The 56,077-nt window shown below is 70.5% G+C and carries 61 protein-coding genes (1 of these 61 cut by a window edge); 36 read left to right on the plus strand and 25 right to left on the minus strand.

What is annotated here, in order from left to right:
* The 4 genes from FB453_RS34645 to FB453_RS24695 all read right to left on the minus strand — a co-directional run.
* A partial coding sequence (locus tag FB453_RS34645) for a glutamine synthetase (protein WP_222431411.1) occupies positions 1-108 on the minus strand: 108 nt, incomplete at its 3' end.
* Positions 109-298: 190 nt separating this feature from the next.
* A complete protein-coding gene (locus tag FB453_RS24685; protein ID WP_145793927.1) occupies positions 299-1,963 on the minus strand; it encodes a right-handed parallel beta-helix repeat-containing protein in 1,665 nt (554 codons plus the stop codon).
* A gap of 96 nt (positions 1,964-2,059) precedes the next feature.
* Positions 2,060-2,977, minus strand: coding sequence for a manganese catalase (locus FB453_RS24690; protein WP_145793929.1), 918 nt, complete (start codon positions 2,975-2,977; stop codon positions 2,060-2,062).
* A 161-nt stretch (positions 2,978-3,138) separates the two neighbouring features.
* Positions 3,139-4,401 carry a cytochrome P450 gene (locus tag FB453_RS24695; protein ID WP_145793931.1) on the minus strand — a complete coding sequence of 421 codons (1,263 nt, stop codon included), beginning with the start codon at positions 4,399-4,401 and terminating at the stop codon, positions 3,139-3,141.
* 176 nt (positions 4,402-4,577) lie between these two features.
* On the opposite strand from FB453_RS24695, the gene FB453_RS24700 reads away from it, so the two are divergent.
* The 8 genes from FB453_RS24700 (at position 4,578) to FB453_RS24740 (ending at position 11,173) form a co-directional block, all read left to right on the plus strand.
* A complete protein-coding gene (locus tag FB453_RS24700; RefSeq protein ID WP_145793934.1) occupies positions 4,578-5,339 on the plus strand; it encodes a cyclase family protein in 762 nt (253 codons plus the stop codon).
* 12 nt (positions 5,340-5,351) lie between these two features.
* Positions 5,352-6,998: a thiamine pyrophosphate-binding protein gene (locus FB453_RS24705; RefSeq protein WP_145793937.1), complete on the plus strand. Its 1,647-nt coding sequence runs from the start codon at positions 5,352-5,354 to the stop codon at positions 6,996-6,998.
* A gap of 108 nt (positions 6,999-7,106) precedes the next feature.
* Positions 7,107-7,490, plus strand: a complete 384-nt coding sequence (locus FB453_RS24710; RefSeq protein WP_145793939.1) for a VOC family protein — start codon at positions 7,107-7,109, stop codon at positions 7,488-7,490.
* 220 nt (positions 7,491-7,710) lie between these two features.
* Positions 7,711-8,571 (plus strand): ANTAR domain-containing protein, encoded by an 861-nt coding sequence (locus tag FB453_RS24715; protein ID WP_486480424.1) that lies wholly within the window; start codon positions 7,711-7,713, stop codon positions 8,569-8,571.
* 363 nt (positions 8,572-8,934) lie between these two features.
* The gene (locus tag FB453_RS24725; RefSeq protein ID WP_145793944.1) at positions 8,935-9,513 is read left to right on the plus strand and encodes an IS607 family transposase; all 579 of its coding nucleotides are present in this window, start codon (positions 8,935-8,937) and stop codon (positions 9,511-9,513) included.
* Positions 9,510-9,986 (plus strand): helix-turn-helix domain-containing protein, encoded by a 477-nt coding sequence (locus tag FB453_RS34650; protein ID WP_222431402.1) that lies wholly within the window; start codon positions 9,510-9,512, stop codon positions 9,984-9,986. Before FB453_RS24725 ends, FB453_RS34650 begins: the two co-directional genes overlap by 4 nt.
* A 35-nt stretch (positions 9,987-10,021) precedes the next feature.
* The gene (locus tag FB453_RS34655; RefSeq protein ID WP_486480445.1) at positions 10,022-10,888 is read left to right on the plus strand and encodes an RNA-guided endonuclease TnpB family protein; all 867 of its coding nucleotides are present in this window, start codon (positions 10,022-10,024) and stop codon (positions 10,886-10,888) included.
* A 48-nt stretch (positions 10,889-10,936) separates the two neighbouring features.
* Complete coding sequence (locus FB453_RS24740; protein ID WP_091400008.1) at positions 10,937-11,173, plus strand: hypothetical protein; 237 nt, start codon at positions 10,937-10,939, stop codon at positions 11,171-11,173.
* 128 nt (positions 11,174-11,301) lie between these two features.
* Here FB453_RS24740 and FB453_RS24745 read toward each other — a convergent pair whose 3' ends face one another.
* The 6 genes from FB453_RS24745 to FB453_RS24770 all read right to left on the minus strand — a co-directional run bounded on the left by FB453_RS24745 (position 11,302) and on the right by FB453_RS24770 (position 18,598).
* A complete protein-coding gene (locus tag FB453_RS24745; RefSeq protein ID WP_145793948.1) occupies positions 11,302-12,600 on the minus strand; it encodes an NAD(P)/FAD-dependent oxidoreductase in 1,299 nt (432 codons plus the stop codon).
* Positions 12,601-12,756: 156 nt separating this feature from the next.
* Complete coding sequence (locus tag FB453_RS24750; protein ID WP_145793951.1) at positions 12,757-13,164, minus strand: four-helix bundle copper-binding protein; 408 nt, start codon at positions 13,162-13,164, stop codon at positions 12,757-12,759.
* Between the two features lie 134 nt (positions 13,165-13,298).
* A complete protein-coding gene (locus FB453_RS24755) occupies positions 13,299-13,757 on the minus strand; it encodes a hypothetical protein (protein ID WP_112588631.1) in 459 nt (152 codons plus the stop codon).
* 3 nt (positions 13,758-13,760) lie between these two features.
* Positions 13,761-16,196 carry a molybdopterin oxidoreductase family protein gene (locus FB453_RS24760; protein ID WP_145793954.1) on the minus strand — a complete coding sequence of 812 codons (2,436 nt, stop codon included), beginning with the start codon at positions 16,194-16,196 and terminating at the stop codon, positions 13,761-13,763.
* Complete coding sequence (locus FB453_RS24765) at positions 16,165-16,722, minus strand: HPP family protein (protein ID WP_145793956.1); 558 nt, start codon at positions 16,720-16,722, stop codon at positions 16,165-16,167. The genes FB453_RS24760 and FB453_RS24765 overlap by 32 nt, the downstream gene beginning before the upstream one ends.
* Positions 16,723-16,804: 82 nt before the next feature.
* Positions 16,805-18,598, minus strand: coding sequence for a thiamine pyrophosphate-requiring protein (locus FB453_RS24770; protein WP_186718508.1), 1,794 nt, complete (start codon positions 18,596-18,598; stop codon positions 16,805-16,807).
* A 372-nt stretch (positions 18,599-18,970) separates the two neighbouring features.
* On the opposite strand from FB453_RS24770, the gene FB453_RS34365 reads away from it, so the two are divergent.
* The 14 genes from FB453_RS34365 (at position 18,971) to FB453_RS24840 (ending at position 33,087) form a co-directional block, all read left to right on the plus strand.
* Entirely contained in the window at positions 18,971-19,291 is a 321-nt protein-coding gene (locus FB453_RS34365; protein WP_186718510.1) for an STAS domain-containing protein, read from the plus strand.
* Between the two features lie 43 nt (positions 19,292-19,334).
* A complete protein-coding gene (locus tag FB453_RS24780) occupies positions 19,335-19,739 on the plus strand; it encodes a hypothetical protein (protein WP_145793963.1) in 405 nt (134 codons plus the stop codon).
* Positions 19,740-19,823: 84 nt separating this feature from the next.
* Positions 19,824-20,498, plus strand: a complete 675-nt coding sequence (locus FB453_RS24785; RefSeq protein WP_145793965.1) for a DUF6766 family protein — start codon at positions 19,824-19,826, stop codon at positions 20,496-20,498.
* A 123-nt stretch (positions 20,499-20,621) separates the two neighbouring features.
* Entirely contained in the window at positions 20,622-22,283 is a 1,662-nt protein-coding gene (locus FB453_RS24790; RefSeq protein WP_145793968.1) for a carbamoyltransferase C-terminal domain-containing protein, read from the plus strand.
* On the plus strand, positions 22,280-23,305 hold the full coding sequence (locus FB453_RS24795) for a glycosyltransferase (RefSeq protein ID WP_145793970.1): 1,026 nt from the start codon (positions 22,280-22,282) through the stop codon (positions 23,303-23,305). Before FB453_RS24790 ends, FB453_RS24795 begins: the two co-directional genes overlap by 4 nt.
* On the plus strand, positions 23,302-24,924 hold the full coding sequence (locus FB453_RS24800; protein ID WP_145793972.1) for an HAD-IIIA family hydrolase: 1,623 nt from the start codon (positions 23,302-23,304) through the stop codon (positions 24,922-24,924). Before FB453_RS24795 ends, FB453_RS24800 begins: the two co-directional genes overlap by 4 nt.
* On the plus strand, positions 24,921-25,892 hold the full coding sequence (locus FB453_RS24805; protein ID WP_145793974.1) for a glycosyltransferase: 972 nt from the start codon (positions 24,921-24,923) through the stop codon (positions 25,890-25,892). The genes FB453_RS24800 and FB453_RS24805 overlap by 4 nt, the downstream gene beginning before the upstream one ends.
* Positions 25,877-27,094, plus strand: a complete 1,218-nt coding sequence (locus FB453_RS24810) for a glycosyltransferase (protein ID WP_145793977.1) — start codon at positions 25,877-25,879, stop codon at positions 27,092-27,094. Before FB453_RS24805 ends, FB453_RS24810 begins: the two co-directional genes overlap by 16 nt.
* Complete coding sequence (locus tag FB453_RS24815) at positions 27,094-27,801, plus strand: D-sedoheptulose-7-phosphate isomerase (RefSeq protein WP_486480425.1); 708 nt, start codon at positions 27,094-27,096, stop codon at positions 27,799-27,801. Before FB453_RS24810 ends, FB453_RS24815 begins: the two co-directional genes overlap by 1 nt.
* Positions 27,798-29,249 carry a PfkB family carbohydrate kinase gene (locus tag FB453_RS24820; protein ID WP_145793979.1) on the plus strand — a complete coding sequence of 484 codons (1,452 nt, stop codon included), beginning with the start codon at positions 27,798-27,800 and terminating at the stop codon, positions 29,247-29,249. The genes FB453_RS24815 and FB453_RS24820 overlap by 4 nt, the downstream gene beginning before the upstream one ends.
* Positions 29,246-29,941, plus strand: a complete 696-nt coding sequence (locus tag FB453_RS24825; RefSeq protein ID WP_145793981.1) for an SDR family oxidoreductase — start codon at positions 29,246-29,248, stop codon at positions 29,939-29,941. The genes FB453_RS24820 and FB453_RS24825 overlap by 4 nt, the downstream gene beginning before the upstream one ends.
* Complete coding sequence (locus tag FB453_RS24830; RefSeq protein WP_145793984.1) at positions 29,938-30,927, plus strand: glycosyltransferase family 9 protein; 990 nt, start codon at positions 29,938-29,940, stop codon at positions 30,925-30,927. The genes FB453_RS24825 and FB453_RS24830 overlap by 4 nt, the downstream gene beginning before the upstream one ends.
* Positions 30,928-31,024: 97 nt before the next feature.
* Positions 31,025-31,831, plus strand: a complete 807-nt coding sequence (locus tag FB453_RS24835) for an alpha/beta fold hydrolase (RefSeq protein ID WP_145793987.1) — start codon at positions 31,025-31,027, stop codon at positions 31,829-31,831.
* Positions 31,828-33,087: a SpoIIE family protein phosphatase gene (locus FB453_RS24840; RefSeq protein ID WP_145793989.1), complete on the plus strand. Its 1,260-nt coding sequence runs from the start codon at positions 31,828-31,830 to the stop codon at positions 33,085-33,087. Before FB453_RS24835 ends, FB453_RS24840 begins: the two co-directional genes overlap by 4 nt.
* Positions 33,088-33,165: 78 nt before the next feature.
* Here FB453_RS24840 and FB453_RS24845 read toward each other — a convergent pair whose 3' ends face one another.
* The 8 genes from FB453_RS24845 to FB453_RS24880 form a co-directional block, all read right to left on the minus strand.
* Positions 33,166-34,503: a ricin-type beta-trefoil lectin domain protein gene (locus tag FB453_RS24845; RefSeq protein WP_486480426.1), complete on the minus strand. Its 1,338-nt coding sequence runs from the start codon at positions 34,501-34,503 to the stop codon at positions 33,166-33,168.
* A gap of 68 nt (positions 34,504-34,571) precedes the next feature.
* Complete coding sequence (locus tag FB453_RS24850) at positions 34,572-35,927, minus strand: RICIN domain-containing protein (protein ID WP_145793993.1); 1,356 nt, start codon at positions 35,925-35,927, stop codon at positions 34,572-34,574.
* A gap of 372 nt (positions 35,928-36,299) precedes the next feature.
* Complete coding sequence (locus tag FB453_RS24855) at positions 36,300-36,884, minus strand: DM13 domain-containing protein (RefSeq protein ID WP_486480427.1); 585 nt, start codon at positions 36,882-36,884, stop codon at positions 36,300-36,302.
* Between the two features lie 66 nt (positions 36,885-36,950).
* Positions 36,951-37,751, minus strand: coding sequence for an S-methyl-5'-thioadenosine phosphorylase (locus tag FB453_RS24860; protein WP_486480446.1), 801 nt, complete (start codon positions 37,749-37,751; stop codon positions 36,951-36,953).
* Positions 37,752-38,257: 506 nt separating this feature from the next.
* Positions 38,258-39,424 (minus strand): molybdopterin-dependent oxidoreductase, encoded by a 1,167-nt coding sequence (locus tag FB453_RS24865; RefSeq protein ID WP_145793996.1) that lies wholly within the window; start codon positions 39,422-39,424, stop codon positions 38,258-38,260.
* Entirely contained in the window at positions 39,421-40,134 is a 714-nt protein-coding gene (locus FB453_RS24870) for a class I SAM-dependent methyltransferase (RefSeq protein WP_486480428.1), read from the minus strand. Before FB453_RS24870 ends, FB453_RS24865 begins: the two co-directional genes overlap by 4 nt.
* Positions 40,131-40,811 carry a DUF2064 domain-containing protein gene (locus FB453_RS24875; protein WP_145793999.1) on the minus strand — a complete coding sequence of 227 codons (681 nt, stop codon included), beginning with the start codon at positions 40,809-40,811 and terminating at the stop codon, positions 40,131-40,133. Before FB453_RS24875 ends, FB453_RS24870 begins: the two co-directional genes overlap by 4 nt.
* Complete coding sequence (locus FB453_RS24880) at positions 40,808-41,485, minus strand: glycosyltransferase family 2 protein (protein WP_145794013.1); 678 nt, start codon at positions 41,483-41,485, stop codon at positions 40,808-40,810. The genes FB453_RS24875 and FB453_RS24880 overlap by 4 nt, the downstream gene beginning before the upstream one ends.
* Before the next feature lie 147 nt (positions 41,486-41,632).
* On the opposite strand from FB453_RS24880, the gene FB453_RS24885 reads away from it, so the two are divergent.
* Entirely contained in the window at positions 41,633-42,997 is a 1,365-nt protein-coding gene (locus tag FB453_RS24885; protein WP_145794016.1) for a hypothetical protein, read from the plus strand.
* Here FB453_RS24885 and FB453_RS24890 read toward each other — a convergent pair.
* On the minus strand, positions 42,969-44,048 hold the full coding sequence (locus FB453_RS24890; RefSeq protein WP_145794018.1) for an NAD-dependent epimerase/dehydratase family protein: 1,080 nt from the start codon (positions 44,046-44,048) through the stop codon (positions 42,969-42,971). The two genes, FB453_RS24885 and FB453_RS24890, sit on opposite strands and share 29 nt — an antisense overlap.
* A 160-nt stretch (positions 44,049-44,208) precedes the next feature.
* Here FB453_RS24890 and FB453_RS24895 point away from each other — a divergent pair, with 160 nt between their 5' ends.
* Positions 44,209-44,904 carry a response regulator transcription factor gene (locus FB453_RS24895; RefSeq protein ID WP_145794020.1) on the plus strand — a complete coding sequence of 232 codons (696 nt, stop codon included), beginning with the start codon at positions 44,209-44,211 and terminating at the stop codon, positions 44,902-44,904.
* Positions 44,897-45,913, plus strand: a complete 1,017-nt coding sequence (locus FB453_RS24900) for a sensor histidine kinase (protein ID WP_145794022.1) — start codon at positions 44,897-44,899, stop codon at positions 45,911-45,913. The genes FB453_RS24895 and FB453_RS24900 overlap by 8 nt, the downstream gene beginning before the upstream one ends.
* Before the next feature lie 75 nt (positions 45,914-45,988).
* On the opposite strand, the gene FB453_RS24905 is transcribed toward FB453_RS24900, so the two are convergent.
* Positions 45,989-46,456, minus strand: a complete 468-nt coding sequence (locus FB453_RS24905; RefSeq protein WP_145794025.1) for a VOC family protein — start codon at positions 46,454-46,456, stop codon at positions 45,989-45,991.
* A gap of 111 nt (positions 46,457-46,567) precedes the next feature.
* Here FB453_RS24905 and FB453_RS24910 point away from each other — a divergent pair, with 111 nt between their 5' ends.
* From FB453_RS24910 to FB453_RS24950, 9 genes are all read left to right on the plus strand, one after another.
* Positions 46,568-47,551 (plus strand): WYL domain-containing transcriptional regulator, encoded by a 984-nt coding sequence (locus FB453_RS24910; RefSeq protein WP_145794027.1) that lies wholly within the window; start codon positions 46,568-46,570, stop codon positions 47,549-47,551.
* 58 nt (positions 47,552-47,609) lie between these two features.
* Entirely contained in the window at positions 47,610-48,077 is a 468-nt protein-coding gene (locus FB453_RS24915) for an SAM-dependent methyltransferase (RefSeq protein WP_145794029.1), read from the plus strand.
* A gap of 189 nt (positions 48,078-48,266) precedes the next feature.
* Positions 48,267-48,689, plus strand: a complete 423-nt coding sequence (locus tag FB453_RS24920; protein ID WP_112622708.1) for a YbaB/EbfC family nucleoid-associated protein — start codon at positions 48,267-48,269, stop codon at positions 48,687-48,689.
* On the plus strand, positions 48,686-49,009 hold the full coding sequence (locus FB453_RS24925) for a hypothetical protein (RefSeq protein WP_091399963.1): 324 nt from the start codon (positions 48,686-48,688) through the stop codon (positions 49,007-49,009). Before FB453_RS24920 ends, FB453_RS24925 begins: the two co-directional genes overlap by 4 nt.
* 4 nt (positions 49,010-49,013) lie before the next feature.
* The gene (locus FB453_RS24930; protein WP_145794031.1) at positions 49,014-49,508 is read left to right on the plus strand and encodes a WXG100-like domain-containing protein; all 495 of its coding nucleotides are present in this window, start codon (positions 49,014-49,016) and stop codon (positions 49,506-49,508) included.
* Entirely contained in the window at positions 49,501-50,031 is a 531-nt protein-coding gene (locus tag FB453_RS24935) for an endonuclease (protein WP_145794034.1), read from the plus strand. Before FB453_RS24930 ends, FB453_RS24935 begins: the two co-directional genes overlap by 8 nt.
* Positions 50,032-50,039: 8 nt before the next feature.
* A complete protein-coding gene (locus FB453_RS24940) occupies positions 50,040-50,570 on the plus strand; it encodes an SUKH-4 family immunity protein (RefSeq protein WP_486480429.1) in 531 nt (176 codons plus the stop codon).
* On the plus strand, positions 50,567-51,106 hold the full coding sequence (locus FB453_RS24945; protein ID WP_145794039.1) for an SUKH-4 family immunity protein: 540 nt from the start codon (positions 50,567-50,569) through the stop codon (positions 51,104-51,106). The genes FB453_RS24940 and FB453_RS24945 overlap by 4 nt, the downstream gene beginning before the upstream one ends.
* 108 nt (positions 51,107-51,214) lie before the next feature.
* Entirely contained in the window at positions 51,215-52,222 is a 1,008-nt protein-coding gene (locus tag FB453_RS24950) for a hypothetical protein (RefSeq protein ID WP_145794042.1), read from the plus strand.
* Here FB453_RS24950 and FB453_RS34370 read toward each other — a convergent pair.
* Positions 52,212-52,379, minus strand: coding sequence for a hypothetical protein (locus FB453_RS34370; protein ID WP_186718540.1), 168 nt, complete (start codon positions 52,377-52,379; stop codon positions 52,212-52,214). The two genes, FB453_RS24950 and FB453_RS34370, sit on opposite strands and share 11 nt — an antisense overlap.
* Before the next feature lie 100 nt (positions 52,380-52,479).
* On the opposite strand from FB453_RS34370, the gene FB453_RS24955 reads away from it, so the two are divergent.
* Positions 52,480-52,926: a hypothetical protein gene (locus FB453_RS24955; RefSeq protein ID WP_145794044.1), complete on the plus strand. Its 447-nt coding sequence runs from the start codon at positions 52,480-52,482 to the stop codon at positions 52,924-52,926.
* Between the two features lie 87 nt (positions 52,927-53,013).
* Here FB453_RS24955 and FB453_RS24960 read toward each other — a convergent pair whose 3' ends face one another.
* The gene (locus FB453_RS24960; protein WP_145794331.1) at positions 53,014-53,802 is read right to left on the minus strand and encodes a GNAT family N-acetyltransferase; all 789 of its coding nucleotides are present in this window, start codon (positions 53,800-53,802) and stop codon (positions 53,014-53,016) included.
* Between the two features lie 154 nt (positions 53,803-53,956).
* On the opposite strand from FB453_RS24960, the gene FB453_RS24965 reads away from it, so the two are divergent.
* Positions 53,957-54,400 carry a hypothetical protein gene (locus tag FB453_RS24965; RefSeq protein WP_145794047.1) on the plus strand — a complete coding sequence of 148 codons (444 nt, stop codon included), beginning with the start codon at positions 53,957-53,959 and terminating at the stop codon, positions 54,398-54,400.
* A gap of 47 nt (positions 54,401-54,447) precedes the next feature.
* Here the strand turns inward: FB453_RS24965 and FB453_RS24970 are convergent, their stop codons facing one another.
* The 3 genes in view from FB453_RS24970 to FB453_RS24980 are tightly spaced (at most 44 nt apart) and all read right to left on the minus strand, a layout consistent with a single transcriptional unit that may run on beyond the window.
* On the minus strand, positions 54,448-54,972 hold the full coding sequence (locus FB453_RS24970) for a polyketide cyclase (protein ID WP_486480430.1): 525 nt from the start codon (positions 54,970-54,972) through the stop codon (positions 54,448-54,450).
* A 9-nt stretch (positions 54,973-54,981) separates the two neighbouring features.
* On the minus strand, positions 54,982-55,521 hold the full coding sequence (locus FB453_RS24975; protein ID WP_145794051.1) for a GNAT family N-acetyltransferase: 540 nt from the start codon (positions 55,519-55,521) through the stop codon (positions 54,982-54,984).
* Positions 55,522-55,565: 44 nt separating this feature from the next.
* On the minus strand, positions 55,566-56,077 hold the 3' portion of the coding sequence (locus tag FB453_RS24980) for a MarR family transcriptional regulator (protein ID WP_145794054.1). The gene runs 16 nt beyond the window's last position; only the last 512 of its 528 coding nucleotides appear in the window; its start codon lies off the right edge, out of view — the gene reads right to left on this strand; its stop codon occupies positions 55,566-55,568.

Consider the following 56,077-nt stretch of genomic DNA (forward strand, 5'->3'; position numbering starts at 1 on the left):
CAGATTGAAGTGCTGCATCACGCCGGGCAGGTCACAGAAACGAACGTCGACGAACTTCACGTCCTCGTTCTTGAGGTATCGCAGCAGTTCCTCGGAATTGGCGAACATCAGTCTCCCGGAAGGCGTGATCCGATCATGGCCCGGTGCGGTGGGCGTGCCCGACCCGATCGGCACACCCCGCCTCGACCGTAAACGGCGGCGGCGGCGCGCGCCGCCGTTTGTCCGGCTTGCCTGTTGGCGTCCCGTGAGCGGGATTCGGCGGCCCGTATTCAGGGTGCCGCCCGGCCGGATCTTCAGATCACTGGTCTCCGTGGTTGCCCTCCCAGTGGCCACCCCCTGGGGGAGTGTCGGTCTGGATGGCGAACCGGTTGCCGTCGAGGTCGTTCTCCACGACGCGGCAGTTGACGCAGTCACCCCGATCGGTGATCAGGATTCCGTGGGTCTGGGTGTGGGACTTGGTGTCGCGGATCAGGTTGCCCCGGATGGTGACCGAGTCGGCGGCGGCATTGATCATGATGCCGGCCCGGCTGGTGGGAGCGGCCGGCAGTTCGTACGGTGTTCCGGGCGGCGGCGTGTCGGCGCTCCAACTGTTGGCGCTGCCGGGGCGGATCGGGGTGAGGGTGAGGATGGTGGCGTCGTTGGCGGCCACGACGGCGTACCGGTGGCCGACGCGGAGCACCTTGCCGCGGTGGCCGTCGGCAGGCCAGCTCACACGCTGGTCGACCAGGGTGTTCTGGCTGTAGCGGACCGATTCGCCACCCCCTTCGGCGGCCTCGGCGCACTGGCGGCCGTTGTTACGGATCCGATTGTTGATGATGACGGCGTCGGTCAGTGGGCGGTCGAAGCGGATCCCGTCGAGACTGTTGCCCCAGATGTCGTTGCTCTCGATGACGATCTCCTCGGCGGCGGCCTGATCGCCCTCACCGAGGTCCTGGTGGTGGTAGCCGTAGCGGCCGTTACCGGTGATCCGGTTGCCCCGCACCGTGTAGGGGCCGGCGGTGTTACCGATGCTGACTCCGTCACGCAGATTGCCGTCGAGGACGCAGTCGGTGAGCAGGCCGCCCTTGCCCGGGATGCCGGTGGTGCCCTTCGCCGATACCTGGAAGCCAGCCTCGAGGTTTCCGGTCATCGTGCACCCGGTGACGATGAGACCGTCGGCACCCCAGTCCGAGATGCCGAACCGGTTCGCCTCGGCGTGGCAGCCGACGATCCTGATCCCGCGCGGCTGGGGTCGATCGGGGTGCTGCATCTCCAGGAAGATCCCGTTGGTCGCGTTGCCGACCGTGACGCAGTTGGCGATGGTCAGCCTCTCCATCGCCCCCCATCCGCCGATGCCGACACCGATGCCCGCGCCGCCCATCTCGATGCCGTTGTCCATCCGGCCGCACTCGAGCACCCGGACCGCCTGGATCAGGGTGTCCTGGAGGAAGTCGCAGCCGAAGCCGGTGGCGGCGGTGTGGTGGATGAACAGGTTTCGAAACAGGCCACCGGTCACGTACTGCAACCCGAGCCCTTTGGCCAGCGGGTCGTACGCCGCCTGCGCCACTCCCGACCCGTCGATCTCGAAGTCCGCGAAGGTGCAGTAGGCAAGATGACGGTCCGGACTCGCCCCGTGCAGCTGCGCGGTGTAGAACGCCAGCGGTACCGCCTGGGACCGGTTGCCCTCGTTGCTCAGGACGAACCGGGTGGCGCCGGGCCCCGCGCCCATCAGCGACACCCCGCTGCGCCACACCGTGGCGGCGTCGCGGATGGCGTACACCCCGGGTGGGCAGTAGATCACCCGCGCCCGCCCGTCCGCGGCGAACGCGTCACCCAGTTGATCAACGAGCGCGGCGAGCGCGGGCTGGTCGTTGGTCGTACCGTTGCCGGTCAGGCCGTGATCCTGAGCATTGCAGAGCAGCGGGGCCCCGGCCACGGGATACGGACGTACCCCCGGGCTGGCCGGGGTCACCTGGCTCGGCACTGAAATCTCTCCCCTCGTGACCGCCTGTGGGCGACCGTTCCCTCAGCCTCGATGCGGCACCCGATCCTGTCCTCCCGGACGAAGACCGAGCTGGCGTTACTCGAGAGCGTCCTTGACCTTCTTCACGACGTTGGTGAGGCCCTGCTGGTGGGCGCCAGCGGCGTTGCCCGGCTTGCCCGGCCCCTGCGAGCCGTCGTAGGTGACGAACAGCTTCGGGTCCGGTGGTGGCGGCAACGGAGTGTCGTCGGTCAGTGCGACCGGTTCGGCCAGGCAGTCCAGGTCCGGTCCGCCGATGAGGCTGGGGCCCTGCGCCCACCGGCCTTCGCAGGCGCGGCTGTCGGTGCCGAAGCTCCAGAAGGTGTGGTTGTGATCGGCGTTCTCCTGGTCGCCGTTGGAATTCTCGATGCCGTGCTCGACGTAGCCGTCGGCGATGAGCTGCTCGATGCCGAGCAGCCACTGCTGCTGGTGGTAGGTGTCGCGGGCAAGGTTGAAGCGCAGCATCTCCTTCACACCCGGGTCGTCCGTCATACCCATCACCCGGCTGGTCTGTAGCCGGCTCTGCGCCTCGGCGGCGACGTTGGAGCGGAAGTCGGCGAGCAGGTTGCCGCTGGCGACGATGTAGCCGGCGTTCCACGGCACGCCCTGGCTGTCGCGCGGCAGCGGACCGCCGCCGCCGACAATCGCGTGCTGCGGATTCATGCCGCCGATGACGGCCGCAAGCACCGGATTGGCGGCCACGGCCTTCTCGGTCGTTTCGGCGGGGGCGCCTTCGAGCAGCCGGGCCAGCATCGTGGTGAGCATCTCGACGTGACCGATCTCCTCGGTCCCGATGTCCATGATCATGTCTTTGTACTTGCCGGGCACCCGGCAGGTCCAGCCCTGCCACAGGTACTGCATCATCACGGTCATCTCGCCGAACTGTCCGCCGAGAATCTCCTGAAGTTTCATGGCGAACAGGGCGTCGGGCTTCTCGGGCTTGGCTTGGAACTGCAGATGCTGGTCGTGGCGGAACACAGCGTTCTCCGATCGTGGCCAGCGCCGCCCTGCGCGGCGCTGGCCTTCCTGTTCCCAGCCCGGCGGCCCCCTGGTGCCGCGTCGTGGCCCCACCGGGTCATCGACCGCCACCGCCCTGCGCGCCCGGGATCAACCCCCGCCGGGCTACCAAGATCCGACCGTCAGCCCCACCGCTCGCTCTCGGTCCCGCACAGGTCGGTCACGACGAACCGGCTGCGGGGCAGCGTGGGGATTCGACGCAGCGAGATCGTCAGGTCCTGCTCGGGCACCCTGTAGTCCAGCCGTGCCAACCAGCCGGCGAAGGCCGCAAGCAGGGCCACTGTGACGTCCTCACCCGGGCAGCGGTGCCCGGTGCTGGGATCGGCCCCGCCCTGAGGGATGAGTTCGTACGGATCGGGAGTGCGCCCGACGAATCGCTGTGGGTCGAAGCGGTACGGGTCGGGCCACAGTCCCGGATCGTGGTTCTGACCGTAGATGTCGAGCAGGACGAGCGCCCCGGCGGGAACGCGATGGCCCTGCCAGGTCAGGTCGGTCACCGCCCGGCCACCGACGAACGGGGCGAACGGATAGAAACGGCGTACCTCGTGGGCGAAAGCGACAGCGTAGCCGGTGTCGCCAGCGCGCAAATGGTCGCGGTGTTCGGGCCAGCGGTGCAGCGCGTGTGCCGTGAACGCCACGAACCAGGACACCGCGACGGTGGGACGGATGATGTTGAGCAGCTCGACCGCGGCGAGCTTGGCGTCCACCAGCTGACCGTCCCGGTGGCGGTGCCCGGCGACCGCTTCCAGTGCGGATCCGGCAGGTGCGGTGACCACGCCCGCGCGGACCTGCTGGACGAGTTCGGCCAGCCACTCCTCCCGCCGCCCACGGGCGCGCCGTGCCCGCCAGTGTCGCGGGCCGAGCGTGGCGAAGCCGTCGACCAGGGCGGTCAGGTCGCGGGCCACGGGCCCGACAGCGGCATGGTCGAGTGGGATTCCAGCCCAGTCGCAGACGCCCTTGGTGATCGCGTGGCTCGCCTCGTCGAAGAGCACGACCTGCCGCCCGTCACCGCTCGTCGCGATCGCCTCGTTCCAGGCCGCGCCCACCTGGCCGACCAGTGCGGCAACCCGCCTCGGGTCGGTGAGCAGGAACAGGAACATCGCCTTGCGGTGACGATGGTCCGAACCGTCGAGGGTGTGCACAGCCCGGTGACCGAACAACGTTCCCTGTACCGGTTCCGGGATGGCCGCGTGCCGGCACACGTGTCGTTCGTCGTAGAAGAACCGCACCGCTTCGGGCCCACGGAGCGCCAGTGCGCGCTGACCCAGCACCCGGATCTGCACACTGGATGCGCCTCCACGTCTCAACAGCCCGGGCAGCCAGGCGTAGCCGTTGAGCAGCGCCCCGAGGGCGTCGTCCAGGTGTGGTCCGCGCTGGTCGGTCATGAGCGGGCAGTGCCCACAACGCCCGGCGCGAAACCCGCTCGACCGAGCCGAAGCGACAGTGTGAGCAGCAACCTGCGAGGTCGGCGGCGGCGAGTTCCGGGGCAGCGGTGTCCATCGCCCCAGGTGGCGTCGTTCGGCGGTCCATCGTGGAGGTGAGGCGGGTGTACCGTCGCCGCATGACGGTGCTGCAGGAGTTTGTCGCCGCTCTTTCCAGCGGCCGGATCCAGGTTGTCGACCTCACCGCTCCGCTCTCGGACCAGACCCCGATCCTGGGTCTGCCCGAGCAGTTCGGCCAGACCTGGCCGTTCCGGCTCAGCGAGATCAGCCGGTACGACGACCGTGGTCCGGCCTGGTACTGGAACAACTTCTCCACCGGCGAGCACACCGGCACCCACTTCGACGCCCCGGTGCACTGGGTCACCGGTCAACAGGGCGCCGACGTGTCGCAGGTCCCGGTGAGCCAGTTGATCGCCCCGGCAGTGGTGATCGACCACGCCGCCGACGCCGCCGACAACCCGGACTTCCTGCTGGAGGTCGAGCACGTCAAAGCATGGGAGGCGGAACATGGCGCCCTGCCCACCGGTGGCTGGCTGCTCTACCGCACGGGTTGGGACGCGTACGGCGACGACCCGGAGCGGTACGCCAACGCCGGGCGTACCCCGGGCATCTCCGTGGAGTGCGCCCGTTGGCTGGCCGAGGAGTCGCCGATCCAGGGCGTCGGGGTGGAGACGGTCGGGACCGACGCGGGGGCCGCGCACTCGTTCGACCCGCCGTTTCCGTGCCACTCGTTCCTGCTCGGCCAGGACAAGTACGGCCTGACCCAGCTCCGTAACCTGGCGCAGTTGCCGGCGACCGGCGCGGTGGTGATCGCCGGGCCGCTGCCTATCGTCTCCGGGTCCGGCAGCCCGTGCCGGGTCCTCGCGCTTGTCGAACGGTAGGCCGGACCACCGATGCGGGTAGCCGAGGTGGTCGGGCGGGTCCTGTACGGACACGGCGCACGGCACGTCTTCGGGGTGGTCGGCAGTGGCAACTTCCATGTCACGAACGCGCTCGTCGCGGCCGGCGCCCGGTTCGTGGCGGCGGCCCACGAGGGCGGCGCGGCGAGCATGGCCGACGGGTACGCCCGCACCGCCGGGACGGTGGGACTGCTCTCGGTGCACCAGGGTCCGGGCATCACCAACGCGCTGACCGGCCTCACCGAAGCCGCTAAGAGCCGTACCCCGATGGTGGTCCTGGCCCCGGAGGCGACCGCGCCGCGGTCGAACTTCTTCATCGACCTGCCGGCACTCGCCGCCGCGGTCGGGGCCGACTTCCACCGGGTACGCGCGACGCACGCGGCCGAGGACACGGGCGCGGCGTACCGGGCCGCCGCCCGGGGCGCGACGGTGGTGCTGGGCCTCCCGTTGGAGGTGCAGCAAGCGGTGACCGAAGCGTGGTCCGGCCCGGTCCCTGCGGTCGTGCCGACCCCGGTCAACGCCCCGCAGGTCGAGCCGTTGCTGGCCGCGCTCCAGGCCGCCCGTCGACCGGTTTTCATCGCCGGTCGGGGCGCCCGGGCGGCCCGGGAACCGCTGACCCGGCTCGCCGACGCGTGCGGCGCGCTGCTCGCGGTCTCGGCCGCGGCGAAGGGACTGTTCGCGGGGAACCCGTGGAACCTCGACGTGGCCGGTGGCTTCGCCACCCCGCTCACCGCTGAGCTGATCGGCACGGCTGATCTGGTCGTCGCGTGGGGCAGCACGTTGAACATGTGGACCACCCGGCACGGCGAACTGATCCCGCCCTCCGCCGTGGTCGTGCAGGTCGACCACGACCCGGCGGCGTTCGGAGTGAACCGCCCGGTCGACCTGACGGTGGCCGGCGAGGTGACGGCGGTCGCCGAGGCGCTGCTCGCCCGGCTCAGCGTCGGCTCCACCGGGCCTGGGGACGCCACCACCGGCGGGTGGCGTACGCCGGGGCTGGCACAACGGATCCGCGACCACGGCCGGTGGCGGACTGTTCCGTACCAGGATGAGGGCGGCGGTGCCCCGGCGACGATCGACCCGAGGACGCTCTCGACCGCCCTTGACGACCTGCTGCCGGCCGACCGGACGGTGGTGGTCGACTCGGGCAACTTCATGGGCTACCCGTCGATGTGGCTAGACGTGCCGGACGTGACTGGATTCTGTTTCACCCAGGCGTTCCAGTCGGTCGGGCTCGGTCTGGCCAGTGCTCTCGGCGCGGCGGTCGCCCGCCCGGACCGGCTCACCGTCGCCGCGTTGGGCGACGGTGGCTTCGTCATGTCCGCGACCGAACTGGTCACCGCCGTCCGGCTGGCGCTACCCCTGCTCGTGGTGATCTACGACGACGCGGCGTACGGCGCCGAGGTGCACCACTTCGGCCCGGATGGGCACCCGTTGGAGACGGTCACCTTCCCCGAGACCGACCTGGCTGCGATCGCCCGTGGTTACGGTTGCGCCGGATTGACCGTCCGGACCGTCGACGACCTCGGGCCGGTACGCCACTGGCTCGCTGGTGCCCGTACCCGGCCGCTGGTGATCGACGCCAAGGTCAGCGCTGCGCGCGGCTCCTGGTGGTTGGAGGAGGCGTTCCGTGGCCACTAGGCCACCGCCGTAGGTATGGGCGGCCAGCCCCCAGCGCTCCCGGGCGTCAGCCGGGCAACGCCCGGTCAGGTCGATGACAGGGTGTCACAGCTGACGTACGTTGGCGCGGTGGCAACTCATTGGACCCTGGGATGCGATGCCGACGATCCCCAGCAGATCGCTGCTTTCTGGGCGTTGGCCCTCGGCTACGTCAAGGAGCCCGGTTTCGACGAGCCCGACAACGCGTCCATCGTCGATCCGGACGGCCGGGGCCCTGCCATCAGCTTCCTCAAGGTCCCCGAGGGAAAGTCCGCCAAGAGCCGAATGCACATCGACATCCGGGTGGCAGGTCCCGGCTCCGGGGACATGACCGAGCGCGCCCGGTTGATCCGGCAGAAGGTGCCCGAACTGGTTGCCGCCGGCGCGACTGTGGTCCGCGAGGAGTGGTACGGCGATGTCCTCGGGCACGTCGTCATGCATGACCCCGAGGGCAACGAGTTCTGCGTCGCGTGATGCCACGATCAGGGTCGATGTCGAGGCTGCGAGGGAGGGGAGGTTGAGCGACTACTGTCCGGTGGTCTCGGCGGTGCGCTGCACCATGGCTTGAGCGACCTCGCGGACGGTGCGGTTGGTTGTTCGATGACAGGCCGCTTCTTGGCGATGCGAGGGCGGCACGCCGCCACCGCGGACGTGGATGGCAGCCGACGTTCCGGTACGGGTAGGCTGAAATTCTGTGGCACGGCGCCTTCGATGGGCGTCGTCGAGACCAGCGTCAAGAAGCGGCGCGGATCCCGGACTCCGCCTGAAGAGTCCTGCAGCGATCCGCGCACCCCACCCCAGGCACCTGGTGGTGATACGCGCCCTCGTTAAGGACGCTTTGATGACGCACGTCGAACCCATGGACCCGCATGAGGCGTTCGCCGAGCTCGGCCGTATTCGACTCGCCGACGTTGACATCGACGCCCTGCTGGAAAAGATCGCGCTACTGGCCAAGCGCACGATCCCCGGGGCCAGTGAGGTCAGTGTCACCCTGCTGCACGGCAACAAGCCGCAGACCGCCGCATTCACCGGCGAGCTCGCCCGCGCCCTGGACGAGAAGCAGTACGAACGTGGCTACGGTCCGTGCCTGCAGGCCGCTGAAAGCACCTCCAGTCTGATCGTGCCGGACACCGGCACCGAGCAGCGGTGGCCCGGCTGGGCCCAGACCGCCGCCCAGGCCGGTGCGCACAGCTCCCTGTCGGTCGGGTTGCCTGTGCACGAGCACGTCACCGGTGCGCTGAACATCTACGCCACCACACCGAACGCCTTCGACGACGACGCGATCGCGATCGCTCAGACGTTCGCCGGGTTCGCCGCCGTCGGCCTGGCCAACGCCCACCTGTACGAAACTCAGGCCACCCTGGCCGGGCACATGCAGAAGGCGATGGAGAACCGCGCCGTCATCGAACAGGCCAAAGGCATCATCATGGGTGAGCGTCGTTGCACCCCCGAGCAGGCCTTCGCCATCCTGAGCAAAATGTCGCAGGACAGCAACCGCAAAGTACGCGACGTCGCCTCGGCGATGGTCGAGCACGCACGCCGCCCACAGCCATAGCAGACCGGCCCACCGTCCGGGAAGCCAGCGCCGCTTCAGCAGCACCGGCGGGACCGTTTGCTGTTGGAGCCGGAGGGTTGGTGGGAATTCATGACTACGCCTGAGCAGAGTCAGCAGGAGAGAGCCCTCGAGACCGGCGCTGTGTATCAGGACGCCGAGGGGCGCCGAACGACCGATCCCGGCTCCGGGGCCGCGAACGCCGACAGCGAGGCCGACCGCAACGCGGAGCACCTGAGGCGGGGCGAGGTCGGGCCGCGCGTCCCGGAGGAGTAGCGGGCCGGGGTGTGTGGAAACCACCTGGGGGTTGACTGCTGCTAACACATGGGTCGTCAGCAGTGCTCACTAGTTGTCTTAGTGGGCAGCGTGAACTTGAAGGAGTGGGCGGCGGCTACCGGCGTCTCGTACGCGACCGCTCGGCGGCGTTACGAGTCCGGGACGCTGCCTGTTCCCGCGTATCGACTCGGTCGGCTGATCATGGTCGGTGAGCCGTTGACCGGTGCGAGCACCGGGGCCGGGCAGACCGTCGTGTACGCGCGTGTGTCGTCGGTCGACCGGGAGCCGGACCTGGACCGGCAGGTCGCCCGGGTCACGGTGTGGGCGACCGGGCAGTGCCTGGCGGTGGATCGGGTGGTGACCGAGGTCGGTTCGGCGCTCGACGGGCACCGCGAGGAGTTCCTCGCGTTGCTGCGCGACCCGGGCGTGTCGACGATCGTGGTCGAGCACAGGGGCCGCTTCGCCCGCTTCGGCGGCGAGTACGTCGAGGCCGCTCTTGCCGCGCAGGGCCGCCGTCTCCTGGTGGTCGACTCGGGCGAGGTGGACGACGATCTCGTGGGTGACGTTTCCGAGATCCTGACGTCGCTGTGCGTCCGCCTGTACGGCCGCCGCGCCGGCGCGGACCGTGCCCGTCGCGCGGTCGAGGCCGCCACCGGGGACCGGGCGTGAAGACGATTCAGGCGTACCGGTTCGCTCTGGACCTCACCGGCGGGCAGGAACGTGACGTGTTGGCGCATGCCGGGGCGGCCCGGGTGGCCCACAACTGGGCGCTGGCCAGGGTCAAGGCGGTCATGGATCAGCGGGCCGCCGAACGCACCTACGGCGTGTCGGAGGAGATGCTGACCCCGACCTTGTCGTGGACGCTGCCCGCGCTGCGTAAGGCGTGGAACGTCGCCAAGCCCGACGTCGCGCCGTGGTGGCGGGAGTGCTCGAAGGAGGCGTTCAACACCGGCCTCGACGCCCTCGCTCGCGCGTTGAAGAACTGGGCCGACTCACGCTCAGGTAAGCGCGCCGGCCGGCCGGTCGGGTTCCCGAGGTTCAAGTCCCGCCGCCGCACCATCGCGTCCGTGCGGTTCACCACCGGGACGATCCGGGTCGAGTCCGACCGCAAGCATGTGGTGCTGCCCGGCTGGGCCGGCTGAAGCTGCATGAGTCCGCCCGCAAGCTCGCCCGCCGCATCGACAACGGCACCGCCCGAATCATGTCCGCCTGCGTGCGACGTGACGGCGGCCGGTGGCACGTCGCTTTCTGCGTCGAGGTCGAGCGCCCCGAGCGGCTACCCGCCCGGCCGGGCGCGGTGCTCGGCGTCGACGTCGGCATAAGGCACCTAGCGGTGCTGTCAACCGGCAAGCTGATCGACAACCCACGATACCTGACGACCGCGCACCAGCGGATGCGGGCGCTCGGTCGGGCGCTGGCGCGCAAAACCGGCCCGGACCGGCGCACCGGCCGACGCGCCTCGAAGCGGTGGGAGCGAGCCGCAGCCCGGCTCGGCCGGGCGCATGCCCGGGTGGCGAACCTGCGCCGCGACGGACTGCACAAGCTCACCACCCGACTGACCCGCGAATACGGCACGGTCGTAATCGAAGACCTCAACGTCACCGGGATGCTGCGCAACTGCAAGCTGGCCCGGCACATCGCCGACGCCGGGTTCGCCGAGATCCGCCGGCAACTAGCCTACAAGACCGGGTGGAACGGCGGCCGGCTGATCCTGGCCGACCGCTGGTATCCCTCCTCCAAGACGTGCTCGGGCTGCGGCGCGGTGAAAACCAAACTCGCCCTGTCCGAGCGTGAATACCAGTGCGAATCGTGTGGCCTGGTCCTCGACCGGGACCTCAACGCCGCCCGCAACCTGGCCGCGCTCGCGGCTAACGCAACAACCGCCGGGAGTGGCCCGGCGCCTGGACGTGGAGCCGACCGCAAGACCCCGCTCGCGGGGCTGGTGGCATTGAAGCGTCAACCCGGCACCGCACCAGCGGGTCAGACCGGGACCGTCTCACCGCAAGGCGAGACTGCCAATCGCGTGCTCGCCAGAGCGCACTGAGAGGCAACGGTAGCGGTAGAGGGCGAGCAAACCCCCGAGGAGGACGAGATGACCGATCCCAGGTACGTACCGGTCGGACTGGCCGCCGCCGGACGGCTGATCGACGACGACGGCGCGGACGCCGGCCCCGCCGGGGAGATCGTCGGCGCTGACGACGCGAAGGCGGACGCCGCCCGGACCGGTGCAGACGTGGACCTGTCCCACGCGGCACGCGACGGCGACGGCACCCCGACCGGCGCGGCGGATGCCGAAGCCGACCGTGACAGAGCCGCCGGCGGCGAGTGACCCGACGAGGCGCCGGTTGGCCCGCCCCGCCGCCTCTCGGCGGCGGGGCGGCTCGCGTTCCAGACCGATCAACCGGCAGCCCTCGCCGTGGGTACCGGCTCACTGCCCGCACCGGCCCCCGGGGCAGGTCAGCGGCGGGCGAGTTCCGGGGCGGCGGTGTCCAGGGGCACGGCGGCATCGGGCACCAGGCCGAGTTGCACGCTCGGCCGGGATCCGACGGCGGCGAAAAGCCAGTCGGCGGCGGTGCGGGCGCGATTGGCGGGCAGGGACAGCAGGTGGTAGCCGCGCGCCATGGCGCGGGCCGGTAGCCCGGACAGGGGTACGTGCAGAGGGTTCGCGGTGGCCTGCCACCCGCCGAGGTCCACCACGAAACCCAGGTCACGGTGCCGGTACGGGCGGCGTCGGCCGACCCCGTACGAGGCGGCGATGTTGTCGGCGGCCAGACGGCCCTGCCGCACGGCATGCTGGGCGGTCATCGGGGTGATCTCACCGGGTCGGGCGGGGTCGGGTACGGCGGCGGCGTCGCCGCAGGCCAAGATCTCCGGGTGGCCGGGCACGGTCAGGTACTCGTCGACGGTGACCCGCCCGCGGGTCGTCGGCAGTCCGGTGGCCTCGACGAGCGGGTCGGGCCGTACCCCGACGCACCACACCAGGGTCCGGGACGGCAGGAACCGGCCGTCGGAGAGCTGAACTCCGTCGGCGGTGGCCTCGGTGACCGATGTGCCCAGGCACACCTCGATCCCGCGCTCGCGCAGCACCCGCTCGGCTGCCCGCGACATCCGGTCGGCGAGGCCGGGCAGGACCCGGTCGGCGGTGTCCAGCAGCAACCAGCGTGGACGGATCCCGTCCAGCCGTGGGTGGTGGCGGACGATCTCGTCGGTGAACAGCTGCCCCTGGGCGGCGACCTCGGTGCCGGTGTAGCCGGCGCCGACCACGACGAAGGTGCAGCGTGCCTCCCGTTCGGTCGGGTCGTCGGTGGCGTCGGCCAGTTCGATCTGCTGGATCAGCCGCTCCCGCAGGTACACCGCCTCCGGGATGCCACGGAAGCCGTGCGCGTGGTCGGCGACTCCGGGGATCGGCAGCAGCTTGTTGACGCTGCCGGCGGCCAGGACAAGGCGGTGGTACGACAACCGGCTGGTGCGCCCTTCCGGGTCCACGTAGGACAGGGTCCGCCCGTCGGTGTCGATGCCGTCGACCTCACCGAGGACCACTTGCACCCCGGGCAGGGTGTCGGCCAGTGACACGGTGACCCGGCGCGGGTCGAGCACGCCACCGGAGACCTCGGGCAGCAGCGGCAGATACAGGAAGTAGTCGGTCGGGTTGACCAGCACCACGTCGGCGGCGCCGCGCGAGACGCGGGCCAGCCGGCGCGCGGCGTGGAAGCCGGCGAATCCCGCGCCGACGATGACGATCCTGGGTCGGGCCATGACGGTTCCCCTCAACGGTCGACTGTCGTTCCTCGTCTCGTTCAGGTGGTAACCCCATGCTGAAGGCGGAAACGTCCGAATCCTGGAACCGGGTGCCGGCTGGCGCCGTTTGCGCCTCCCATCGTCGGGAGAGCGGCCGGCACCCCTGCCTGTTGCTCAGCTCATGGTCGCCAACAGGTCCCGGCAGGCCCGCTCGCACGCCCGACACGCCTCGGCGCAGACCCGGCAGTGTTCGTGCTTGTCGGCGTGAGCGGCGCACTCGTCCCCACACGACTTGCAGGCGGTCGCGCACGCCTCCAGCAGACTGCGGCTGATGTTCGCGTCGTAGCCGGTGTGTCGGGACAGCACCCGAGCGGTAGTGGTGCAGATGTCGGCGCAGTCCAGGTCCGTGCGGATGCACTTGGTCAACTCGGTGACCATGTCCTCGCTCAGGCAGGCGTCCGCGCACGCGGTGCAGGCCTGGGCACAGTCGTTGAGCGCGTCGATCGCCGCGGCCAGCTTCGCGCGGTCCAGGTTGATCGATTTGGGGTACGTCTCCAGCATCGCCATGGTGGTGCTCGGCATCAGGAATCCCTCTCTCTCTCTCTCTCTCGGTTCCTGATGCCCTACCCGAAGAGCCTCGGGACACACCGGGTGGCCGCCGGCGGCCACCCGGCGGACCAGCGGACCGTAGCGGCCGCCTGCCCCGGTCGGCGCCGTCAGTCGGCGACGACGAGCGCCTGGGGCGCGGCGGCCTTCATCCGGGTACGCAGCCACTTGAGCTGGATCGCGGTCTCTCCCTCGCAGCGCAGGACGACCGCGAGCAGTTCTTTGTCGCGGGCACCGTAGGCGGCCTGGCCGACGACGGTCCAGGTGATGTCGCACTCGGCGGCCATCAGGTAGAGGTCCTGGAGGTCCCGCAGGAGGCCGATGCCGCCGGTGCGGGTGCCGGTGAACAGTTGCGAGTGCAGCCGGTCGGGTTCGTCGGGAGCGTCCTCGGAGTAGCGGACCACGAACGGGTGCAGCTGTTCAGCGTGTGCGTCGCAGCGCTTCGCCTGCTGCTGGCAGAGGTGCTCGATGTCCGGTTCCTCGGCGTGCGCGTCGGCGACCTGCCGGAACGCGTCGGCCAGGTTGACCTGCGCGCGGTGCAGGAGACCGAGGTAGTGGGCGAGGTGCACGGCTCACTCCTTCCCGCTGGTGGCCTCGGCTGCCGGCCCACCGACGGTGGGCGGCACGTCAGCGTCCGCTGGTGGTGCGCTGCCGCCGACGGTCGGTGCCGGCGAGGGTACGCCCCGCCCGTCGGCGAGTTTCGCCACCGCCACGGCGGCGACCTTGAAGAGGGGCTGCTTGGACACCGGGTCCCAGGCGGTGATGGTCAGCTCGTTCGCCGCCCGCGGGGTGCGGTCGGTGGGGTCCTGGTCGAAGTAGCCGTAGTGGAACGGCAGGAAGACGACCCCGGGGCGGATGCCGCAGAGCCGGGCGCGGGCCTGGATGGCGCCGCGGGCCGAGGAGATGCCCACCAGATCGCCTTCGACGATGCCGAACCGGGCCGCGTCGGCGGGGTTCAACTCGACCCACACGTCCGGTGCCGCCTGGTTGAGTTGTGGGGCGCGGCCGGTCTTGGTGCGGGTGTGGAACTGGTAGACGGTGCGGCCGGTGGTGAGGAGCAGCGGACGCTCGTCGTCGGGCACCTCAGGTGAGGGCTGGTAGTCGACGGTGTGCAGGAACGCCCGCCCGTCCGGTTCCTTGGCCCGGTATTCCGCCTCGGTGAACTCCGCACCGGTGGCCAGGTCATGACCGTACGTCTCGCAGTAGTCGGGTTCGGTGTGGAAATGTCCGTCGGTGTAGAGGCGCTCCGTGCCGTCGGGATGCTCGTCGGTGCAGGGCCACTGAATGCCGGAGCCGCCGCGCAGCTTCTCGTAGGTGATCCCGGTGTAGTCGCACGGTCGGCCCCGCGAACACTCCTTCCACGCCTCGAACACCTCCTCCGGCCCGCTCCAGTCGATCAGCGGCTGGCCGTCGCGGTCGCGGAAGTCCATCCGGCGGGCGTAGTCGAGGAAGATGTCCAGGTCCGGGCGGGCCTCCCCGGGCGGGTCGACGGCCTTGTCGGAGATGTGCACGGTCCGGTCGACGCTGGTGAACGTGCCGGTCTTCTCGCCCCAGGTGGCGGCGGGCAGCACGACGTCGGCCAGCTCGGCGGTCTCGGTGAGGAAGAGATCCTGGACCACCACGAACAGCTCCGGCCGGGTCAGGATCTGCCGGATCCGGTGCAGCTCCGGCAGTGAGACGGCCGGGTTGGTGGCGGAGATCCAGAGCAGTTTGATCGAGCACTGCTCGGCGTACCGGAAGATCTGCATGGCGTGCGTCGGCGGCGCCCAGTGCGGAATGGTGTCCACATCCACGTTCCACAGCCGGGCCAACTCCTCGACGTGCCGCTCGTTGTCCCAGTTGCGCAGGCCGGGCAGGTCGCCGTCGGCGCCGGTCTCCCGGGTGTTCTGGGCGGTGGGCTGGCCGTTCATCTGGTAGATCCCGGCGCCGGGCCGTCCGATCATGCCGCGAACCAGGTGCAGGTTGTTGACGCCGCAGGCGGCGGCGGTGGCCTGATTCGACTGGTAGAAGCCCTGCAACACTGTCGACAGCAACCGCTGCGAGGCGCCGAGCAGTTCGGCGGCGCGCTCCACATCGGCGGCCGGTACGTCGCAGATGTCGGCGACCCGCGACGGTGGGTAGCCGTCGACGATCCGGCACAGCTCGTCGAAACCCAGCGTGTGCGCCTCGACGTAGTCGTGGTCGTACCAGCCGCGCCGGATGATCTCCCGGAGCAGGCCGTTCATCAGGGCCACGTTCGTGCCGTTACGCACCGCCAGGTGCACATCGGCCTCCCGGGCGACCGGGGTGGCGCGTGGGTCCACCGCCAGCATCGCCGGCGGGTTGGGGCCACGGCGTCGGTCCAGCATCCGCATCCACAGCACCGTCTGCGTCTCGGCGACGTTGTGACCCCACAGCGCGATCGCGTCGCAGTGGTCCACGTCGGTGTACGAGCCGGGCTGCCCGTCGGTGCCGAAGCTCGCCTTCATCGCCGCCGCCGCGGTGGCCGTGCACAACCGGGTGTTGCCGTCCATGTGCGGCGTACCCAGACCGGCCTTACCGATCACACCCAGCGTGTAGTACTCCTCCAGGAACAGTTGGCCGGTGGTGTAGAACCCGAAGTGCCCCCACCCACCCGGCCCGTCGAGGAGTTCCTTCGACCGGGCCACGATCCGGCCCATCGCCGTGTCCCAGTCCGACTCGACCAGGCGATCGCCGTCGCGGACCAGCGGCCGGGTCAACCGGTCCGGGCTGTGGTTGGCCTGCCAGCCGTACAGGTCCTTCGGGTCGACCCGCCCCCGGTTGATCCGGTCCACGGCCCGCCCGCGCACACCGACGATCCGCCCGTCGGCGACGCCGATGTCCAGCGCGTCGCCGTTGGAGTGCAGCACCGACGCCGACTGCACCCACCGGTCCACGTCGGCATCGGTCCGTCCGTCGGCCAGGTACCGGTCCACCCGCACCGGCCACTGCTGTCCCGGCCCGTACGGGGTCCGCTCACCCCACGGGTCGGCGATCCGGTCCACCACGATGTCCTCCTCCCGGTGACGGCGCGGGCGCCGCCCACAGCGGCATCGGTCGGCCCGACACCCGTCCGTACAGCCAGTCGACGACCGTGACCAGCACCACCGCGCCGGCCACGACGAGCAACTGGGTCGGGGTACGGAGCAGGCCCAGGCTCACGATCAGTGTCGTCGCCCCTGCCGGGGCGTGCGACGCCTTCAGCAACACCAGGACCGATGCGGTCACCGCCAGCGACCCGGCCACCGCCACGATCCTCAACCCGGTCACCCCCTCCTGGAGCGCCGAGGGTTCGTCGGCAAGCCCGCAGGCCACCAGGAACAGGTACCCGGCCAGCAGGGCCACCCCGTGCCCGATGAACGTGTTGCGCGGAGAGGACTCGGGCGATCCCGGCTTCTCCAGTTGCAACATCACCGCCGGCCCCAGACTGGGGAACAGCCACGGCTGATGAGTGACGAGGGCGACCAGCCCAGCGAGCACCACCGCCAGCGCGCCGCCCGCGAAGGCGTGCGCGGAGCGCCTCGCTCGGCCCATCACGTTCCCCCTGTCGCTCGTGCCGCTCCGCGTCTGCTCAGGGATACTTCTCCCGAATCTTGTTCGTCATGCCTGCCCGGTCTCACTGCGGATCGTCGAAGCCTTCGGTGGCCCGTTCGCGGCGCAAATGCGCCAGCGCCCGCCGGCCCAGGTCGGTGTTCTCCCGACCGAGCGCCTCGTACATGGTGGCGACCTTCTGGTAGGGCTGCGCGGGCGGAAGCAGCGGGATCGCCGGGTCCACGATCGCTTCGATCAGCGTCGGCCGGTCCGCCGACAGGGCCTCGTCCCAGGCGGTGTCGACCTCGGTCGGGGTGGTGACCCGAACGCCGCGCAGACCCAGCAACTCGGCCCACCGGGCGTACGGCGCGTCGGGCAGGCGCTGGGAGTCGACGAAGCGGGGATCGCCCTCCATCTCCCGCTGCTCCCAGCTCACCTCGGCCAGGTCGCGGTTGTGCAGCACCAGCACCACGAACCGGGGGTCCGCCCAGTCCCGCCAGCGGTGCGCCACCGTGAGCAACTCGGCCAGCCCGTTCATCTGCATCGCCCCGTCCCCGGCCAGCGCCACCACCGGTCGGTGCGGGGTGGCGAGCTTCGCGGCCAGCCCGTACGGCAGCGCCGAACCCATCGAGGCCAGGGTGCTGGACAGGTGCGCGTCCACTCCGACGGGCAGCCGCAGGTGTCGGGCGTACCAGTAGGTCACCGACCCGACATCCACCGCCACCTGCGCGTCTGCGGGTAGCCGGTCGGTGAGGGCGTGCAGGACGTACTGCGGGTTCACCGGCTCGGCGGTGGCCGTCGCCCGCTGTCGGGCGATGTCTCGCCAGCGGGTCACCTCGCCCTCGACGCGCTGACGCCAGCTCCGGTCGGACCGCCTGGTGAGCAGCGGCAGCAGCGCCCGGATGGTCTCGGCGGCGTCGCCGAGCAGCGGCACCTCCACGGGGTAGCGCATGCCCAGGCGTCGACCGTCGATGTCGATCTGCACCGCCCGGGCCTGCCCCGGTGCCGGGTAGAACTCCGACCAGGGATCGTTGCTGCCGACGATCAGCAGGGTGTCGCACTCGTTCATCAGCATGCTGCTGGCGGTGCTGCCCAGGTGACCCATCACGCCGGTGTGAAAGGGCAGCGACTCGTCCAGCACCGGCTTGCCCAGCAGCGACGCCGTCACGCCGGCGCCGAGCGCCTCGGCCAGCTCGACCACCTCGCCGGCGGCGGCTCGGGCACCCTGCCCCACCAGGATCGCCACCCGCTCCCCGGCGTCGAGCAGGTCCGCGGCTGCCCGCAGATCATCGGCGCGGGGCCGCAGCTCGGGCACCGGCAACCCGGGGTTGGTCACCATGATCCCGTGCTCCTGTGCGCCGAGGTCCGGGGCCGGGGCGGTCTGCACGTCGTGCGGCAGGATCACACAGGTCGGGCTGCGGGTCGCCAGGGCGGTGCGGATCGCCCGGTCGAGCAGCATCGGCAGCTGCTCCGGGGTGTACGCGGTCTGCACGAACTGTGCGCACACATCGCCGTAGAGACGTACCAGGTCGATCTCCTGCTGGTAGCCGCTGCCCAGCACGGACGTCACCTGCTGGCCGACCAGGGCGAGCACCGGCTGGGAGTCCAGCCGGGCGTCGTAGAGGCCGTTGAGCAGATGCACCGCGCCCGGTCCCTGGGTCGACAGGCACACCCCCAGCCCGCCGGTGTACTTGGCGTGCCCGCAGGCCATGAACGCCGCCGTCTCCTCGTGCCGGGCCTGCACGAACTCCGGCCGACCGGCCCGACGCAGGGCCCCCATCACCCCATCGATACCGTCCCCCGAGTAGCCGAAGACCCGGTCCACGCCCCAGTCGGCCAACCGAGCCACCACCAGGTCCGCCACCGTCGCGTCCGCCACCGTCGCCTCCTCGCCTCGACCGCCCTCCAGCATGTGCCCTACCCCGGGCCGGCGGACCAAACCGGACGAGCGGCACCTCTTCGGGGATTCTCGCCAGCACTGCCGGATCGAGGCTCGGCCACCGCGCGAATGGTGTCAGCGGCGAAAATCGTGGGTAGGGTGGTTCGCGGGTCAAGACATGCGCCCAGGTCCGCCGCCCGCGTCTCGTCGCCGCGGGAGGGTCCGACTCACCGATGCACCAGATCGGGAGGCGCCATGTCCATCCTCGAACAACCCACTCGGCAGCACGCTCAGCCCACTCGGCACGACGCTCAGCCCACTCGGCACGACGCTCAGCCCACTCGGCAGCACACCCAGCCCGCCAAACCGATCATGACGCTCGACCTGCGCAACGATCGGAATGCGCCACTGATCGCCGTTTCCGGCGAGGTCGACATGAGCACCGCTCATCTCATCAGTGAGCTGGCCGAACACGTGATCACCCGGCGACCCGCACGTCTGGTGCTCGATCTCTCCGGGGTGACCTTCTTCAGCGCCCACGGCATCAGCGCCCTGTTGCGAACACAGCGCGCGGCCGAGTCTGCCGAGGTCGTGTTGGCCCTGCGCGCCGCCGCTCCCTGCGTCACCTACCTGCTGGCGGTGACAAGCACCGGGATAAACCTGGATATCCCGGTGGCCAACGCCAGTCGATGATCCCATTCGGCTGGGAGGCGGCGATCGGGGGGAGTGGCCCTACATGAGGGGTGGAGGCGCCGCGGTCGGCGCGGCTCTGGTTCTGGTGACCATGGCAGGTTGCAGCTCGGTGACCGACCGCGGCGACGCGGCGGCCGCCGTCGCCGTGCGGATGCTGACCGCCGTCGCCGAGAGGGACGCGGCTGCGGCCTGCGCGCTGCTGGCACCCGACACCCTCGGTGAACTCGAGCAGTCCGCGGACAAACCGTGCGCGGAGGCGATCCTGGCCGAAAACCTCACGCAACCGGGCAGGGTGTCGGCCAGTGAGGTGTACGGCCAGCGGGCGCAGGTGCGGCTCAGCGGCGACACGGTCTTCCTCGCCGTCTTCCCCGGCGGCTGGCGCGTGGTCGCCGCCGGTTGCACCGCCCGGGGTGAGAAGCCCTACGACTGTGTGCTCCAGGGAGGCTGAGCCAATGCGGATCCAGTTCGTGTTGCTGCTGCTCGTGGTCGCCGCTGGCCTGGTCTACTTCGGTGCGCTGGGGGTGTTGCACCGGTGAGGAGATTTCTTCGCGAAAACTCCCTCGGCCTGGTCTTCGGCCTGCTGTTCCTCCTCTCGCTGGTCGGTCAGGCCTTCGCCGGGCACGCCGACTTCAACCAGCGACAGTTCAGCGAGGGTCTGGCACCGGTGTCGCTCGGCCGGTACGTCACGTCGGCGAGTTTCGCAGTGGACGTCACGGAGAACTGGCAGTCGGAGTATCTGCAGTTCTTCCTGTACATCTTCCTGACCGTCTGGCTGCTGCAGAAGGGCTCGCCGGAGTCCAAGAAACTCGACAAGCCCGGCCGTGAATCGGATGAGGACCAGATGGTCGGCGCCCACGCCACCGACACCTCGCCGGCGTGGGCCCGCATCGGTGGGGCGCGGCAGGCGCTCTTCTCCCACTCGCTGGGCCTGGTCATGGGTGCGATCTTCGCGCTGTCGTGGCTGGCGCAGTCGATCGCCGGGGTCGCCGCGTACAACGAGGAGCAGCTCGGCAACCTTCAGGATCCGGTGTCGTGGGGGCAGTACCTGCTCCAACCGGACTTCTGGAATCGCACCCTGCAGAACTGGCAGTCGGAACTGCTGGCCGTCACGTCGATGGTGGTTCTGTCGATCTACCTGCGGCAGCGCGGATCGTCGCAGTCGAAACCGGTCGGCGCGGCCCACTCCGCGACCGGGGTTGAGGGCTGAACAGGGAAGCCGCGTGGACGATCGGCGCCGGTCCGGCCAGCCCGAGCTAAGTGGACAATCAGTACTTTTGGGAAGTTGCTGATCTCTGGGTTTACCGCGTCGGGGCTGGGTAGAGGCCCGTCTATGCGCGTCCTCGGGATAAACGCTGTCTTCCATGACCCAGCGGCCGCCCTGGTCATCGACGGTCAGGTGGTGGCTGCCGCGGAGGAGGAGCGGTTCAGCCGACGTAAGCACGGCAAGCGTCCGGTGCCCTTCTCCGCGTGGGAACTCCCCGAACTCTCCGCCGCCTGGTGTCTGCGTCAGGCCGGAATCGACGCCGACGGCCTGGACGGTGTCGCCTACTCCTTCGATCCGGGCCTGTGTCGGGACGCGGCCGAGTTGGGTCTGGCCGACCCCTGGGACTGGCTACGAATCGAGTACGCGAAACGCGCGCCGCAGTTCCTCGCCGCGGCGCTGCCGGGCCTCGACCCGGACATCGTGCGGTTCGTGCCGCACCACGTCGCGCACGCCGCCTCCGCGGGGCTCGCCGTGCCGCCGGACGCGACCGGTGCGGCGACCTCCGCCGTTCTGGTTCTCGACGGGCGGGGCGAGACCGCGAGCCACCTCGGTGGCGTCTACTCCCAGGGACGACTGCGGCAGCTCGCCGCGCAGCAGTTGCCGCACTCGCTGGGCCTGCTCTACGAGGACCTCACCCGGCACCTGGGCTTCCTGCACTCCAGTGACGAGTACAAGGTGATGGCGCTGGCCTCCTACGGCGAACCGCGCCACCTCGGGCTGCTGCGAGACCTGGTCCGCACCACCGGCGACGGCGGGTTCACGGTGGGTCAGATCGACTGGTCCTCACTGGCCAAACCGCGCGCCGTGGACGGGAAGATGACCGCCGAGCACGCGGACCTCGCCGCCAGCGTGCAGGCGCGGGTGGAGGAGACGATCCTCGACCTGGCCCGCTGGCTGTACGAGGCGGGCGACGGCCCGGCAACCCTCACCATGGCCGGCGGGGTCGCGCTGAACTGCGTCGCCAACGCCCGGATCGCCGCCGAGGGCCCGTACCAGCGGGTCTGGGTACAACCGGCCGCAGGCGACGCCGGCACCGCGCTCGGCGCGGCCCTGCACCTGGCGAGCGTGCTCGGTGACTCGACCGCACCGATGCCCGGCGTCGACCTGGGCCGCGGGTGGAGCGACGACGAACTGGAGGCGGAGCTGCGTCGAGCGGCACTGCCGTACCGGCGGCCGGATTCGATCGCCGTCGAGGCCGCCCGGGTGCTGGCCGGCAATGGTGTCGTCGCCTGGTTCCAGGGGCGGAGTGAGTACGGACCCCGGGCACTCGGCCACCGGTCGTTGCTGGCGCACCCCGGCGACGCCGACACCACCCGCCGGATGAACGACGTCAAGGGCCGGGAGCAGTTCCGGCCGATCGCCCCGATGGTGCGGGCCGAACGCGCCGCCGAGATCTTCGAAGGGGTGCTGCCCAGCCCGCACATGCTCTTCGTGCATCGGGTCGCGCCCGAGTGGCGGGAGCGGATCCCGGCGGTGGTGCACGTCGACGGCACCGCTCGGGTGCAGACCGTCGACCCGGCCGCCGAGCCGCTGGTGGCCGAGATGCTGGCCGAGTTCGACCGGCTCACCGGGCTGCCGGTCGTGGTCAACACCTCGCTCAACACCGCCGGTCGGCCGATGGTCGACACACCACGGGAGGCGATGGAGCTGTTCGGCTCGGCGCCGGTGGATCTGCTCGCCCTCGGCCCGTACGCGGTGCACCGTGCCGACCTGGGGACACCGCGATGATCAGCATCGTGGTGCCGACAGTGGGCCGGGACAGTCTCGGTGATCTGCTGACCACGCTCGCCGCGCAGGTCGGTGAGCGAGCGGGGCTGGAGATCCTGCTGGTCGACGACCGGTCCTCCGGCGGCGGTGAGCTGCCAGTGCCCGGGGCTCTCACGGCGTACACGAAGGTTTTGCGCGGTAAGGGCGCTGGCCCGGCCGCCGCCCGCAACCTGGGCTGGCGGGCGGCCCGGTTCCCCTGGGTGGCGTTCCTCGACGACGACGTGGTCCCGGCGCCGGACTGGCTGGACCGGCTCCTCGCCGACCTCGCGGTGCCTGACCGGATCGGTGGCGTGCAGGGCGTCGTGCGGGTGCCGCTGCCTACCGGCCGGCGACCGACCGACTGGGAACGGGCGACCGCAGGTCTGGCCGACGGTGAGTGGATCACCGCCGACATGGCCTACCGTCGGGCCGCCCTCGCCGCCGTGGGCGGCTTCGACGAACGGTTTCCCCGGGCCTACCGGGAGGACGCCGAGCTGGCCCACCGGGTGCGGTTCGCCGGCTGGCAGTTGACCAGAGGCACCCGGACCGTCACGCATCCGGTGCGCTCCGAGAGCCGTTGGGTCAGCCTGCGTACCCAGCGGGGCAACGTCGACGACGCCCTGTTGCGCCGCCTGTACGGTGCCGGCTGGCGCGACGAGCTGGGCGTGCCGGCGGGACGTCGCCACCGGCACGCCGCGATCACCACGGCCGGGATCCTGGCGGTCGCTGCGCTGGCCGGTGGGCTGGCTGCCGGGCGGTCCGGTGCCGGCCGACCGCTTGTCGGCACGGCGACGCTGGCCGGTGCCCTCTGGTTGGCCGGTACGGCCCGGTTCACGCACGAGCGGATCGCGCCGGGGCCGGGTACCCGCGCGGAGGTTGCCACGATGCTGGTGACCAGTGCGGCGATTCCGCCGCTTGCCGTGACGTACTGGTTGCGCGGCTGGTGGCGCGGTCGGCACGCGACGCCGTACCCGGTCGTGCGTCGTCGCGACGGTGTGCGATGACCCTCTTCGACGCTGTGCTCCTGGACCGGGACGGCACCCTGATCGAAGACGTGCCCTACAACGGGGATCCGGAGAAGGTTCGCCCGATGCCCGGCGCGCGGGCGGCGCTCGACCGGCTCCGCGCCGCCGGGCTGCGGCTCGGCGTGGTGACTAACCAGTCCGGGCTGGCCCGTGGCCTGTTCACCGCTGCCGACCTGGGCGCTGTGCATGCTCGCGTCGACGCGCTGCTCGGCCCCTTCGACACCTGGCAGGTCTGCCCACACCAGGAGGGCGACGGCTGTCGGTGCCGCAAGCCGGCACCCGGGCTGGTCGACGCGGCCGCCCGGGCGCTCGACACGGACCCGACCCGCTGTGCGGTGATCGGCGACATCGGCCGGGACATGGCCGCCGCGGCGGCGGCCGGAGCCGCCGGCATCCTGGTGCCGACACCGGTCACCCGCGCGGAGGAGGTCGACGCCGCCCCGGCGGTCGCCGTCGACCTGGCGGACGCGGTCGACCAGGTTCTCCGCCGTCAGGCGCTCGCGGGTGCCCAGCTGGCCGCCGACGGGTCCGCACCAGCGCAGCGGGCCGACGGGCGTCCGGGCACAGTGCTGGTGGTACGCAGCGACTCGGCCGGTGACGTCCTGATCACCGGGCCGGCGATCCGCGCGGTAGCGGCCGGCGCGGACCGGGTCGTCCTGTTGGGTGGTCCACGCGGCCGGGCCGCCGCCCGGCTGCTGCCCGGCGTGCACGAGGTGATCGAGTGGCCGCTGCCGTGGATCGACCCGTCGCCGGCACCGGTGCAGGCGGAAACGATGCGGGCGTTGATCGCGCGGCTGGCCGCCGTCGACGCCGACCAGGCACTGATCTTCACGTCGTTCCACCAGTCCCCGCTGCCGCTGGCGCTGCTGCTGCGGATGGCCGGCGTGCCGTGGGTCGGTGCGATCAGCGACGACTACCCCGGCAGCCTGCTCGACCTGAGGCACCGGGTGCCGGTGGGGATACCGGAGGTGGAGCGGGCCTTGTCGCTGGCAACGGCGGCCGGCTTCGGGCTGCCGGCCGGCGACGAGCCGACGCTGCGGCTCGCTGCCGACATGCTGCCGTCCCGGCCACCGGTCGACCTGGCGGCCGGCTACGTGGTCGTCCACCCCGGCGCGTCGGTGCCCGCCCGGGCCTGCCCGCCCCGACGCTGCGCCGACATCGTCGCCGCCCTCGCCCGCGCCGGTCACCCAGTGGTGGTCACCGGCGGCCCGGACGAGCGCGAGCTGACCGCTCAGGTGGCGGCGGCGGGCGGCGTCGACCTCGGCGGTCGTACCTCGCTGGCCGAACTGGCTGTGGTACTGGCCCACGCCGGCTGTGTGGTGGTCGGCAACACCGGCCCGGCCCACCTGGCCGCCGCAGTCGGCACGCCGGTGGTCAGCCTCTTCGCTCCCACCGTCCCGTTCGGGCAGTGGGCGCCCTACCGGACACCGCTGGTCCGGGTCGGTGACGCCGGTGCCGCGTGCCGACACAGCAGGGCCACCGTCTGCCCCGTGCCCGGCCACCCCTGCCTCACCGGGGTCGACCCGGCCGAGGTGGTGGCCGCCGTCCAGCTGCTCACGACCGGGGCCGACGCCGCCGCAGTGGAAGGAGTGCGATGAACATCCTGGTGTGGCACGTACACGGCGCGTGGACCACCGCGTTCGTCCACGGCAAGCACCGCTACCTGGTCCCGGTAACCCCGGATCGCGGCCCGTACGGCCTCGGCCGGGCACGGACCTACGACTGGCCGACCTCGGCCGAGGAGATCACGCCGGACCGCCTCGCCACCGAACCCGTCGACCTGGTGATCCTGCAACGACCCGAGGAACTGGACCTGGCCGAGACCTGGCTGGGCCGACGCCCGGGCCGGGACCTGCCGGCCATCTACGTTGAGCACAACACCCCGAAGGGCGACGTACCGAACACCCGCCATCCGATGGCCGACCGGGACGACCTGCTCATCGCCCACGTCACCCACTTCAACCACCTGTTCTGGGACAGCGGCGCGACCCGCACCACAGTCGTCGAGCACGGCATCGTCCCACCCCGGGTCAGCTACGACGGCAGCCTGGCGCGGCTGGCGGTGGTCACCAACGAACCGGTCCGCCGCTGGCGGGTCACCGGCACCGACCTGATGCCCCAGTTCGCCTCGATCGCTCCGCTGGACGTGTTCGGGATGGGCGTGCAGGCGCTCGCCGAGGCGGTCGAACTGCCCGCAGCGCGCCTTGCGACGTACGACCTGCCTCAGGCGCGGCTGCACGAGCAGATCGCCCGGCGGCGCGCCTACCTGCACCTGTGCCGCTGGACCTCGCTCGGGCTCAGCCTCCTGGAAGCCATGACCATCGGCATGCCGGTCGTCGCGCTGGCCACCACGGAGGCGGTCGCGGCCGTACCGCCGGAGGCGGGCGTGCTGTCGACCAACCTCGGCACACTGCGGGACGCCGCCGCGTGGCTGATCGACGACCCGGTCGCCGCGCGGGCCATGGGCGAGCACGCCCGCCGCGCCGCCACCGATCGGTACGGACTCGACCGGTTCCTCGCGGACTGGGACCGACTACTCCAGGAGGAACAGTGCGCGTTGCGATGATCTCCGAACACGCGAGCCCGCTGGCCGCGCTCGGCGGGCCGGACGCCGGTGGACAGAACACCCACGTGGCTGAACTCGCCGCTGCCCTGGCCGACCAGGGGCACGACGTACGCGTCTACACCCGACGCGACGAGCCGCACCAGGACCCGGTGGTCCCGCTGGGCGACGGGGTGAGTGTGCTCCACGTACCGGCCGGACCGGCCGAGCCGACACCGAAGGACGAACTGCCGCCGTACATGCCGGAATTCGGCCGGTGGCTCGTCCGGCACTGGGAGGACGACGTGTGGCGACCGGACGTGGTCCACGCGCACTTCTGGATGAGCGGGCTCGCCGCCCTCACCGCCGGTCGGCAGACCGGCGTGCCGGTGGTGCAGACCTACCACGCGCTGGGCACCGTCAAGCGCCGCCACCAGGGCGCCGCAGACACCAGCCCGCCGCGCCGGATCAGGTACGAACGGATGCTCGGCCGCAGCGTCGACCGGGTCATCGCGCAGTGCGCCGACGAGGTGGACGAGCTGACCCGGATGGGCATCCGCCGATCGGCGATCACCGTCGTACCCTCCGGGGTCAATCAGCGGATCTTCACGCCGGACGGCCCCGCCGCCCGCCGTGACCCGAGCCGGCCGCGCCTGCTGGGCGTGGGTCGGCTGGTCGATCGCAAGGGCTTCCAGGACGCGGTCCGCGCGCTGCGGGCGGTGCCCGAAGCCGAGTACGTCCTGGTCGGCGGCCCGCCGGCGGCGCGGCTGACCGACGACGGGTACGCCCGGCGGTTGCGTGCCCTGGCCGAGTCCGAGGGTGTCGCGGACCGGGTACACCTCGTCGGGGCCATACCTCGCGAGGAGATGGCCCGGTGGTACCGCTCCGCGGACCTGCTGGTGGCGACACCCTGGTACGAACCGTTCGGGCTGACCCCGCTGGAGGCGATGGCCTGCGCGACGCCGGTGGTCGGCACGGCCGTCGGCGGCCTGACCGACACCGTCGTGCCCGGTGTCACCGGCGACCTCGTACCGCCCCGTGACCCGGAGGCGCTGGGCGCCGCGCTGCGCCGGCTCCTCGCCGACGCGGACCGGCGTCGCCGCTACGGGGTCGCCGCCGTCGAACGGATCCGCACCGGCTACTCCTGGACCCGAACAGCGACCCGCCTCAGCGCCGTCTACACGGCCGTGTGCGGTGCGCCCCAGACCAGCGGGGCGGTGGCCTGATGACCGAACAGTTGCTCCTCGACGCACACCTGACCCAGCTGTCCCGGGCCCTGCCCGGCTACCGCGACGCCGCCCGCCGACTCAGCCGCTGGGGCAGTCACCTGGCCCGGACCCTCGCCGCCGGTGGCCGGCTGCTGGCCGCCGGCAACGGCGGCAGCGCCGCCGAAGCCCAGCACCTCACCGCCGAACTGGTCGGCAAGCTCCGCGACGACCGCACCCCGCTGTCGGCTATCGCGCTGACCGCCGAGACATCGTCGTTGACCGCGATCGGCAACGACTACGGCTTCGACGAGATGTTCGCCCGTCAGGTACGGGCGCACGGCCGGCCCGGCGACATCCTGCTGCTGATGTCGACGAGTGGCCGCAGCGAGAACCTGCTCGCGGCAGCGGAGGCCGGACGGTACGCGGCGCTGACCTGCTGGGCGTTCACCGGGCCGGCACCCAACCCGCTCGCCGACGCCTGCGCCGAGGCGCTGACAGTGCCGTCGCCCGAACCGCAGGTCGTGCAGGAACTGCACCTGGTCTCCACCCACCTGCTCTGCTCCTACGTCGACGAGGCCCTGCTGCGGCTGCGGCGGGCCGGGCCGGACGAGCTGCTCGCCGCCCACGACGGCGCGACGTCACTGCTCCCGGCGCGCAACGGTCGAGGACCGTCCACGGCGCGGCGACTGCTGGCCGTGGCACCCGGTGAGGAGGCGCCATCATGAGCGGCCCGCTGGTAGTGGTCGGGGACACAGTGCTGGACCGGGACGTCGACGGCACTGTCGACCGGCTCTGTCCGGACGCCCCGGCGCCGGTCCTGGACGAGAGGTCGGCTACCGACCGGCCGGGTGGGGCCGGGCTGGCCGCCCTGCTCGCCGCCGCCGACGGGCACGACGTCGTGCTGGTCACCGCGCTGGCCGACGACCCGGCCGCAGCCCGGCTGGCCGAGTTGCTCACGGCCGCCGGGGTGCGCCTCCATCCGATGTCGCTGCCCGGCGCCACCCCGGAGAAGATCCGGTTACGGGCCGAAGGGCAGGTCCTGCTCCGGCTCGACCGTGGCGGCGACACCCAGCCCTGCGGCGAGCCGTCGGCCGCAACGCTGCGCACCCTGGCCGAGGCGGGAGCCATCCTGGTCAGCGACTACGGGCGCGGCGTGGCCCGGCAACCGGCGCTGCGGCGCGCGCTCGCCGCGACCTCCGCACCGGTGATCTGGGATCCGCACCCCCGGGGGCCGGCGGCCGTGCCGGGTACACGGCTGCTGACCCCCAACGAGGGGGAGTTGTTCCAGCTCACCGGCGACGCGGCGACCGGGTCGCGGCTGTCCGGGGTGGCCCGTTCGGCGCGCACACTGCGGGACCGCTGGCGGGCCGCCGCGGTCGCGGTGACCCTGGGTGGTGACGGCAGCCTGCTGTGCCACAACGGTGGGGCACCGCTGGTCGTACCGTCACCGGTGGCGTCCGCGGGTGACACCTGCGGCGCTGGTGACAGGTTCGCCTCGGCCGCCGCGCTGGCGCTGGCGAACGGGGCGCTGGTGTCGGAAGCGGTCGAGGACGCGGTCCGGGTCGCGTCGGCCTACGTGGCCGCCGGCGGTCCGAGGCGCCTGCCGACCCGCACCGACGCGCACGACGTCGCCCCCACGCGCATCGTGGTCGGCCCGGCCGGCGACGGCAATGGCCGGGAAGGGGCAGCGTCCGTACTGGCCCGGGTACGCGCCGACGGCGGGACCGTCGTCGCCACCGGCGGCTGTTTCGACCTTCTGCACACCGGACACCTGGCCACCCTCCAGGCCGCCCGGCGGCTCGGCGACTGCCTCGTCGTCTGCCTCAACTCCGACCGCAGCGTCGCCGAGCTGAAGGGTCCCGGTCGCCCACTCACCGCTCAGGTCGACCGGGCCCGCCTGCTCGCCGCGCTGGACTGCGTCGACGCCGTCGTCATCTTCGACGAGCCGACCCCGGACGCGGTGCTCTCCTGGCTGCGCCCCGACATCTGGGTCAAGGGCGGCGACTACGCCCGCGGCGCCGACCCGGAGCACCCCGACCTGCCCGAGACCGAACAGGTACGGCGTTGGGGTGGACAGGTCGTGTTCGTGCCCTACCTCGACGGACGCTCTACCTCCAGCACCATCGCGGCCGCCCGTGCCGGCGGCCGACAGTTGACGGAAGGACGACGATGAACAACTCGTTGACCAGCAAGGCGGTCCTGGTCACCGGCGGTGCCAGCGGCCTCGGTGCCGCCGTCGTGACGGCGCTGCAGAAGGCCGGCGCGCGGCCGTACGTGCTGGACCGGCAGGCGCCCGCCGACGGCGTGCCGTGGATCGAATGCGACCTCGCCGACACCCGGGCCGCCGAACAGGCCACCCGTCACCTCACCGAGCAGGCCGGTGAACTGGACGGGGTGGTCACCGCCGCCGGCATCGACACCCCGGGTCGCCTCGGTGACGTCCCCGCCGAAACCTGGGAACGCGTCGTGACCGTCGACCTGCTCGCCACCGCGGCGGTCATCCGGGCCGCCCTGCCCACCCTGGAACGCTCCCACGGCACGGTGGTCACCGTCGCCTCCACGCTGGGTGTCAAGGCGGTCAGCGACGCCTCCGCCTACTGCGCGGCAAAGTTCGGCGTCGTCGGTTTCACCCGCGCGCTCGCCGCCGAGCTGGCCGGCTCGGTGGGCGTCACCCTGCTCATCCCGGGTGGCATGCGGACGGCGTTCTTCGACGGCCGCGACGAGCAGTACCGGCCCGGAACGGACGCGATCCTCAACGATCCCGCCCATGTCGCCGACGCGGTGCTCTTCGCGCTCTCCCAACCAGCCGGCTGCGCCGTACGGGAACTGGTGGTCTGCGCCGAACAGGAGAGTTCCTACCCGTGATCCTCGCGCTCCGAGCCCTCGGTATCGGCGATCTCGCCACCGCCGTGCCGGCCTTACGCGGGCTGCGCGCCGCCTTCCCGGAGCACCGACTGGCGCTGGCCGCACCGCGCTGGCTCGCCCCGATGCTCGACCTGATCGGGGCAGTCGATCAGCTCATCGATGTCGACGGGCTGGGGCCGTACCGGTGGCCACCGCTGTCGCCGGACTGGGCGGTGAACCTGCATGGGCGGGGACCGCAGTCGCACCGCCTGCTGCACACAGCCCAGCCCCGGCGGCTGATGGCCTTCGCGTGCCCGCAGGCGGGACATCACACTGGACCGCGGTGGCGGCCCGACGAGCACGAGGTCCACCGGTGGTGCCGGCTGTTGGCCTGGTACGGCATCGTGGCCGACCCGGACGACCTCGCGCTGCGCCGACCACCCCCGCAGAGCCTGCCGACCGGGGTTACCATCGTGCACCCGGGCGCGAAGGCCGCGCAGCGGCGCTGGCCGGTCGACCGGTTCGCCGCCGTGGCCAGGGAACTGACTCGCCGGGGACATCGGGTGGTGGTCACCGGGTCGAGTGGCGAGGGTGTCCTCGCCGCCGAGGTCGCGGCTCGGGCCGGTCTGCCCGGTTCGGCGGTGCTCGCCGGACGGACCGGGGTGGGGGAGTTGGCCGCCCTGGTGGCCCACGGTCGGTTGGTGGTCGCCGGCGACACCGGCATCGGTCACCTCGCGACCGCCTACGCCACGCCATCGGTCCTGCTCTTCGGGCCGGTGTCACCGGCGTTGTGGGGGCCACCGGTCAACCGCCCCTTGCACCGCGCGCTCTGGGCCGGGCCCGTCCCCTCGGGCCGCGCGGTGGCCGAGACCCACCCGGCGTTGGCGGCACTTGGTGTGGCACAGGTCCTGGAGGCTGCGGAGGAGGTCGAACGGACAGGACGCGATCTGCCCGGCGCGGCACCGGCCATCGCCAGCAGGGAAAGGTTCTCCTGCCGATCCTGGTGATCATCGACCATCGGGCCTGCGGGGTCGTTCGTGCGACGACGTTCGCCCAGGTGAACCAACATTTGGTACGGGGATGCGGGTGATGGAAGATAGGCGAATGCTTGTGCGGGATCGCAACAACGTGGTGGTGACCGGTCGTGAGGGCGGCCCTACCGTTGTGCTCGCGCACGGCTTCGGCTGCGATCAGCAGATGTGGCGCCATGTGGCCGCCGAAGTCGGGCAATGGGCCCAGCTGGTGTTGTTTGATCACGTCGGATCAGGCCAGGCTGATCCGGCGGCCTGGGACGCTGACCGGTACGCCTCCCTGGACGGCTACGCCGACGACGTGCTGAGTATCTGCCAGGACCTTGACCTCCGGCAGCCGATCTTCGTGGGGCATTCGGTCAGTTCGAGCATCGGGGTCCTCGCGGCGAACCGGGAGCCGGACCGCTTCTCCGCGCTCGTCCTGGTCACCCCCTCACCGTGCTACATCGATGACGAGACTTACCGAGGCGGTTTCACTCGCGACGACATCGACGACCTGCTCGGTTCACTCGAGAGCAACTACCTCGGCTGGTCGTCGAGCATGGCACCTCTGATCATGGGCAACCCGGAGCGCCCGGAGTTGGGTGAAGAGCTGACGGCGAGCTTCTGCCGGACGAATCCCGCGATGGCGCAGGTGTTCGCCCGTGCGACGTTCCTGTCCGACAACCGGGCGGATCTCGCCGCGGTGAGTGTTCCCACGTTGATCCTGCAATGTGCTCAGGACGCCATCGCGCCGCCCGAAGTCGGCGCGTTCGTGCATGCACAGATCGCCGGAAGTCGGCTCGTCACCTTGGACGCGACCGGGCATTGCCCGCAGTTGAGCGCGCCGGAGGCCACGGCCGCAGCGATCACGTCGTTTGTCAGGGCCGCCTACCGATGACCGCCGCTGCGGGGCATGACCCTCACGGCCAAGGTCCAGACGATCACAGGAGTGCCCGGCCGAGTGAGGCCGGCTTCCCTGCCCTGCTGGAAGACAACCTCGAAGACCTGTACGAGAACGCGCCCTGCGGGTACCTGTCCACCCTCCTGGACGGCACCATCGCCAAAATCAACGGCACCCTGCTGGCCTGGCTCGGCTACCGCCGCGAGGAACTCGTCGGACGGCGCCGCTTCAGCGATCTCCTCACCGGTGGCGGTCGGATCTACCATGAGACCCACTTCGCGCCGATGCTGGCCATGCAGGGCGAGATCGGTGGCGTGTCCCTCGAACTTCGCACCCGGGATGGCTCCCGGATGCCGGTCCTTGTCACGTCGATCGTCAAGGCCGGCAGCGGGGGGCAACCCCAACTCATCCGGACGGCGATCTTCGACGCCAAGATGCGCCGTGCCTACGAGCGAGAGCTCCTCGATGCCCGCAGGGCCGCAGAACGCGAGGACGAACGGCTACGGCATCTCGTCGGCAAGCTCCAGCGCAGTCTCCTCCCCGCCGTGCTGCAGACTCCGCCCGGGCTGGACAGCGCCGCGTACTACCGGGCGGCCTCCACCGACCAGGTCGGCGGCGACTTCTACGACCTCTTCCCCCTCGTCGACGGCCGCTGGGGGTTCTTCCTGGGCGACGTCAGCGGCAAGGGCGTCGAAGCGGCTGCCGTCACCGCCCTGGCCCGCTACACGTTGCGGGCCGCGACGGTCTACAACCCCGACCCCGCTGCCGCGCTGCACAACCTCAACACAGTGCTCTGGCAGGAGTACCGCGAGGACGCCCGCTACTGCACCGTCGTGTTCGGCATCCTCACCTCCGCGACGGCCGTCGGCGGCTTCACCGCGATCATCGCCAGTGGTGGGCACCCGGAGCCGCTGTTGCTGCGGGCCGATGGCTCGGTCCACTACCACCCCACGAAGGGCCGAATCGTGGGGGCCTTCCCGAACGCCCAATACACCAACACCACAGTGGTGGTGAACCCTGGCGACACGTTGCTCCTCTACAGCGATGGACTCACCGAGGCACGTTCCGTCGGCAGTGAGACCGCCGATGGCCGGTACGGAGCGGCAGCCCTCGCCCGATTTGCTCGCTCTCTTGCGCCCGCGCCCGCAGCCGCCGCCGTCGCCGCCATCATCGACTTGATCGATACCTTCGGCACCGGACTCACCGACGACACCGCTGTCCTGGCCATCGGCGCCCCACCCCACCGATACTGACCGTGCGGTGGTGGCCCCCCTGCCAGACGCACGCGCCGCCCGGGAAACGACCCGAGCGGCGCGTTGCCTCGTGTGGTACTAGGCGCGCCTGGCCCACTGTTGGTTGGCGCCGCCGTGGCAGGCCCAGAGGTGAAGTTGTGTCCCATTGGCCGTGCCGGATGCGACGGCGTCGAGGCACAGCCCCGATTGGGCGCTGGTGATGGTGCCGTTGGAGTTCAGGTTCCACTGTTGGTTGGCCTGGCCGTTGCAGTCCCAGATGAGGACCGCCGTGCCGTTGCTGCTGCCCGCCCCGCTGGCGTCCAGGCACTTGTTGCCGTAGACGGTCAGGGTGCGGTTGGCGGTGTGGGTCCAGCGCTGGTTGGTGCCACCGTGACAGTCCCACAGCTGCGGGCGGGTGCCGTTGGTGGTGCTGGAGTTGGGGATGTCGATGCACCGGCCGGACTGGCTCCCCGCGATCAGCACGTTCTGCTGGCCGGGAGGCGGGGTCGTCGGCGGGGGAGTGGTGGGTGGCACGTCCGACCCGAACTGGGTGAAGAACCGCCACACCTCCTGCTTGACCCAGCTCCGCGCGCCGCTCTCACAGCCGGCGCACCCGTCCACCGGGCCCTGCTGGTGGCCGCCGTCGAAGGCGGCCCAGAGCACCGGGTATCCGGGCTGGCAGGAGTACGCGGTGGTGATGTGGGTCAGGCTGCCCGCCCTCGGCTCGGGCGGGCTCTGCGCGGCGCATCCGTTGTTGCGGACGAACCTGTCGCGAAGCGACCGTCCGCTGGGGATGTTGTCGTTGATGCCGTGAATGCCCAGGTACGCGACGGGCTGAGTGCCGCCGCTGCATCCGCTGATCGCTCCCGGGGCCGCGATTGCCGCGACCGCACGGAACACCGTCGGCCGGGAACACGCCAACGAGTAGCTCATCGCGCCGCCGTAGCTGAACCCGACCGAGAAACGTTGGGTGGTGTCGACGCAGAGAGCGTTGTCGATCACGCGGATCATGTCGTCGGTGAAGGTGACGTCTTCACCGTTGGAGTTGCCCCAGCCGTTGTTGAGGCCCTGCGGGGCGACGAAGATGGTGCTGTTGTTCGCCTGCGACTGCATGCCGTAGTAGGCCCACGCGGCTCCGTCGGAGCCGCCGCCCGCGACCTGGCTGGCGGTGCCGCCCAGCCAGTGGAACCCGAAGGCCAGCCGGTGGGCGTAGGTGTTGTTGTAGTTGTCCGGCAGCCGAAGGATGAAGCTGCGGCTCTTCCCGCTGCTCTGGATGGTGTGGGTGCCGCTGTTCAGTCCGGGCGCCTTGCCGCAGCCGGCGGTGGTGGCCGCTGCCGCCGGTGCGACGGTCGTGAGGACGTACATTCCGACGGCGATCAGGACCAGCACCGCCATGGCTGCCCCCAGCCAGGGGGCGGAGAGTTTGCGAAGTGGCACGGCCGAGCCTCCTTGTGGGTGGTGGAACATCCGTTGGACCGGTCCCCGTCCCGGGAACCTCGCCGGGCTCAGCTCCGGCTCCAGCGTTGGTTGGCCGCGCCGGTGCAGTCCCAGATCTGGACGCGCGTGCCGTTGGCAGTGCCGTTGCCGACCATGTCCAGGCACCGGCCCGAACCAACTCCGGTGATCGAGCCGTCGGTGTTGAGCTGCCACTTCTGGTTGGACTGGCCGTTGCAGTCCCAGATGATCACCGAGCTGCCGTTCGCGGTGCCGGCGCCGTTGACGTCGAGGCACTTGCCGCCGAAGACGCGCAGCTCCTGGGCGGCGGTCGAGGTCCAGCTCTGGTTGCTCTGGCCGTGGCAGTCCCAGATGATCGCCGCCGCGCCGTTGGTCTGCGAGGCGCCGTTGACGTCGAGGCACCGTCCGGAGGACGTGCTGCGCAGGGCCGACGTGCCGCTCGGTGGCGGGGTGGTGGTCGGTGGCGGTGTCGTCGGGTCGGTGCTGCCACCGAACTGGGTGAAGAACCTCCACACCTCGCCCTTGGTCCAGGTCCTGGCTCCGCTGTCCCCGCCGCCGTCCACCGGGCCCGGGGTGTGCCCGCCGTCGAAGGCGGCCCAGACCACCGGATAGCCGGACCGGCAGCCGGAGTAGGTGGTGGTGATGTGGGTCAGGCTGCCCGCCCTCGGTTCGGGTGGGCTCTGTGCGGTGCACCCGTTGTTCCGCACGAACGTGTCGCGCAGGGACCGTCCGGCGGAGACGTTGAGCACCGCGTCGCCGATGCCATGGATCCCCATGTACGCGACCGGCTGGGTGCCGCCGCCGCATCCGCTGAGCTGCCCGCCGGAGTAGACAGCGACAGCGCGGAAGACGCTTGGCCGGGAACAGGCCAGCGAGTAGCTCATGCCGCCGCCGTAGCTGAAGCCGAGCGCGAAGCGTTGCGTGGTGTCGACGCAGAGGTCTGCCTCGATCACTCTGATCATGTCGTCGACGAAGGTGACGTCCTGGCCGCCGGGGTTGGCCCAGCCGTTGCCGTTGCCCTGGGGTGCGACGAAAATGGTGCTGTTGTTCGCCTGCTGCCGCAGCCCGTAGTAGGACCAGGCCGCCCCGTCGGACCCACCGCCGTCGACGTCGTTTGCGGTGCCGCCGTTCCAGTGGAATCCGAAGATCAATCGGTACGTGTGGTTCCTGTCGTAGTTGTCAGGAATCCTCAGGATGAAACTACGGTTCTGGCCGCTGCTCTGGATGGACCGTTGGCCGCTGGTCAACGTGGGCGCCTTGCCGCACCCGGCGGTCGCTGCGGCCGCTCCGATGTTCGCGGCCGACGCGGTGGTGCTCAAACCACCGGCCAGTGCCCCCGCGCTCACTGTCACGACGACGGCCGCCGCCGTCGCAAGCAGTCCAAGGATGGGTCTACGTCTTGTCATAAGGGGCTCCCGCCACTCGGCACGAACTGGTTGAAAGGGGGTCCACGGCAACCCGCACGCCGCCACGACGCGCCGCTGCGGGTCACCCCCGTCGACCACGTTCGCCGCGGACGAACCCCAGAAGACGCGATGTGCCGACGGCGCCCGGCCGGCTCATCGACACAGGTTTCCGCCAATGGTCTCGCCGCCCACGCAGGACCAGTCGATCGTCGAATCGATGGCGGCCACACCGTGCGCCCGAACACCACGTGACCGTTCGACCGACGGTGCCGGAGCACCTGGCTCGGTGTCGAACCGATTCGCTTCGACGCTAGATCGCGCAGTGAAAGATGTCAATGCCGTGTCCGGCAGGTTGCGACCCGGGTGGGCCGGTCAGGCGCTCGTGAGTTCTGCCGCGCCGAAGGAGACCGCGAACCGCTTGCACCAGATGGAGACGCTGCGGAAATCGCCTGGCTCCACCGACGCCGGTAGCTCGTACACCTGGTTGCCCTTGTTGCCCTTGAGCTTCGCCAGCTCGACCCATTTGCCGTCGTCGAACACCCGCCAGCCGGCCGTGCCCCGGATGACCGGTTGGTCGGTCAGCCACACCCGCAGGTCCGGGCCGTTCGACGTGTTCAGGTCGCGGATGACGAGCTGGTGGCGCCCGTCGGCGAGCCGGTGAATCTCGGCACTGCCGGTCGTCCGGTGCTCATGGGTGACGAACTCGCCGGTGGTCAGGATCTTGTTCGCCGCTGGGGCGGCTGCCGAGGTCGCGGGCGCCGGTGTCGAGGATCCCGGGGTCGCGGACGCCGGGATCGGGGCGGCCGAGGTCGTCCCTACGCGGGGAATCGCTTCGTCGACATAGGTGTCGGTGAACAGTTTCCACGGCTGGAACCAGTAGAGGGCCAGCATCGCCACGACGACAGCGGCGGCGAGCCCGGCTCGGACCACCGGCGACCGGAACATCCGTTTTCCCACCCCCGCAGCGTACGGCCGGAGCCGCTGTCGAACTGTTCGCGAACCCTTTCGGAACTCTTACGACAGTCACCGCTGCGTATCTGCCAGCGCCTGTCCGCACGGGCAGGCTCCCTGGTCCTCCGGCAACGCCTTCACCACGTCGCCGAGCAGGAGGCGCAGGCGGTCGATGTTCCGGGCGAAGACCGTGAACACCTCCTGCTGGGTCACCCCCTGACCAACCTCGACGCCCGAGTCGAGGTCGGTCACCAGTGACAGCGCGGTGTAACACAGCGCCAGTTCGCGGGCCAACACCGCTTCCGGGTGGCCGGTCATACCGACGACGGACCAGCCCTCCCGGCCGTACCACAGTGATTCAGCACGGGTGGAGAATCGGGGCCCTTCGATGACGACCATGGTTCCGCCGTCGACCGGCTGCCAACCGGCCGATTGGGCGGCGTCGAGGACCGTGGCCCGTCCGACCGGACAGTAGGGGTCGGCGAAGGGCACATGAACGACCTGGGGGAGTTTCCCGTCCGCGCGTGGCTTCCCGTCGTAGTAGGTCTGCTCCCGGCCGCTGGTCCGGTCGACCAGTTGGTCCGGTACGACGAGGGTCCCCGGGCCCAGATCCGGTCGCAGGCCGCCCACGGCGCCCGGTGCGAGCACCTGGCGGACGCCGAGTGCGCGCAGCGCCCACAGGTTGGCCCGGTAGTTGATGCGGTGTGGGGGGAGGGTGTGTCGACGTCCGTGGCGGGGGAGGAACACCACCGGGCGCCCGGCGACACTTCCGACGGACAGCGCGTCGCTCGGCGGTCCGTACGGTGTGTCGACGGTTTCCTCGGCGACGTCGTCGAGGAACTCGTAGAACCCCGATCCGCCGATAACGGCGATCGGCGGGCGATCGGTCGTGCTGATGTCTTCTGCTGACACGGGTACCCCTCCTGGGCGAACGGTGAAGAGCGGATGGGGTCGACTCAGGGGACGGTCGGTCCGTCGGTCCGCGACGCGTCGGTCGACAGTGGTGGCGACGACCAGGACGACAGCGATCGCGGCCCAGAGGACAGCCAGCCCGACAGCGAGCCCCAGCGGGTAGTCGCGGTCCGGTAGACCCGGGTTCGGAGGTGCCGAGGGTGGTCGCCACAGTAGGGGCACCGCGATCAGCAGCAACGTGGCGCTGGCCATCAGACCTGCGGCGATCCAGGCCAGACGGAACCGGTTCGTCACCAGTCGACCCAGCGCCAACCCGACCAGTCCGACCAGCGGTGCCACCAGGACGTCGTGCAGCACCGGGCCGCCGATCAACCACGGCAGGGCGGTGCCGAGCTGGGGGAGGAGCAACCAACCGCCGTACGCGGTGGCCGCGGCACCGACCACGAACAGGAGCAGTCGGACGGTTCTCACCGCAGCACCTCCAGCCGGGCCACCCACTTGGTCTGCAGAACGCCTGGCCGGCTCGGCGCGATGAGTCGACAGGGGTAACCGTGGTCGGGCGACAGCTGCTCGCCATTGATCCGCAGGGCGAGGAGGGTCAGCGGGTCGCGGGCATGGGCCGCAGGGATTGTGCTCGCCGCGTACAGGCCGTCGGTTTCCAGTGAGGTGACCCGAACCGGTCGGCCGGTCGGTGCGCCGGCCCGGCGGAGCAGTGCAACGACGGGCACGCCGGTCCAGTGGGCCGAGGCGCTCCAGCCCTCCACACAGGCGATCGGAAGTTCTGCCGTCCGTTGCGGGAGGGCCGCCAGGTCGGCCAGGGACAGGCTGTCCCGCCCGCCCGGCCAGACGATCTCCAGTCGCCAGTCCGCCGGAACGGCGATACGCGCGGCAGCCGCCGTGCGGTTGATCGGTACGCCCTGCGGCCCGGACGCGGAACGCCACGCCAGCGGCGACACCCGACGTAGCCACGGCACTGTGACCCCGGCGGTGGCCAGCACGGCGATGCCGGCGACGCCCGCCGAGGTACGCAGAAACGCGCGTCGCTCGGACGAGTTCTGATCGTCAGGCCCCGGTGTCGCAGCCGGCACCGCTCTGCGGCGTCGCAGTGGCGTGCCCAGCGCCGCGCGGGCGACCGGGAGCTTCACCGCGACGTGCAGCAGCATCGCCCCGACCACCAGCCAGGCGACCGCGTAGTGGGCCGTCGGGAAGAAGAACCCCCACGGGTACGACTGGGCGACGTTGAACAGGCCCGTGGCCAGTTCGAAGAACGCGGCGCAAACCAGCACCAGGACGGAGATCCGTTCGAGGGCGTGTGCGGACAACCGGATCGGCTGACGTAGGGGCGGACGGACGAACAGCCGGGGATAGACGCTCCACAGCTTGGCCAGCAGCAACGGGATCGCCGCGACACCGGAGAGCACGTGAACGCCCTGGGTGACCCGGTACAGGTTGACCGGTCGGGTCGGCCAGGTGAACCAGACCGGCGGGTGCTGGATGTAGTGGCTGAGCAGCCCGGTACCGAAACACAGCCCGAACGCCATCCCGAGCCAGAGGCCGAGCCGGGCGGTGACCAGCGGTGAGTGCGAGGGCGCGGTGAAGTCCTCGGGGGCGGGGACGCGGGGCCGGCGGATCATGAGCGTGCCAACTCGGCGAACCAGCGTGGACCGAACCGGAATCGGTCAACGACCCGCAGACCGGCAGCGGCGGCGGCACGGGCCACCGCCTCCGCCCCGACCCGCGCCCATCGAAACGCCGGCCCCCGCAGTTCCCGATCGCCGGACGATCCGGACAGGACGTACGCCTGCCCCTGCCACAGCCCGGCACCCGGGGGTTCCACCTCGACCACCAGCGTTCCGTCGGCCGCGATCAGGGTGCCGCACCGGCGCAGCAGGCGGACCGGGTCGCCACCGATGCCGATGTTGCCGTCGATGAGCAGGGCGTGCGCCCACCTACCCTCGCCGGGAAGGGGTTCGAAGACGTCGCGTCGTAGGGCCACCACACCTCGACCCTGGGTCAGACGTACCGCCTCGGCGGAGATGTCCACCCCCAGTGCGACGAGGCCGCGCTGCGCGAGTGCCCTGGTCAGCCGACCGGGGCCGCAGCCGAGATCGATAGTGGGCCCCGTGCAGCGTGCGGCGACGGACTCGATTTCCGGCTCGGGCGGGCCGTGCCAGCGCCGCACCGGCAACAGGTCACGTCGCCCGTCGGTGTGCACCAGCCAATGGTCGGGTTGGGTCGCAGGCCTCGGGCCGACCGGCGTGCCGTAGGCGTCCTGGTCGGCGGACCACCCGCCGAGTCTGCGCAGCACCACGTCGAAACCGTCGAGACTGATCGTCGAATTCACCGAGGGCGTCCGCTCAGCAGATGGCCACCCACCGAGGCGACGGCGTCCGCGAACCGGGTGCCGGGTAGGTCAGCCGCGACCGCCAGCGCCGACGACCAGTCGTCGACATCCCGCAGCACGGGCAGGGTCGCCGGTCGTACGCCGTGCCCGCGCAGCGCGGCGAGGGTACGACGCCCGGTGTCGTCTGTTGACATGGGTACGTCGCGTAGCGCGCTCGCGTACCTCGGATCGCGTAACCCGAGTGCCCACCAGCCGCCGTCCAGCGCGGGCCCGAACACCGCCTCGTGTTCGGCGAGCCGGTCCAGCGCGGTGGTGAGCACTGCCGGGCGGATCTGCGGGGTGTCCATGCCGATCTGCAGCACCGCCCGGCCGGGAAATGCCGCAGCGGTGTCGGCGTGGGCGTTCGCGAGGCGGTCGGCGAACGTGTCGCCGCGCTGCGGAAGCAGGTGCCAACCGACCAACGCGGCGGTCAACTCCGCGCCGTACTCGGCATCGGCGAACCGGCCGCTGTGGGCCAACACGGGAATGGTCGAGGCGGTGGCGCGCACCGCCGCGAGGGTGTCCAACAGCGACGCCGCCGCGATCCGGGCCGCCTGGGTGGGGTCGGCGGGCGGGCAGAGGCGCGTCTTGGCCTGCCCGGGGACCGGTGCCTTCGCGACAAGGAGCAGGACGTTCACCGGCCACCACCGGCGTCGGCGCGCAGCACTCCGGCGAAGTCCCGGGTCGCTCGCAGCGTGCCCCGGACCGAGCCGGATACCTTCGAGACGGTCCCGGCGGCCCGGGGTGCGTACGCGACGTCCAGTTCGAGGATCCGCCAGCCCGCTCCGGCCGCGCGCAGCAGCAACTCCAGGGGGTAGCCGAACGCGCGGTCGTTGACACCGAGGCCCAGCAGCGCCGCCCGGCGGGCCACCCGGATCGGGCTGATGTCGTACACCGGCACGCCGCGACGCCGCAGCAGGGCCGCTACCAGCGCGTTCCCGCCGCGGGCATGCCACGGCCAGGCATCCGCCGAGACCGGCCGACGCCGCCCGACGGCGAGATCGGCCCGCCCGTCGAGCACCGCCGAGGCGAGCCTGGGCAACTCGGCGGGGTCGAACGAGCCGTCCGCGTCGAGCACGCAGACCAGATCCGCCTCCGCCGCCAGCAGGCCGGCGTGCACGGCGGCCCCGTACCCGCGTCGCGGCTCGTGGACGACCCGGGCCCCGTGCTCGGCCGCGACGACCGGCGAACCGTCGGTGGAGCCGTTGTCGACCACGATGGCGCGGTAGCCGGGTGGCAGTCCGCTCAGTACGGCAGGCAGTGCGGCCGCCTCGTCCAGACACGGCAGCACCACGTCGATCGTTGTGTGCATACCGGCGACGCTAGGCCCGCCACCGGTCGTCCGGGCCGCGGTTTCTCCTTACGAATCGCTTACACGGCAACGGATCTTACGACTCGCTGACGTCTCACCGTCTGGCCGCCGAATGCCTGGTGGGAGGTCGTATCGTCGGCCGTCACCATGACCATGATGACCCGGCCGGGACGCACCCGGTCCGCCGACCTGATCGTCCTCGGCGCCGAGGTGGCAGTGCTCGCCGTCGCCGTCGCCGTCGGCGCCCTGCTCAACCATCAGGGCGTACGGCTGCACGCCGACGCGGCACCGCTCTACGCGAGTTGGCAGCCTCATCTGGGGCCCGGCACCCCCGCCGCACTTCTCGTCGCGGCGCTGTTCGTCTGGCGGGGCGTGCGCTGGGGGACCGACACGCCGTGGCCGCGGCTGCTGGCGGTCGGCTATCTCGCCTCGCTGCTCTGGACGCTGTCGCTGGCCCTGGTGGACGGCTGGTCCGCGGGGTTGACAGAGCGGCTCACAGTGCAGGCCGAGTACCTGCACGAGGTACCCCGGGTGACGGACGTCGGCATCATGCTGTCGGGCTTCGCCGACCGGATTCTCGACTTCCAGCCCGATTCGTGGTCCACCCACGCTGCCGCTCACCCACCGGGAGCGTTGCTGTTCTTCGTCTGGCTGGAGCGGATCGGCCTGGGCGGCGGGGCCGCCGCCGGGCTCGCCTGCGTGCTGCTCGGCGCCACGGTGTCGGTGTCGGTTCCGGTGACGTTGCGGGCACTCGGCGCCGAGGGCGCGGCCCGGTCGGTGTGGCCGTTCCTGGTGCTCCTCCCGGGGGCGGTCTGGGTGGGCGCGTCCGCGGACGGGATCTTCGCCGCGGTGGTCGCGGCCGGGTTGGCGTTGCTGGCGGTGGGTGGCCGACCGGGGGCCGCACTGGGCGGGTTGCTGCTCGGCTTCGCGCTCTACCTGTCGTACGGGTTCGTCCTGGTCGGGTTGCTCGCGTTGACAGTGGTGCTGCTCCGGGTGCGGGACCGCCTCGGCGTGCTCCTGGTCGCGGCGACGGCGGTCGCGGCCGTCGTCGCGGCGTTCACCCTCGCCGGCTTCTGGTGGCTGGACGGCTACCACCTGGTGGCGCGTCGTTACTACCAGGGCTGGGCGGCGGAACGTCCGTACGGTTACTGGGTCTGGGCGAATCTCGCCGCCCTGCTGCTCTCGGCCGGCCCGGTGGTCGGGCCGGCGCTGCGGCGGGCGGTGTCCGCCGTGTCGATCCGAGCACCGCACCCACCGCTCGCGACGGCCCTCCGGCAGCGGATCGCCAGCGCCGGACCCACTGTGTGGTTGCCCATCGCGGCGACGGCGGCGGTGCTCGCGGCGGACCTGTCCGGGCTCAGCAAGGCCGAGGTCGAGCGGATCTGGCTACCGTTCGCCGTCTGGCTGCTGGTCGCCACCGCGCACCTGCCGTTCGGTCACCGACGGTGGTGGTTGGCCGCCCAGGCCGCCACGGCTCTCGCCGTCAACCACCTGCTGTGGACGGTGTCGTGACCGATGCCGGGTCCCGCATCACCGCGGTGGTGAAGTCGGCGATGCCAGCGGCGAAGCCGACCCGGGCGGTGAAACCGAGCACGCGGGTGGCGCGCGCCGGATCGGCCACGACGTGCCGTACGTCCGCCGCCCGTCCGCCCCCGACCGTGATCGGCGGTGGCCCGCCCATCGCCGACGCCAGCTCGTGAGCCAACTCGCCGACGGTGTGCGGTTCGCCCGAGCAGACGTTGATCGGCGTCAGGGGATCCGGTGCCGGTGCCGTGAGGGCCAGCAGGTTGGCCGCGGCCACGTCGGTCACGTGCACGAAGTCGCGCCGTTGCCGGCCGTCCTCCAGCACCCGGGGCGGTCGTCCGGCGGCCAGGGCCGACCGGAAGATCGACGCAACCCCCGAATACGGAGTGTCGCGGGGCATTCGCGGACCGTAGACGTTGTGATAGCGCAGGGCCCAGACCGATCCGCCGGTCTGCCGGGCCCAGGCACCGGCGAGGTGTTCCTGGGCCAACTTGGTGGCGGCGTACGTGCTGTGCGGCTCCAGCGGCGCGTCCTCGGGCACCAGACCGGGGGAGAGCGCCTGGTCGCAGCGAGGGCAGGTCGGCTCGTACTGGCCCTCGGCCAGGTCGACGACCCGGCGGTTGGCAGGCCGGACGATCCCGTGGGTGGGGCAGTGATAGCGGCCCTCGCCGTAGACCACCATCGAGCTGGCCAGCACCAGTCGGCGCACCCCGGCGGCGTGCATCGCCGCGAGGAGAGTGGCAGTGCCGAGGTCGTTGTGCGCGGCGTACCGGGGGGCGTCGGCCGGATCGAGGCCATGGCCGACCATTGCTGCCTGATGGCAGACCGCGTCGACCCCGGTCAGTAGCCGGGTCAGCAGCTCGCCGTCGCGTACGTCACCGACCACCAGGTGGTGCCGCTCGGCCCAGGGTGGCGCCGTCGCACCGTGCGCCTCGGGCAGGAGCGCGTCCACTGCCACCACCTCGTGCCCGTCGTCGGTGAGCAGGTCGGCGACGTGTGAGCCGATGAACCCGGCCGCACCGGTGACAAGGATCCGCATTCCGGTCACCGTATGACCTCGCGTACGCCCGAGCGGGTTTCCGCGTACAGCCGTAAGAACCTCGCAAGGTTTGCCGGTGCGGGCGCAGTCTGCTGCGTGGCTACGCTGGGCCGATGGGACATCCGGGGGAGACGGTGACGGGGCGGAACGGGGACGGTCCGTGACACAGCGCGTGCTGGTGGTCGACGACGATCAGACCGTGAGCGACGTCATCCGCCGTTACCTCGAGAACGACGGCTTCAAGGTGAGCCTCGCGGCGGACGGTGCGGCGGCGCTGGCGGCCGTGGAGCGGCAGGCGCCACACCTGGTAGTGCTCGACCTGATGCTGCCGCTGATCAACGGCTTGGAGGTGTGCCGGGCGCTGCGGGTACGGCCGGACGGCGTACCGATCGTCATGCTCACAGCGCGTGGTGACGAGTCCGACCGGATCCTCGGGCTGCAACTCGGCGCGGACGACTACCTGACCAAGCCCTTCTCACCCAGGGAACTGGTGCTGCGGGTCCGTTCGGTGCTCCGTCGCGCCGGCGGTGGGACGCCACCCGAGCGGCCGGAGGCGCTCACCGACGGCAACCTGGTGGTGCACACGGCCTCCCGAACCGCCCGCCTCGCCGGTGCGGATCTGGCCCTGACGTTGCGCGAATTCGACCTGCTCGTCCACCTCATGCGGCATCCGTCCCGGGTCTTCGGCCGGGCCGAACTTCTTGAGCAGGTCTGGGGCTGGAACTTCGGGGACCACTCGACAGTGACCGTGCACGTACGCCGGCTGCGGGAGAAGATCGAGGCCAACCCGGCCGATCCGCAGCGGATCGTGACCGTCTGGGGCGTCGGCTACCGATACGAGCCGGCCCATGCGTGACGTACTCCTGATCTTCGCGATCGCCCTCGGGGCGGCACTCGGCATCGGGCTCGCCGGTGCGGTGCTGCTCCGCGCGCTTCGACGCAGCTCGATCACCGTGCACCTCAGCGTGCTGCTCACCACCACTGTGGTCGCCGTCGCCGTCGGGGTGATGGCGGTCGCGGAGGCGATGTTCCTCTCCGCGCACGACCTTGAGGTGGTCCTGATCACCGTCGCGGCGGCAGCGGTGGTCAGCCTCGCCGTCGGCGGGCACTTCGGCCGGCGACTGGCCCGCGCCGCGGTCTGGCGCGACCAGGCCCGGGAGCGGGAACGGCAACTGGAGAAGGGCCGGCGCGACCTGGTCGCCTGGGTCTCCCACGACCTGCGGACCCCGCTCGCCGGGCTGAGGGCCATGGCGGAGGCGCTGGAGGACCGGGTGGTGCGTGATCCGGACACGGTCGACGAGTACCACCGGCGCATCCGACTGGAGACCGACCGGATGACCCGACTCGTCGATGACCTGTTCGAGCTGTCCCGGATCAACGCGGGAGCGTTGCGGTTGTCGTTGACGGCGGTGCCGCTCGGAGAGGTGGTTTCGGACGCGCTGGCCAGCACCATCCCGTTGGCCGACGCTCGCCGGATCAAGTTGATCGCCAGCGAGTCGGGGTGGCCGACGGTCGCCGCGAGCGAACCGGAGTTGGCCCGGGTCGTGGCGAACCTGCTGCTCAACGCGGTCCGCTACACCCCGGCCGACGGCACCGTACGTATCGAAGCCGGCCGGGAGGACGACCACGCCTGGCTGTCGGTTGCCGACACCTGTGGCGGCATTCCCCCGGCCGACCTTCCCCGGGTGTTCGACATCGCGTTCCGTGGTGAGCCGGCCCGCACTCCCGGCCCCGGTGACGGTGGGGCGTCCGGAGGGCTCGGCCTGGCCATCGTTCATGGCCTGGTGGAGGCGCACGGCGGTCGGGTCGAGGTGCGCAACACCCCCGACGGTTGCCAGTTCATGGTCCGCCTGGCCACCGCCTGAGGGTACGAACGCTCGGAGTGGCGGGATGGGGCCGTCGGGTTGCGACGGCCCCATCCCGTTGGCTGAGGGCGAGGATCAGGCGTCGGCGTGCTGGGCGGCGACGTCGAGGATCCAGGTGATGCCGAAGCGGTCGGTCAGCATCCCGAACGCCGGTGCCCACTGCGCCGGGCCGTACGCCTCGACGACAGTGGCGCCATCGACCAGCTTCTCCCACAGCGCGCCGACCTCTTCGACACTCTCGCCGCGGACGGACAGGAAGAACGGCTCGCTGGTCAGCGTCATGCCGTTCTCACGGCGCGTGGAGGGCAACGGGGCGATGCCGGCTCCGGCCCGGCTGGGCACGTCGTAGGCCATGACGCGGAATCCGTCGTCGGTGGCGACCTGGCCCCAAACGGCCTTGCCGGCGTCGGGCAGCTCCTTCGGCATCCCGAAATCGCCGTACGTGATCACCATGATCTCGCCGCCGAACACCGAGTGGTAGAACTCCAGCGCCTCCCGGGCGTTGCCCCTGAAGTTGAGGTGGGTGGTCGTGGTGATGCTCATCGAGACTCCTGGTGAAGTTTGTTTCCGGCAACGGTGTCCGGCCGGCGTCAGCACCAAGGGTTGACGACGTAGGTGACAGGGTGTGTCACCTACTGCGAATAGATTCCATTCATGCCGAAGACCTCGGGTCGACTGTTGGCCCTGTTGTCGCTCCTTCAAGCGCGCCGCGACTGGCCGGGCACGGTCCTGGCCGAGCGGCTCGACATCAGCCTGCGGACGGTGCGCCGCGACGTCGACCGGCTGCGCGAACTCGGCTACCCGATCGCGGCCGTGAAGGGTCCCGACGGTGGCTACCGGCTCAGCGCCGGCACCGAACTACCGCCTCTGCTCTTCGACGACGAGCAGGCCGTCGCCCTCACCCTCGCGCTGCAGATTGCCGCCACCACCCTGGGTGACGGCACCGGCGAAGCGGCAGCACGCGCGTTGACCACGATCCGGCAGGTCATGCCGTCCCGGCTCCGGCACCGCGTCAACGCCCTCCAGGTCACCGCCGTCGAACGGCCCGTCACCCGACCGGCCGGCCCGATCGACGACGACGTGCTCCTGGCGATCAGTTCCGCCGTGCAAGCTCACGAGATCCTCCGCTTCGGCTACGGCCCCGAGGCTGTGGACAAACCCCCGCGCCGCGTCGAGCCGCACCACCTCGTCACCTGGGACGGACGCTGGTACCTCGTCGGGTGGGACCTCGACCGGTCAGCCTGGAGTACCTTCCGCGCCGACCGGATGACCCTGCGCATCCCGAACGGATCCCGCTTCACGCCGAGGGAACTGCCCGGCGACGACGTGGCCACCTTTGTCACCGGCAGGTTCCGCGGTGCCGACGACGGCGTCATCGGCTGGCCCTGCCAGGGCACCGCGATCCTCGACCTGCCGGCCGCCACAGTGGCCCTCTACACCCGCGACGGGACCGTCGAGGACCTTGGTTCAGGCCACTGCCGGCTCACTCTCGGCTCCTGGTCCTGGCCCAGCCTGGCCGCTGCCATGGCCCGGTTCGACACCGAGATCGACGTTGTCGGCCCCGCCGAGCTTGTCGACGCCTTCGGCCACCTGGCCCGCCGCTTCGCCAGGACCGCCGCCAGCGCAACCCTGGCCTGACTCCTTGATCGGGTGCTCGTGCATGCCGCCGGTCGCGTGCGGCAACTAGCCTCAAGTCATGCTCAGCTTCGAGATCACCCCGATCGGTACGGTCCGGAATGACAGGACCGATGTCCAGCACACGGACAACTGGGGTGCCGTCCGCAGCACGATCACCATCGACGAGCGCTTCGGTGATTTGTGCCTCCAGGGCCTGGAGGGCTTCTCCCATGTGGAAGTCCTCTTTATCTTCGACCAGTTCCCAGCAGACGGTGATCACCGCGAACCCCGTCCCTACCGTGGTCGCTCCGACCTCCCGCCCGTTGGTGTATTCGCAGGCCGCGGCCCTCGCAGACCAAACCGCATCGGAGTGACGTGCTGCGCCATCGAATCCGTCCACGGCCGCGAATTGACGGTGGTGGGTCTCGACGCGGTCTCGGGCACCCCGGTCGTCGACCTGAAGCCGACGATGGTGGAGTTCGTCCCGGTGAACGTCGAGCAGCCGGAATGGGTCAGCCGCGTGATGTCGGAGTACTTCCAGCCTTGAGCGGTACCCAGCCGCTGTCAGGTGCGCCGGTCGAGGGACCTGCGTCGGGCGTACCCCCGTTGCGTGCAGCTTCGTCGATGGGCCGCACCCGTCGACGGGCTTCGATGGAACGTCCACCTCGCGGGTTCACACGGTTTGCCGGATCTGACTACGCTTCCCACTGTCTCGGAGGCGATCGATGGAGGGCGCATGTCGGTGAATGAGCCGACGAGCGGAGAGTTCGCTCGCATGCTGGACGCGACGGTTGGTGCGTTGCGCGCCGCCGGCGCTGCGCCGGAGGACGAGGAGGCCGCGCGGCTGCGTCGGGTCGGTGAGTCCGCCGAGGGGCAGGTCCGTGCCGAGTTCGGCGCCGATGGCCGGCTGGAGTCGCTGACGCTGGACCCACGGATGATGCGGCTCGGCGCGGCTGAGGTCTGCGACCACGTGATCGCGGCCGTGAACGCGGCGATCGACTCGATGCGCGGCGGCGGCCCGGCGGTGGCCTCCGGCGACCTCTCACAGCTCACCGAGCAGCTGGAGCAGGTTCGTGACACGGCCGTGCCGCGGCTCGGTGCGTTCCTGCAGGCGCTCACGGACGCGCAGGAGCGAATGGCCCGAGGAGGTTCCCGATGAACGGCTTCGAGGTCGAGCCCGCGCTGCTGCGTTCCGGCGGCGATGAGGTCATCGGCGCCGCCGAACGCTTCATCGGGCAGTTGGAGAGCTTCGAGGCGAAGATGCAGGGGTACGGCGAGCCGTGGGGGGCCGACGACATCGGCTCGCTGATCGGCATCGCGTACACGGAGGCGTCCACCTGGGTTCTTGACTGCATCGGCGTGGCCGCCGAGGAGATCGGCTCGGCCGGCAGCGACCTGACGAAGATGGCCGACAACTTCGAGCTGGTCGAGGACGCCGCCGCGGGCGCGCTGCGGGACATCCAGGGAATGCTGGGGTGACGGCATGGGACTCCAACTCCCAGGTGAACTGATCACGGCACTCGGCTGGATCGGCTACAGCTGGCCCGAGGCCGACGAGGAAAAGCTGTTCGAGATGGGCCAGGCCTGGCTGGACTTCTCCGGCACGGTCGCCAACGCCTCCGGGGAGGCCGGTTCGGCTGCGGCGGCGATCTGGTCACAGCACCAGGGCGAGTCGATGCAGGCGTTCCAGAAGTGGTGGTCCAACCCGGAGAGCGGTCCCGGAACGCTGCCGGACTACTCCCAGGCCGCGATGCTGATCGGGACAGGGCTGATCATCGCCGCCGCGATCGTGCTCGCGCTGAAGATCCAGGTGATCGTGCAGCTTGCGATCCTCGCCTTCGCGGTGGCTCAGGCGATCGCCACCGCCGTCGTCACGTTCGGCGCGTCGCTGGCCGAAGTCCCGATCTTCCAGATGATCACGCGAGAGATCGTCGGTCTGCTGATCGACCAGGTGATCCAGGAGCTCCTCGATGCCTAGCAGGGCGCCGAAGAGCTCGAAGAAGCGCGGTGGCGCGGGTAAGCCGAAGGTCGGCAAGGGCGTCCGCGCGGCGGTGAAGAAGGCCGCCGCGAAGCCGGTGGTGCGCAACAACGACCTGCCCGAGGTCACGATCAAGGTGCAGCGCAAGTCGTTCCACGCGCGCGGCCAGTTTGACCGCAAGATGAACGCGCTGAAGAAGCTCAGCGACGAGGGCAAGCTGTTCAAGCAGGCGAACCCGGTCGGCCGGGACAAGAAGATCACGGCCGACTACAAGAAGCGCATCCGGCAGAAGATCTTCGACAAGTACTGGCCCCACGACAAGAAGATGGCGAACGCCCTCGCCGCGCGACTCCGTAAGCAGCAGCCCGACCATGTGTGGGAGCTGCAACTCGGCGGCGCCGACGACGTTAGTAATCTGAAGCTCTTGGACGGTAGAACAAACTGGGATGTCGGCGGGCAAATCTGGCATCAGATCAAGAACCTGCCCGATGGCACACCGATCCGAATAGAGGTAGTGGATTGAATCCCGAGTTGCGGGAGCTCATCGCGGAGCTGCGTACCGACCTGGAGGCGGACCAGCCGGCGACGCTGGCGTGGGCCCAGATCAACGAGGGCGCTCCGGCCGACCAGATTCCCGCCGAGCTGCCGCAGCCGGTCCGGGAGCTGCTCGAAACCGCCAACGGCATCCTGGCCGGCGCGTTCGACCTGCCAGCAGTCGCGGACCTCGACGACATCCAGTACTACCTCGAGCAGATGCCCGAGTTCACCGGCGTCGCCGACGAACCCGCCGAGTGGCTGGTCATCGGCACATTGAACGACGAGCCGCTGCTGATCCGACGCGACACCGGCGCGGTCTGGTACTTCCCGGCGGAGACCACCGACGAGTGGTTCATGCGTGAGATGTTCCTCGACGTCGCGCCGGACCTCGACTCGTTCCTCGCCTACTACGTCTTCGGAGCCGGGTACGGCGAAGTCGCCTCCGACGACGACGAGTGGTGGGGCTTCCTCGACGAACACGGTCTGACCACGCCCGGTGACGATGACGAGGAGGCGGACGATTGACCGCGACGCATGAGGAGCTCACCGCGCTCTGGGGCGCCGATGGGATGATCTACTTCCCGGTCGACCGGTTCGACGACGTCCTCGGCCCCCTGACGCCAGAGGTCTTCCCGCCGTTCGGGGCCATCCCGGTCGACGTGCCGATCCTGTTCACGGTCGACGTCGACGTCCCCGGCATGGAGCTGTTCTCCAAGCTGAACATCGAGATCGGCGACGCCAGCCCACGCATCCACATCGTCCTCGGCAGCTCGCCCGAGGACCCGCAGCTGCTCTTCTGCCTCGACGCGCTGACCGGAGCCGTCGTGTTGCTGGACCTGGAAACCCCCAACTTCGAGGCGGTCAACGCGACCTTCGCCGCGTTCGTCGAGTTCCTCTACCGACTCGGAGGGCTCATCGCCACGGACCCGGGCGGTCGGGCTCGCGCGGCCCGCGCCGCGGCGATCCGGGCCGACCTGATGGACGTCGACGCGTCCGCGTTCGCCGACCCGAAGTCCTGGTGGAGCATGGCCTTCGAGCAGCTGGAATCCACCAGCGGCTAGCCTCGTCGCTGCGAGCGGCCCGCACCTGATGACCAGCGGGGCTCTCCGACGGCTCCTCCTGTCAGCGCCACGTGGTTGGATGCAGGCCGCTGATCAGGAGAGGGAATCATGACGCGCACCACCCCACCGCGTCCGTTGGATGTGGTCTCGTTGTTCCCGGAACTGGCAGCGAGGGCCAGGACCGCCACCCGCCTTCATCCCCGCCCGGGAGACCCGACGGTGCATGACAGCTCGGTGGGTGGGCCTTTGCTGTGGCCGGAAAACGAGGCCTGGCCGACATGCGGCGACGAGCACGAGCCGTACGGATTGACGACGCTGGAGGACGTCCGCACGCGTCGTCGTGTCCTCGCCGCGGCGTGGCAACGGCCCAGGCCGCCGGGAACGAATCTGCTGACTCCCGATGAGAAGGTGGTCGTGGACCGCGTAGATTCCGGTTACGACACGGCGCTGCTGCCGGTGGAGCCGCTGCCGCTCATCCCGCTGGCCCAGCTGTACGCCCGGGACGTCCCTGATCTGCCCTGTCCCCCTGGCACGGACATGCTTCAGGTGCTGTGGTGCCCGTTCGACGAAATCATGGATGCGCGGTCGGCGGTGCGCCTACGGTGGCGGCAATCCACAAGCGTGCGGAACCCGCTGATGCACCCGCCCGAGCCGGTCTTCGTCGGTCAGGGCTGTTACGTGCCGGAACCTTGCGTTCTGCACCCAGAGCAGGTCACCGAGTACCCGGCTTATCACGAGCTGGATGACAAGCTGGCGGAACGCATCATCTCCCGAGAAAGGGAGCTCCTCCAGTCACCGGACGAGAAGCAACCGGGTTACCGGGGCGATCTGTCAATCGCTCCCGGTTGGAAGGTCGGTGGCTGGGCCGCCTTCTTCACCTTTCGGAGCCCGGCGGGCCCTGATGAGCTCCGGTGCTGCGGCGCTCCGCTGGAACCCCTTCTCACCATCCCCAGCGACGAATGGGACGGCGACAGCCGCAGTTGGCGTCCCATCGCTGAGGAGGACGAGTCGGCCGATCACACCCCGACCCATGTGGAGATCGGCCGTGGCTACACGCTCCAGGTATATCGGTGCACCGCCTCACAGGAGCACCCACCGGTCACCATCATGCAGTAGCTATCCGTAGCTGCTCTTCTGCCTCGACGCGCTGACCGGGGCCGTCGTGTTGCCGGACCTGGAACGGGGCCCTCGTGCGAGCCACCTCCGCACTGCGGCCGTCCACGAAGGAGCGGAGGTCGTCGACCAGAACGACCCGGGTCTCGCTGGCAGCCATCCGACGATGATGCCTGCACGTGCGGTGCTTTGGCATCCGGATATGCCGCTGTTCGAGGGCGGGTCTGGCCGGTGCGCTCTGCTCCTGCTACACAGGGCGCGTGGGGGCGGACATCTATGACCGGTACGAGCGGGACGCGGAGGACCACTTGGCGGCCTACGGCTTGCGCGTCAGGGATGACCAGGTCCCGATCATTCGGAACATTCTCGTACGGGAGACCCGGCACGAGGCGGACACCTACGTCGGATTGGGTACCGTCCCCGGCAATACCCAGCTGATGCGGATCTGTGCCATCCAGCTTTGGCACGCTGGCGCCGTCGAGGACGTGTTGCTGGTTCACCGCGCTCGCGGCACCAGCATGGACGCGACCGGCGCGGTCGATGTGGAGTTGATGCTGGGGGCAGGCGTGGCCACGACCAAGGAATACCTAGCCGCCCTGGGCACCGAGGAAGCCCAAGGGATCCTCGACGAGATCGCGTGGGTGGAGGAGTCCTACGACGCCGCGCACTACACGGCCTTCCTCGACAGGTACTACCTGACTACGTGATTGGCTGGGGACGGTTGTGACTCTTCCCCACGACAATGGTGTCAGCCAGGGCGACGTCCGCTCACCGCGCAGCCCGTGAGGACCCGCTCAGGTGGTCGGACTCCATACCCACGGGGTGGTGGTGCCCACGGCGTGGAGGCCGAGTCGTTGGAGAATCGGCCTGCTGTCCTTGGACGCATCGACCAAGAGGTACCTGATGCCCCGGTCGGCAGCGACCTGCGCACGGCGGGCAACAAGCGCCCGGTAGATGCCCTTTCGGCGCCATTGCGGCAGGGTAGAGCCACCCCATAGTGCGGCGAACTCGGTGCCGGGGATTACGACCAGCCAGGCGGCCGATACGACCTCGCCCGCGGCCTCCGCAACGAGAATGATGATGTTCTCCGGGGCGGACTCGATGCGGTCGCGTAGGTCATCAGCCAGCCAGGACCAATCGACGCCCCAGACCTCGGATTCCATGGCCGCGATCCGGCGTAGGTCGGCCAGGTCGGTCGTCGCGCGGATGGCGATGCCGTCGGGGGCTTCGCCGGCGCCGGTCAGGTCGGCTGCCAGACCGATGACGACTGTTTCCTCGTCCTCCGGCGCGAACCCGGCCAGCCGCAGCCGCTCGGTGAGATCCTGCCGGTCATGGCCGTACGTCTTCCACTCCATCGCCTGGCCGCGCGCCGCGGAGCGGTCACGAACTCGACCAATGAGCGCGTCCAAGTCGCCAACGCTGAGGTGATCGAGGTTCTGGGCGAAGGCCAGTCCTCGCGTCGGGGTAGCAATCTGCAGGACGGGGCCATCCCAGGACGGCTTCCAGTTGTTCGGCAGCCGGGCCGCGATGGTGCCGCGCACCTGCTGGTCGTGCAGCGCGAAGGGATCACTCCGTGTCGTCATCACGGCGGAGGATGGCATCGGTGTTGCCGGTCAGCAAACCCTTTTCGTCGTGTCCGCGACGGCCGTGCCGGCACAGGAACGCCCACATCAGCCGCGTGAGGCAAACGAGCACGAGTGTCGCGACGCGTCTCCTCGGTCGCCGTAGACTTCGATCATGAGGCGAAACCTCACCGAGGTCGCGGCTGAATTGCAGGCACTCGAGTTGGTGGACTTCGACGTGATGCGGCTCGACGCCAGTGGCAGCGAACAGCTCGACGCGATCTGTACGGAACTGGCCGGGCGGGACGACCCACAGCAGTGGGCTCCGCTGCTCTACGCCTTCTTGGAACGTCTCGACGCGGCGGATCTGGGGAGTCCCGGGCCTCTCGTGCACACCTTGGAGACCTGGCCTGGCTACCGTCCCCTGTTGGTCGAGTCGATGCGGCGCAAACCGACTCCGTTGACCGTCTGGATGGCCAATCGCGTGCTCAACGGGAATCCGTCGGATGCTCCTCAGTGGCTGCAACTGCTGCGGGAGACGATGAGCCATCCCATGGCATCGCCTCAAGTCCAGGCCGATGCCCGCGGCTTCCTCGAGTACCAGGCCACGCGCTCGTAGCAGGGGCACCGGCTCTCCGGTCAGCTCAACGAGGGTGCCTTCCAGGCTCAGCGACGTGGCCCACTGCGCTCGGCGAGTTTCTTCAGGTTGAGCAGCTGCCGCCGAGCCATGACCAGGTCGCCGATGGACAACCCGGGTGCGGCCCAGCGGGTCGTCCGCATGACGACCTTGAGCAGCAAGCGTGTCGTGTCGTGCTCCTGAGGCACGAGGACGTAGGACATGAAGGCGCCCATGATGGTGCTCGTCAGTTGGCTGCCGGGATCGACCGAGACGATCCTGCCTAACCTTCGGCCGCCGGCGGTGGTGAACGCCTCTCCGACCTGTGGCTCGGGCAGGCCCTCCAGTTGTCGAGGTGAGCGGCGGCCGAGGTTGTCGATCCAGTCGTACGAGTACGGGGCAAGCCTCACTTGGGCCACCCACGGCCACACCGCTGCCGCGGGCGCATCGATCCCCACTCCCCGCCACGCTCGGAGAGTGGGCGAGACGACGAAGTCGTCGCAGGGATAGGTACGCAGGGTCTCGCTGGTGGTCACGCCCCACCGGTCACCGATCACGCATCCATCGTCCGCCATGTGGCGGCCTCAGTCGACCCGCTGGGCCAGCACCTGCCCTGGCCAGGATCCGACCAGGAAGGTCTCGGTGGGAGTGAACCCGTGGCGCTCGTAGTACGCCACCAACTCACCTGACTCACCTCCGCCGCCCGCCCAGCAGTCGACCCGTAGCAACCGCACGCCGGCTCGCCGGGTTTCCTCCACGGCGTGTGCCAACAGGGCCGACCCGAGTTTCTGGCCGGCGAATCGACGGTGGGAGACCAGGAGGCGAATGTACCGCTCGGGTTCTTCCACGGGCGCGATCGGTACCCGCGGATCGGGCCCGGAATCCAATACCAGGGCTGCGGCCGGCGTCCCGTCCACTTCCGCGATGAACGGGAGGTTCTCGGTCAGGTACCGATCGACCTGTGCGGCCCGTTCGGGTTTTTCCGAGAACGGCGTCGTGCCCCACTGCTCGGTGTTGCCACGCTCGTTCATCCAGACCACCGCGGAGTCGAGCATGTCCAGTACGGCAGGTGCGTCGGCCGGGCTGCCGCGTCTGATGCGTACACCGCGGGTGGTGTCGTCCATGGCGGAATGGTAATCCGCGGGTCGGCCCGTCACGACCGAGGCCGTCATCCGGCCGGACCTCCGTCCCCAGGTCCGAAATCTCCGGAGTCCAGGGTCTGGTTCATCGCCGCCAGTAGGCGCTCAAGGGTCTTGCGGTCGTTGTCGGTGAGGTCACGAAGGATCGCCGCCTCGTTCGCCAGGTGTTCCTCGATGAGCCGGTCGGTCAACGCCACGCCGGCCGACGTCAGCCCAACCACCCTGCCGCGCGCGTCGGCTGCGGAGACCGAGCGCGACACGAGGCCGCGGGCGATCAGCCGGTCCACCCGCTTGGTCACCGCTCCCGTGGTCACGAGCATCCGTTGGCTCAGCTGGCCCGCCGTGAGCGTGTAGGGCTCGCCCTCGCGGCGCAGCGCCGCGAGCACGTCGAAGTCGCCGTTGCCGAGGTCCGCCGCGGCGAACGGCGGCCGCAGGGCCACATCGAGTACGGCGGCCAACTGTTGGATGCGACCGATGATCAGCAATGGGGTGGGGTCAAGGTCTGGTCGCTCGCGACCCCACTGCCCAACGATGTCGGCGA

Source organism: Micromonospora sp. CNZ322 (genome assembly GCF_007827755.1).

Excerpts from the sequence above, each read along its gene's own strand:
- FB453_RS24695 (WP_145793931.1), bottom strand. The coding sequence starts at position 4,401 with ATGACCGACCAGCGCGGACCACACCTGGACGACGCCCTCGGGGCGCTG.
- FB453_RS24700 (WP_145793934.1), top strand. The coding sequence starts at position 4,578 with ATGACGGTGCTGCAGGAGTTTGTCGCCGCTCTTTCCAGCGGCCGGATC.
- FB453_RS24705 (WP_145793937.1), top strand. The coding sequence starts at position 5,352 with ATGCGGGTAGCCGAGGTGGTCGGGCGGGTCCTGTACGGACACGGCGCA.
- FB453_RS24740 (WP_091400008.1), top strand. The coding sequence starts at position 10,937 with ATGACCGATCCCAGGTACGTACCGGTCGGACTGGCCGCCGCCGGACGG.
- FB453_RS24745 (WP_145793948.1), bottom strand. The coding sequence starts at position 12,600 with ATGGCCCGACCCAGGATCGTCATCGTCGGCGCGGGATTCGCCGGCTTC.
- FB453_RS24750 (WP_145793951.1), bottom strand. The coding sequence starts at position 13,164 with ATGCCGAGCACCACCATGGCGATGCTGGAGACGTACCCCAAATCGATC.
- FB453_RS24765 (WP_145793956.1), bottom strand. The coding sequence starts at position 16,722 with ATGGGCCGAGCGAGGCGCTCCGCGCACGCCTTCGCGGGCGGCGCGCTG.
- FB453_RS34365 (WP_186718510.1), top strand. The coding sequence starts at position 18,971 with ATGACGCTCGACCTGCGCAACGATCGGAATGCGCCACTGATCGCCGTT.
- FB453_RS24780 (WP_145793963.1), top strand. The coding sequence starts at position 19,335 with ATGAGGGGTGGAGGCGCCGCGGTCGGCGCGGCTCTGGTTCTGGTGACC.
- FB453_RS24790 (WP_145793968.1), top strand. The coding sequence starts at position 20,622 with ATGCGCGTCCTCGGGATAAACGCTGTCTTCCATGACCCAGCGGCCGCC.
- FB453_RS24795 (WP_145793970.1), top strand. The coding sequence starts at position 22,280 with ATGATCAGCATCGTGGTGCCGACAGTGGGCCGGGACAGTCTCGGTGAT.
- FB453_RS24800 (WP_145793972.1), top strand. The coding sequence starts at position 23,302 with ATGACCCTCTTCGACGCTGTGCTCCTGGACCGGGACGGCACCCTGATC.
- FB453_RS24805 (WP_145793974.1), top strand. The coding sequence starts at position 24,921 with ATGAACATCCTGGTGTGGCACGTACACGGCGCGTGGACCACCGCGTTC.
- FB453_RS24815 (WP_486480425.1), top strand. The coding sequence starts at position 27,094 with ATGACCGAACAGTTGCTCCTCGACGCACACCTGACCCAGCTGTCCCGG.
- FB453_RS24820 (WP_145793979.1), top strand. The coding sequence starts at position 27,798 with ATGAGCGGCCCGCTGGTAGTGGTCGGGGACACAGTGCTGGACCGGGAC.
- FB453_RS24825 (WP_145793981.1), top strand. The coding sequence starts at position 29,246 with ATGAACAACTCGTTGACCAGCAAGGCGGTCCTGGTCACCGGCGGTGCC.
- FB453_RS24835 (WP_145793987.1), top strand. The coding sequence starts at position 31,025 with ATGCTTGTGCGGGATCGCAACAACGTGGTGGTGACCGGTCGTGAGGGC.
- FB453_RS24840 (WP_145793989.1), top strand. The coding sequence starts at position 31,828 with ATGACCGCCGCTGCGGGGCATGACCCTCACGGCCAAGGTCCAGACGAT.
- FB453_RS24850 (WP_145793993.1), bottom strand. The coding sequence starts at position 35,927 with ATGACAAGACGTAGACCCATCCTTGGACTGCTTGCGACGGCGGCGGCC.
- FB453_RS24865 (WP_145793996.1), bottom strand. The coding sequence starts at position 39,424 with ATGATCCGCCGGCCCCGCGTCCCCGCCCCCGAGGACTTCACCGCGCCC.
- FB453_RS24880 (WP_145794013.1), bottom strand. The coding sequence starts at position 41,485 with ATGCACACAACGATCGACGTGGTGCTGCCGTGTCTGGACGAGGCGGCC.
- FB453_RS24885 (WP_145794016.1), top strand. The coding sequence starts at position 41,633 with ATGACCATGATGACCCGGCCGGGACGCACCCGGTCCGCCGACCTGATC.
- FB453_RS24890 (WP_145794018.1), bottom strand. The coding sequence starts at position 44,048 with ATGCGGATCCTTGTCACCGGTGCGGCCGGGTTCATCGGCTCACACGTC.
- FB453_RS24900 (WP_145794022.1), top strand. The coding sequence starts at position 44,897 with ATGCGTGACGTACTCCTGATCTTCGCGATCGCCCTCGGGGCGGCACTC.
- FB453_RS24905 (WP_145794025.1), bottom strand. The coding sequence starts at position 46,456 with ATGAGCATCACCACGACCACCCACCTCAACTTCAGGGGCAACGCCCGG.
- FB453_RS24910 (WP_145794027.1), top strand. The coding sequence starts at position 46,568 with ATGCCGAAGACCTCGGGTCGACTGTTGGCCCTGTTGTCGCTCCTTCAA.
- FB453_RS24915 (WP_145794029.1), top strand. The coding sequence starts at position 47,610 with ATGCTCAGCTTCGAGATCACCCCGATCGGTACGGTCCGGAATGACAGG.
- FB453_RS24920 (WP_112622708.1), top strand. The coding sequence starts at position 48,267 with ATGTCGGTGAATGAGCCGACGAGCGGAGAGTTCGCTCGCATGCTGGAC.
- FB453_RS24925 (WP_091399963.1), top strand. The coding sequence starts at position 48,686 with ATGAACGGCTTCGAGGTCGAGCCCGCGCTGCTGCGTTCCGGCGGCGAT.
- FB453_RS24930 (WP_145794031.1), top strand. The coding sequence starts at position 49,014 with ATGGGACTCCAACTCCCAGGTGAACTGATCACGGCACTCGGCTGGATC.
- FB453_RS24935 (WP_145794034.1), top strand. The coding sequence starts at position 49,501 with ATGCCTAGCAGGGCGCCGAAGAGCTCGAAGAAGCGCGGTGGCGCGGGT.
- FB453_RS24950 (WP_145794042.1), top strand. The coding sequence starts at position 51,215 with ATGACGCGCACCACCCCACCGCGTCCGTTGGATGTGGTCTCGTTGTTC.
- FB453_RS34370 (WP_186718540.1), bottom strand. The coding sequence starts at position 52,379 with ATGGCTGCCAGCGAGACCCGGGTCGTTCTGGTCGACGACCTCCGCTCC.
- FB453_RS24960 (WP_145794331.1), bottom strand. The coding sequence starts at position 53,802 with ATGACGACACGGAGTGATCCCTTCGCGCTGCACGACCAGCAGGTGCGC.
- FB453_RS24965 (WP_145794047.1), top strand. The coding sequence starts at position 53,957 with ATGAGGCGAAACCTCACCGAGGTCGCGGCTGAATTGCAGGCACTCGAG.
- FB453_RS24970 (WP_486480430.1), bottom strand. The coding sequence starts at position 54,972 with ATGGCGGACGATGGATGCGTGATCGGTGACCGGTGGGGCGTGACCACC.
- FB453_RS24975 (WP_145794051.1), bottom strand. The coding sequence starts at position 55,521 with ATGGACGACACCACCCGCGGTGTACGCATCAGACGCGGCAGCCCGGCC.